The organism is Agrobacterium sp. RC10-4-1, assembly GCF_014138475.1.
GTDB classification, from domain to species: Bacteria; Pseudomonadota; Alphaproteobacteria; order Rhizobiales; family Rhizobiaceae; genus Agrobacterium; species Agrobacterium pusense.
This window is the reverse complement of the sequence record NZ_JACJIT010000002.1, coordinates 680,580-732,560: the sequence shown is the minus strand read 5'-3', so window position 1 is coordinate 732,560 and position 51,981 is coordinate 680,580. Positions and strand designations below refer to the sequence as shown.

Annotated in this window: 74 protein-coding genes and 3 tRNA genes (2 of these 77 running past the window's edge); 21 read left to right on the top strand and 56 right to left on the bottom strand. The window is 57.8% G+C overall.

Annotated elements, in window-relative coordinates; genetic code table 11:
- Window positions 1–221, top strand: partial view of a hypothetical protein gene (locus FHW77_RS08015; RefSeq protein WP_182590411.1) — the 3' portion only. Its footprint begins 337 nt before the window's first position; 221 of the gene's 558 nt are visible here — the last part of the coding sequence; the start codon falls outside the window, past its left edge; its stop codon occupies window positions 219–221.
- A gap of 230 nt (window positions 222–451) precedes the next feature.
- Here the strand turns inward: FHW77_RS08015 and FHW77_RS08010 are convergent, their stop codons facing one another.
- Together FHW77_RS08010 and FHW77_RS08005 are read right to left on the bottom strand one after the other, a co-directional pair.
- Window positions 452–1,096, bottom strand: a complete 645-nt coding sequence (locus FHW77_RS08010; protein WP_182590410.1) for a hypothetical protein — start codon at window positions 1,094–1,096, stop codon at window positions 452–454.
- 3 nt (window positions 1,097–1,099) lie between these two features.
- Complete coding sequence (locus FHW77_RS08005; protein ID WP_182590409.1) at window positions 1,100–3,445, bottom strand: phage tail length tape measure family protein; 2,346 nt, start codon at window positions 3,443–3,445, stop codon at window positions 1,100–1,102.
- A 14-nt stretch (window positions 3,446–3,459) separates the two neighbouring features.
- Between FHW77_RS08005 and FHW77_RS08000 the strand changes: the two genes are divergently transcribed.
- Window positions 3,460–3,834, top strand: coding sequence for a hypothetical protein (locus FHW77_RS08000; protein ID WP_182590408.1), 375 nt, complete (start codon window positions 3,460–3,462; stop codon window positions 3,832–3,834).
- Between the two features lie 176 nt (window positions 3,835–4,010).
- Window positions 4,011–4,721: a hypothetical protein gene (locus FHW77_RS07995; protein WP_182590407.1), complete on the top strand. Its 711-nt coding sequence runs from the start codon at window positions 4,011–4,013 to the stop codon at window positions 4,719–4,721.
- Window positions 4,722–4,803: 82 nt separating this feature from the next.
- Here FHW77_RS07995 and FHW77_RS07990 read toward each other — a convergent pair whose 3' ends face one another.
- The 23 genes from FHW77_RS07990 to FHW77_RS07880 form a co-directional block, all read right to left on the bottom strand.
- Window positions 4,804–5,007 (bottom strand): phage tail assembly chaperone, encoded by a 204-nt coding sequence (locus FHW77_RS07990; RefSeq protein WP_072494513.1) that lies wholly within the window; start codon window positions 5,005–5,007, stop codon window positions 4,804–4,806.
- On the bottom strand, window positions 5,004–5,363 hold the full coding sequence (locus tag FHW77_RS07985) for a hypothetical protein (RefSeq protein WP_182590406.1): 360 nt from the start codon (window positions 5,361–5,363) through the stop codon (window positions 5,004–5,006). The genes FHW77_RS07990 and FHW77_RS07985 overlap by 4 nt, the downstream gene beginning before the upstream one ends.
- 1 nt (window position 5,364) lies before the next feature.
- On the bottom strand, window positions 5,365–5,796 hold the full coding sequence (locus FHW77_RS07980) for a phage tail tube protein (RefSeq protein WP_013636135.1): 432 nt from the start codon (window positions 5,794–5,796) through the stop codon (window positions 5,365–5,367).
- Between the two features lie 34 nt (window positions 5,797–5,830).
- Window positions 5,831–6,241 carry a DUF3168 domain-containing protein gene (locus FHW77_RS07975; RefSeq protein ID WP_182590405.1) on the bottom strand — a complete coding sequence of 137 codons (411 nt, stop codon included), beginning with the start codon at window positions 6,239–6,241 and terminating at the stop codon, window positions 5,831–5,833.
- The gene (locus tag FHW77_RS07970; protein ID WP_006697508.1) at window positions 6,241–6,735 is read right to left on the bottom strand and encodes an HK97 gp10 family phage protein; all 495 of its coding nucleotides are present in this window, start codon (window positions 6,733–6,735) and stop codon (window positions 6,241–6,243) included. The genes FHW77_RS07975 and FHW77_RS07970 overlap by 1 nt, the downstream gene beginning before the upstream one ends.
- Window positions 6,732–7,088 (bottom strand): head-tail adaptor protein, encoded by a 357-nt coding sequence (locus tag FHW77_RS07965; RefSeq protein ID WP_182590404.1) that lies wholly within the window; start codon window positions 7,086–7,088, stop codon window positions 6,732–6,734. Before FHW77_RS07965 ends, FHW77_RS07970 begins: the two co-directional genes overlap by 4 nt.
- A 125-nt stretch (window positions 7,089–7,213) precedes the next feature.
- Entirely contained in the window at window positions 7,214–7,561 is a 348-nt protein-coding gene (locus tag FHW77_RS07960; RefSeq protein ID WP_177319114.1) for a head-tail connector protein, read from the bottom strand.
- 1 nt (window position 7,562) lies between these two features.
- Complete coding sequence (locus tag FHW77_RS07955) at window positions 7,563–7,904, bottom strand: hypothetical protein (protein WP_182590403.1); 342 nt, start codon at window positions 7,902–7,904, stop codon at window positions 7,563–7,565.
- Complete coding sequence (locus FHW77_RS07950) at window positions 7,882–8,142, bottom strand: hypothetical protein (RefSeq protein ID WP_182590402.1); 261 nt, start codon at window positions 8,140–8,142, stop codon at window positions 7,882–7,884. The genes FHW77_RS07955 and FHW77_RS07950 overlap by 23 nt, the downstream gene beginning before the upstream one ends.
- Window positions 8,143–8,188: 46 nt before the next feature.
- Entirely contained in the window at window positions 8,189–9,397 is a 1,209-nt protein-coding gene (locus tag FHW77_RS07945; protein WP_182590401.1) for a phage major capsid protein, read from the bottom strand.
- Between the two features lie 12 nt (window positions 9,398–9,409).
- Window positions 9,410–10,528 (bottom strand): S49 family peptidase, encoded by a 1,119-nt coding sequence (locus FHW77_RS07940; protein WP_182590400.1) that lies wholly within the window; start codon window positions 10,526–10,528, stop codon window positions 9,410–9,412.
- Between the two features lie 9 nt (window positions 10,529–10,537).
- A complete protein-coding gene (locus FHW77_RS07935) occupies window positions 10,538–11,767 on the bottom strand; it encodes a phage portal protein (RefSeq protein WP_037092402.1) in 1,230 nt (409 codons plus the stop codon).
- Window positions 11,768–11,791: 24 nt separating this feature from the next.
- Window positions 11,792–13,456 carry a terminase large subunit gene (locus tag FHW77_RS07930; RefSeq protein WP_286086097.1) on the bottom strand — a complete coding sequence of 555 codons (1,665 nt, stop codon included), beginning with the start codon at window positions 13,454–13,456 and terminating at the stop codon, window positions 11,792–11,794.
- A gap of 26 nt (window positions 13,457–13,482) precedes the next feature.
- Complete coding sequence (locus FHW77_RS07925) at window positions 13,483–13,785, bottom strand: HNH endonuclease family protein (RefSeq protein WP_072494527.1); 303 nt, start codon at window positions 13,783–13,785, stop codon at window positions 13,483–13,485.
- 330 nt (window positions 13,786–14,115) lie between these two features.
- Complete coding sequence (locus tag FHW77_RS07920) at window positions 14,116–14,571, bottom strand: phage terminase small subunit, hendrixvirinae-type (RefSeq protein WP_182590399.1); 456 nt, start codon at window positions 14,569–14,571, stop codon at window positions 14,116–14,118.
- Window positions 14,572–14,697: 126 nt separating this feature from the next.
- Window positions 14,698–14,985, bottom strand: a complete 288-nt coding sequence (locus tag FHW77_RS07915) for a hypothetical protein (RefSeq protein WP_182590398.1) — start codon at window positions 14,983–14,985, stop codon at window positions 14,698–14,700.
- A gap of 35 nt (window positions 14,986–15,020) precedes the next feature.
- Window positions 15,021–15,338 (bottom strand): HNH endonuclease, encoded by a 318-nt coding sequence (locus FHW77_RS07910; protein WP_182590397.1) that lies wholly within the window; start codon window positions 15,336–15,338, stop codon window positions 15,021–15,023.
- 17 nt (window positions 15,339–15,355) lie between these two features.
- Window positions 15,356–15,433, bottom strand: a tRNA-Pro gene (locus tag FHW77_RS07905).
- A 4-nt stretch (window positions 15,434–15,437) separates the two neighbouring features.
- Window positions 15,438–15,513 (bottom strand) — tRNA-Thr (locus FHW77_RS07900).
- 221 nt (window positions 15,514–15,734) lie between these two features.
- Window positions 15,735–15,811 (bottom strand) — tRNA-Met (locus FHW77_RS07895).
- 135 nt (window positions 15,812–15,946) lie between these two features.
- A complete protein-coding gene (locus tag FHW77_RS07890) occupies window positions 15,947–16,891 on the bottom strand; it encodes a hypothetical protein (protein WP_182590396.1) in 945 nt (314 codons plus the stop codon).
- Between the two features lie 34 nt (window positions 16,892–16,925).
- Entirely contained in the window at window positions 16,926–17,399 is a 474-nt protein-coding gene (locus FHW77_RS07885; RefSeq protein ID WP_182590395.1) for a VRR-NUC domain-containing protein, read from the bottom strand.
- Window positions 17,400–17,531: 132 nt separating this feature from the next.
- A complete protein-coding gene (locus tag FHW77_RS07880) occupies window positions 17,532–17,693 on the bottom strand; it encodes a hypothetical protein (protein ID WP_182590394.1) in 162 nt (53 codons plus the stop codon).
- 344 nt (window positions 17,694–18,037) lie between these two features.
- Between FHW77_RS07880 and FHW77_RS07875 the strand changes: the two genes are divergently transcribed.
- The gene (locus FHW77_RS07875) at window positions 18,038–19,288 is read left to right on the top strand and encodes a DUF3644 domain-containing protein (RefSeq protein WP_286086096.1); all 1,251 of its coding nucleotides are present in this window, start codon (window positions 18,038–18,040) and stop codon (window positions 19,286–19,288) included.
- 136 nt (window positions 19,289–19,424) lie between these two features.
- On the opposite strand, the gene FHW77_RS07870 is transcribed toward FHW77_RS07875, so the two are convergent.
- The 24 genes from FHW77_RS07870 to FHW77_RS07755 form a co-directional block, all read right to left on the bottom strand.
- Window positions 19,425–19,619 carry a hypothetical protein gene (locus FHW77_RS07870; protein WP_182590393.1) on the bottom strand — a complete coding sequence of 65 codons (195 nt, stop codon included), beginning with the start codon at window positions 19,617–19,619 and terminating at the stop codon, window positions 19,425–19,427.
- Between the two features lie 10 nt (window positions 19,620–19,629).
- Window positions 19,630–19,809 carry a hypothetical protein gene (locus FHW77_RS07865; RefSeq protein WP_182590392.1) on the bottom strand — a complete coding sequence of 60 codons (180 nt, stop codon included), beginning with the start codon at window positions 19,807–19,809 and terminating at the stop codon, window positions 19,630–19,632.
- Window positions 19,810–19,910: 101 nt separating this feature from the next.
- On the bottom strand, window positions 19,911–22,112 hold the full coding sequence (locus FHW77_RS07860) for a bifunctional DNA primase/polymerase (protein ID WP_182590391.1): 2,202 nt from the start codon (window positions 22,110–22,112) through the stop codon (window positions 19,911–19,913).
- Window positions 22,096–23,337, bottom strand: a complete 1,242-nt coding sequence (locus FHW77_RS07855; protein WP_286086101.1) for a DNA cytosine methyltransferase — start codon at window positions 23,335–23,337, stop codon at window positions 22,096–22,098. The genes FHW77_RS07860 and FHW77_RS07855 overlap by 17 nt, the downstream gene beginning before the upstream one ends.
- The gene (locus FHW77_RS07850) at window positions 23,337–23,720 is read right to left on the bottom strand and encodes a DUF6511 domain-containing protein (protein ID WP_182590390.1); all 384 of its coding nucleotides are present in this window, start codon (window positions 23,718–23,720) and stop codon (window positions 23,337–23,339) included. Before FHW77_RS07850 ends, FHW77_RS07855 begins: the two co-directional genes overlap by 1 nt.
- Window positions 23,717–24,709, bottom strand: coding sequence for an NUMOD3 domain-containing DNA-binding protein (locus FHW77_RS07845; RefSeq protein ID WP_182590389.1), 993 nt, complete (start codon window positions 24,707–24,709; stop codon window positions 23,717–23,719). Before FHW77_RS07845 ends, FHW77_RS07850 begins: the two co-directional genes overlap by 4 nt.
- Window positions 24,700–25,377 (bottom strand): MT-A70 family methyltransferase, encoded by a 678-nt coding sequence (locus FHW77_RS07840; RefSeq protein ID WP_286086095.1) that lies wholly within the window; start codon window positions 25,375–25,377, stop codon window positions 24,700–24,702. Before FHW77_RS07840 ends, FHW77_RS07845 begins: the two co-directional genes overlap by 10 nt.
- Window positions 25,355–25,579 (bottom strand): hypothetical protein, encoded by a 225-nt coding sequence (locus FHW77_RS07835; protein WP_182590388.1) that lies wholly within the window; start codon window positions 25,577–25,579, stop codon window positions 25,355–25,357. Before FHW77_RS07835 ends, FHW77_RS07840 begins: the two co-directional genes overlap by 23 nt.
- Window positions 25,572–25,856: a hypothetical protein gene (locus FHW77_RS07830; protein WP_182590387.1), complete on the bottom strand. Its 285-nt coding sequence runs from the start codon at window positions 25,854–25,856 to the stop codon at window positions 25,572–25,574. Before FHW77_RS07830 ends, FHW77_RS07835 begins: the two co-directional genes overlap by 8 nt.
- A 268-nt stretch (window positions 25,857–26,124) precedes the next feature.
- The gene (locus FHW77_RS07825) at window positions 26,125–26,646 is read right to left on the bottom strand and encodes a siphovirus Gp157 family protein (RefSeq protein ID WP_182590386.1); all 522 of its coding nucleotides are present in this window, start codon (window positions 26,644–26,646) and stop codon (window positions 26,125–26,127) included.
- Window positions 26,643–27,149 carry a metallophosphoesterase gene (locus FHW77_RS07820; RefSeq protein ID WP_182590385.1) on the bottom strand — a complete coding sequence of 169 codons (507 nt, stop codon included), beginning with the start codon at window positions 27,147–27,149 and terminating at the stop codon, window positions 26,643–26,645. Before FHW77_RS07820 ends, FHW77_RS07825 begins: the two co-directional genes overlap by 4 nt.
- A gap of 90 nt (window positions 27,150–27,239) precedes the next feature.
- A complete protein-coding gene (locus tag FHW77_RS07815; protein WP_182590384.1) occupies window positions 27,240–28,994 on the bottom strand; it encodes a DEAD/DEAH box helicase in 1,755 nt (584 codons plus the stop codon).
- A complete protein-coding gene (locus FHW77_RS07810) occupies window positions 28,994–29,338 on the bottom strand; it encodes a DUF2493 domain-containing protein (protein ID WP_182590383.1) in 345 nt (114 codons plus the stop codon). The genes FHW77_RS07815 and FHW77_RS07810 overlap by 1 nt, the downstream gene beginning before the upstream one ends.
- A complete protein-coding gene (locus FHW77_RS07805; protein ID WP_182590382.1) occupies window positions 29,339–29,875 on the bottom strand; it encodes a sigma-70 family RNA polymerase sigma factor in 537 nt (178 codons plus the stop codon).
- 23 nt (window positions 29,876–29,898) lie between these two features.
- On the bottom strand, window positions 29,899–30,828 hold the full coding sequence (locus FHW77_RS07800) for a PDDEXK family nuclease (protein WP_182590381.1): 930 nt from the start codon (window positions 30,826–30,828) through the stop codon (window positions 29,899–29,901).
- 44 nt (window positions 30,829–30,872) lie between these two features.
- Window positions 30,873–31,922 (bottom strand): DNA polymerase III subunit beta, encoded by a 1,050-nt coding sequence (dnaN, locus tag FHW77_RS07795; protein WP_182590380.1) that lies wholly within the window; start codon window positions 31,920–31,922, stop codon window positions 30,873–30,875.
- A gap of 63 nt (window positions 31,923–31,985) precedes the next feature.
- Window positions 31,986–32,564, bottom strand: coding sequence for a DUF669 domain-containing protein (locus FHW77_RS07790; protein WP_025593834.1), 579 nt, complete (start codon window positions 32,562–32,564; stop codon window positions 31,986–31,988).
- Between the two features lie 182 nt (window positions 32,565–32,746).
- Window positions 32,747–33,520 carry an ATP-binding protein gene (locus tag FHW77_RS07785; protein WP_112155994.1) on the bottom strand — a complete coding sequence of 258 codons (774 nt, stop codon included), beginning with the start codon at window positions 33,518–33,520 and terminating at the stop codon, window positions 32,747–32,749.
- A gap of 89 nt (window positions 33,521–33,609) precedes the next feature.
- On the bottom strand, window positions 33,610–33,837 hold the full coding sequence (locus tag FHW77_RS07780; RefSeq protein WP_111788301.1) for a hypothetical protein: 228 nt from the start codon (window positions 33,835–33,837) through the stop codon (window positions 33,610–33,612).
- Window positions 33,837–34,037, bottom strand: coding sequence for a hypothetical protein (locus tag FHW77_RS07775; RefSeq protein ID WP_182590379.1), 201 nt, complete (start codon window positions 34,035–34,037; stop codon window positions 33,837–33,839). Before FHW77_RS07775 ends, FHW77_RS07780 begins: the two co-directional genes overlap by 1 nt.
- A gap of 60 nt (window positions 34,038–34,097) precedes the next feature.
- On the bottom strand, window positions 34,098–35,189 hold the full coding sequence (locus FHW77_RS07770) for a hypothetical protein (RefSeq protein WP_182590378.1): 1,092 nt from the start codon (window positions 35,187–35,189) through the stop codon (window positions 34,098–34,100).
- A 62-nt stretch (window positions 35,190–35,251) separates the two neighbouring features.
- Window positions 35,252–35,533, bottom strand: a complete 282-nt coding sequence (locus tag FHW77_RS07765; protein WP_182590377.1) for a hypothetical protein — start codon at window positions 35,531–35,533, stop codon at window positions 35,252–35,254.
- Complete coding sequence (locus tag FHW77_RS07760) at window positions 35,530–35,880, bottom strand: hypothetical protein (RefSeq protein ID WP_182590376.1); 351 nt, start codon at window positions 35,878–35,880, stop codon at window positions 35,530–35,532. The genes FHW77_RS07765 and FHW77_RS07760 overlap by 4 nt, the downstream gene beginning before the upstream one ends.
- A 39-nt stretch (window positions 35,881–35,919) precedes the next feature.
- Window positions 35,920–36,327, bottom strand: coding sequence for a beta-sandwich lipoprotein (locus FHW77_RS07755; RefSeq protein ID WP_182590375.1), 408 nt, complete (start codon window positions 36,325–36,327; stop codon window positions 35,920–35,922).
- Window positions 36,328–36,431: 104 nt separating this feature from the next.
- On the opposite strand from FHW77_RS07755, the gene FHW77_RS07750 reads away from it, so the two are divergent.
- The 11 genes from FHW77_RS07750 to FHW77_RS07700 all read left to right on the top strand — a co-directional run bounded on the left by FHW77_RS07750 (window position 36,432) and on the right by FHW77_RS07700 (window position 42,489).
- Window positions 36,432–37,034: a hypothetical protein gene (locus FHW77_RS07750; protein ID WP_210276976.1), complete on the top strand. Its 603-nt coding sequence runs from the start codon at window positions 36,432–36,434 to the stop codon at window positions 37,032–37,034.
- Between the two features lie 645 nt (window positions 37,035–37,679).
- Window positions 37,680–38,246 carry a S24 family peptidase gene (locus FHW77_RS07745; protein WP_182590374.1) on the top strand — a complete coding sequence of 189 codons (567 nt, stop codon included), beginning with the start codon at window positions 37,680–37,682 and terminating at the stop codon, window positions 38,244–38,246.
- Between the two features lie 221 nt (window positions 38,247–38,467).
- Complete coding sequence (locus tag FHW77_RS07740; RefSeq protein ID WP_182590373.1) at window positions 38,468–38,683, top strand: hypothetical protein; 216 nt, start codon at window positions 38,468–38,470, stop codon at window positions 38,681–38,683.
- Between the two features lie 92 nt (window positions 38,684–38,775).
- On the top strand, window positions 38,776–39,147 hold the full coding sequence (locus tag FHW77_RS07735; RefSeq protein ID WP_182590372.1) for a hypothetical protein: 372 nt from the start codon (window positions 38,776–38,778) through the stop codon (window positions 39,145–39,147).
- Entirely contained in the window at window positions 39,144–39,281 is a 138-nt protein-coding gene (locus FHW77_RS07730; RefSeq protein ID WP_182590371.1) for a hypothetical protein, read from the top strand. Before FHW77_RS07735 ends, FHW77_RS07730 begins: the two co-directional genes overlap by 4 nt.
- A gap of 296 nt (window positions 39,282–39,577) precedes the next feature.
- Complete coding sequence (locus tag FHW77_RS07725; RefSeq protein WP_182590370.1) at window positions 39,578–39,790, top strand: hypothetical protein; 213 nt, start codon at window positions 39,578–39,580, stop codon at window positions 39,788–39,790.
- Window positions 39,787–40,293 (top strand): hypothetical protein, encoded by a 507-nt coding sequence (locus FHW77_RS07720; protein ID WP_182590369.1) that lies wholly within the window; start codon window positions 39,787–39,789, stop codon window positions 40,291–40,293. Before FHW77_RS07725 ends, FHW77_RS07720 begins: the two co-directional genes overlap by 4 nt.
- A complete protein-coding gene (locus FHW77_RS07715; protein WP_210276975.1) occupies window positions 40,283–41,023 on the top strand; it encodes a hypothetical protein in 741 nt (246 codons plus the stop codon). The genes FHW77_RS07720 and FHW77_RS07715 overlap by 11 nt, the downstream gene beginning before the upstream one ends.
- Before the next feature lie 3 nt (window positions 41,024–41,026).
- On the top strand, window positions 41,027–41,200 hold the full coding sequence (locus FHW77_RS07710; protein WP_182590367.1) for a hypothetical protein: 174 nt from the start codon (window positions 41,027–41,029) through the stop codon (window positions 41,198–41,200).
- The gene (locus FHW77_RS07705) at window positions 41,187–41,444 is read left to right on the top strand and encodes a helix-turn-helix transcriptional regulator (RefSeq protein WP_182590366.1); all 258 of its coding nucleotides are present in this window, start codon (window positions 41,187–41,189) and stop codon (window positions 41,442–41,444) included. Before FHW77_RS07710 ends, FHW77_RS07705 begins: the two co-directional genes overlap by 14 nt.
- A complete protein-coding gene (locus tag FHW77_RS07700) occupies window positions 41,428–42,489 on the top strand; it encodes a tyrosine-type recombinase/integrase (protein ID WP_182590365.1) in 1,062 nt (353 codons plus the stop codon). Before FHW77_RS07705 ends, FHW77_RS07700 begins: the two co-directional genes overlap by 17 nt.
- A gap of 275 nt (window positions 42,490–42,764) precedes the next feature.
- Here the strand turns inward: FHW77_RS07700 and FHW77_RS07695 are convergent, their stop codons facing one another.
- On the bottom strand, window positions 42,765–42,983 hold the full coding sequence (locus FHW77_RS07695) for a hypothetical protein (protein ID WP_004442362.1): 219 nt from the start codon (window positions 42,981–42,983) through the stop codon (window positions 42,765–42,767).
- Window positions 42,984–43,190: 207 nt separating this feature from the next.
- On the opposite strand from FHW77_RS07695, the gene FHW77_RS07690 reads away from it, so the two are divergent.
- Entirely contained in the window at window positions 43,191–43,775 is a 585-nt protein-coding gene (locus FHW77_RS07690; RefSeq protein ID WP_004442364.1) for a GNAT family N-acetyltransferase, read from the top strand.
- 191 nt (window positions 43,776–43,966) lie between these two features.
- Window positions 43,967–44,416, top strand: coding sequence for a GNAT family N-acetyltransferase (locus tag FHW77_RS07685; protein WP_004442365.1), 450 nt, complete (start codon window positions 43,967–43,969; stop codon window positions 44,414–44,416).
- A 148-nt stretch (window positions 44,417–44,564) separates the two neighbouring features.
- Here FHW77_RS07685 and FHW77_RS07680 read toward each other — a convergent pair whose 3' ends face one another.
- Entirely contained in the window at window positions 44,565–44,720 is a 156-nt protein-coding gene (locus FHW77_RS07680) for a hypothetical protein (protein ID WP_004442368.1), read from the bottom strand.
- Window positions 44,721–44,958: 238 nt separating this feature from the next.
- Here FHW77_RS07680 and FHW77_RS07675 point away from each other — a divergent pair, with 238 nt between their 5' ends.
- The 3 genes from FHW77_RS07675 to FHW77_RS07665 are packed head-to-tail and all read left to right on the top strand — an operon-like array spanning window position 44,959 to window position 48,189.
- A complete protein-coding gene (locus FHW77_RS07675) occupies window positions 44,959–46,257 on the top strand; it encodes an efflux RND transporter periplasmic adaptor subunit (protein ID WP_004442370.1) in 1,299 nt (432 codons plus the stop codon).
- 14 nt (window positions 46,258–46,271) lie between these two features.
- Window positions 46,272–46,991, top strand: a complete 720-nt coding sequence (locus FHW77_RS07670; RefSeq protein ID WP_004442374.1) for an ABC transporter ATP-binding protein — start codon at window positions 46,272–46,274, stop codon at window positions 46,989–46,991.
- Entirely contained in the window at window positions 46,981–48,189 is a 1,209-nt protein-coding gene (locus FHW77_RS07665; protein ID WP_004442376.1) for an ABC transporter permease, read from the top strand. The genes FHW77_RS07670 and FHW77_RS07665 overlap by 11 nt, the downstream gene beginning before the upstream one ends.
- Before the next feature lie 10 nt (window positions 48,190–48,199).
- On the opposite strand, the gene FHW77_RS07660 is transcribed toward FHW77_RS07665, so the two are convergent.
- Window positions 48,200–48,670 (bottom strand): DUF6714 family protein, encoded by a 471-nt coding sequence (locus FHW77_RS07660; RefSeq protein ID WP_234882505.1) that lies wholly within the window; start codon window positions 48,668–48,670, stop codon window positions 48,200–48,202.
- A gap of 338 nt (window positions 48,671–49,008) precedes the next feature.
- On the opposite strand from FHW77_RS07660, the gene FHW77_RS07655 reads away from it, so the two are divergent.
- Entirely contained in the window at window positions 49,009–49,284 is a 276-nt protein-coding gene (locus tag FHW77_RS07655) for a hypothetical protein (RefSeq protein WP_004442381.1), read from the top strand.
- A gap of 216 nt (window positions 49,285–49,500) precedes the next feature.
- Here FHW77_RS07655 and sufA read toward each other — a convergent pair whose 3' ends face one another.
- From sufA to sufD, 4 genes are all read right to left on the bottom strand, one after another.
- Window positions 49,501–49,890, bottom strand: a complete 390-nt coding sequence (gene sufA, locus FHW77_RS07650) for a Fe-S cluster assembly scaffold SufA (protein ID WP_004442383.1) — start codon at window positions 49,888–49,890, stop codon at window positions 49,501–49,503.
- Between the two features lie 105 nt (window positions 49,891–49,995).
- Entirely contained in the window at window positions 49,996–50,379 is a 384-nt protein-coding gene (locus FHW77_RS07645; protein ID WP_004442386.1) for an SUF system Fe-S cluster assembly protein, read from the bottom strand.
- 36 nt (window positions 50,380–50,415) lie between these two features.
- The gene (locus tag FHW77_RS07640) at window positions 50,416–51,657 is read right to left on the bottom strand and encodes a cysteine desulfurase (RefSeq protein WP_004442389.1); all 1,242 of its coding nucleotides are present in this window, start codon (window positions 51,655–51,657) and stop codon (window positions 50,416–50,418) included.
- Between the two features lie 110 nt (window positions 51,658–51,767).
- A protein-coding gene (gene sufD, locus FHW77_RS07635) for a Fe-S cluster assembly protein SufD (protein ID WP_004442392.1) crosses the window boundary here: on the bottom strand, window positions 51,768–51,981 show its 3' portion. It continues 1,058 nt past the right edge of the window; 214 of the gene's 1,272 nt are visible here — the last part of the coding sequence; its start codon lies off the right edge, out of view — the gene reads right to left on this strand; the stop codon is at window positions 51,768–51,770.

Genomic DNA, 51,981 nt, shown 5'->3' with positions numbered 1-51,981 from the left:
ACGCAATGATTGTCCCAGTGGTGCTTGTTGGCTTACTTCTTCCATTCGGCGATGGACCCAGCAGGCGCGGCCTCACGTTTTATGCCAGTCCGTTCAGCAACTCGTCGGCGTCTACCCTTCTCGTCGCATTCTTCTATTTCGGCGCAACCGATCCCCTTGTGAAGTTCATAAGCTGGATCAAGTTCATTGTATTCAGTAGGCAGGAGCCGGAAATTTCATGAAGTGCTTAATCTTCGCGCTATCGGCCGCGTGCCTGACTGCATGCCAACAAGGACCGATCGTAAAGTCAGAGCCGTTCGATTGGAGAAAAGCAGTCAACAGGAACGCCGAACGCTCTTGCCGTGACAAGAAGGGCACCGAGCAGTACGCGAAGTGCGTTGATCGTGAAGTTGCCAAGGGCACGCGGGAATCGAAGATGATTGCCGCACATTTTGGCGTAAAGCTTCAATGACTACCGGGCTTCAATCGCCTGAAACGTGACCGTGCCGCGACCCGTCGCCATGTCGGCAGTGGTCGAGATCGAGCCAGGCACGATCGCCATGATGCAGGAAGGCTTGACCAGCGTTGCGGCGACAGGCGCCGTAACACCTGGCCAAAGATGCGGGCGAACCTCAAACTGCGTTGTCACGCCGCCGCCACTGGCCGTCATAGGCTCCATCGCCATATGCAGGTCTTTGTCGCCGATCTGGATGTAATCGCCGACCGAAACCTTGTAGCCAGCGGGCAGGCCCGACAGGGAGATTGCCTTGCGGTTACTCGCAATCGTAGCCACCTGCCCCACCCCGGCGAATGCGCCTCCGGTCGGCCAGCTGCCATTCGGATACGCCACCGGGAAACAGCGCGACTTCGGGAATGCGCGGAAGGTCTTGAGCCCGTTTTCCAAGCTCGTCAGCCGCGCTCGCCAGTAGTCTAGCTCGTTCGGCTTCATTGATCGCGATTGCGCCGTCATCTGCCAGAGTGGTGACCCCATGTCCTTGACGACCGTCTGGCCGCCTGCTGTGCGCGACTGTTCTTGTCGCCAAAGCAGATTGAACTCCGTCGACCAGCCTGGGAACTCATCGAAAAACGAAGTTGGGAGCGGGTATGTGATTGTCATGCCTTACCCCAACTTCACGTTTCGCTTCTGAGCGGACCGAACGGCGGCCTCAACCCGGCTTTGCAGTTCGCCTTGCATCTTGGCCAGCGCCTTTTCCTGTCTGGCGACGGCTTCAACAGATGCGCCGCGATTGTCGATGACGGGATTGAAGTTGACGACGACACCGGCAGATTGCGCTGACATGGATCGCAAACTCGGAACGCTCGGAACCGAGATTCCGACCGGGCCGCCGTTGGCGTAGCCTTTGCGCAGCGCTTCAACTGCCCCTACTCCACCGGCCCGCGCCACGTCGGATTGCGACCAAACGACCTCGCCTTTGTGCACGATGCCAGCAGGTTGGTATTTGCCGCCTGGACCAGTGAAGCCGCCTTCTGAGAAAAGCCCGCCTGACAGGCCAGCATACCGAGATGCCCCACCGCCAAACAGACTGAATAGGCCGCTCAAGAACCCGCCACCGCCACCAGCAGCGTTGTTGACCTTGAAGATGCTATTGAGCACATCGTCCAGGAGGGCATCTGCAATGCGGCTGAGAGCGCCAGCAAATGCATCAGCGGCACTCTCGCCATGGATCAAATCGTCGATGAATCCGCGCGTTGCGTCTCTCGCGACGTTGTTCCACTCGTTCAGCTTCTGCTGTTCCTCTTGCGCTTTCCTAAGCGCTTCGGATTGCCGAGCATATGCGGCAGACTCCTGTTCGATTGCAGCAATCTTGTCGGGCGACAGCGTGATGCTTTCGAGGTCTTTTTCGCCCTTCTTGCGAGCCTCTTCGCGAAGGTCGGCCAGCGCCTTCTGCTCCAGGTCTAGCGCTGTACGGCGCTTAACTTGAGCCTCATTGGACAAGCCAATAAGGTTCATTTCCTGGCGCAACGCCTCAGTCCTATCTCGGACAGCCTGAAGGTCTTCTGCGAAGCGGTCAGACGCGGTCTTTTTGGGAGCCCGTGCCCGCTTCGGCGTACCGAAACCTCTGTTTTTGTCTGTATCCAGATCGGATGGACGGCGTTCTGGTGTAGGGCCGCTATCCGGTAGTGGAAACTGCGTTCCTTGGATTGTGGCGTCAGCGCCGAATTGGGAATCTTGCTGGCCTGCTCCGCGCCACGTCCTCGGATCATTGATCCTGGAGGTCGCAACAGATGTGACTTCATTGACCTTTTGGACGCTATCCGCGGCAGTCAGCGCTGCCGCCGACAGTGTGGAGAAGTATTTGGCGAACTCAGCGAGCGCGGGGATGCCGGTGCTGTTGATCGCCGCACTTAGAGCGGCCTGCACACGGTCGACATCTTCAGTCTGTGCCTTTCCTTCTTCGGCAGCCTTCGCGAAGTCATTGAATGCTGACTGGAGGTTCTTGATAACGTCAGCTTCTTCACCTGCAGACTGAAGTTGCGAAACCAGATCGGCAATGGTGGCGCGCGTACTTTCGACCTCTTTGCGGACGTCAGCGAGCGTGTTGGTATTTACAATGTCGGCGCCCTTGGTGAGGTCGGCATTGTCTTGCGCCCGTTTCAGCTGGTCGGCGTAGTCGCGTAAAGCGGGAACGGCATCGCCCCAGCGTTCGGCGACGGCAGCAATTAGCGCAGCTTGCTCTTTGAGCACTTCGGCTGACTTATCGCCTTCGCTCATAATCGTCGAAAAATACTGAAATGCCGCTGTGCCTGCGGCGATGACGCCAATCGTTACCAGCGACAACGGAGAAATAACCGACGCGAAAGCTGCCGCGAGACCTTGGCCGACGCCCTGCCCGCTATCTTTAATTTGCTGCAGGACGGCCGAAAGCTGGGTGCCCTGCTGCAGGGCGATCTGGATGGGAGACATCCCCATCGCTGCGGTCACGCCGATGTCCTGGAACTGAGCGGCAATGTTTGCGGTATTGAAGCTGTTGCCGCTGCTCGTCGTGACCGTAGCCTTCAGAGCGGCATTGCGACCCTTGATGGCCGCGGTCGACGCAAGCGCCGCCTGTCGCTCTCTCTGGATCGCAGACGCCATCTCGTTGGCAGAAATTGCGCCAGCGGCATGGGCCTGCCTAATTTCGGCGACCGCGTTCTTATAATTCGAAATTGTTGCGAACAACGGGCTGTATTTGGCGCGGAGGCGATCAAGCTCTTTCTGCTGATCAGCGAGAACCCCGTTCCATTCTTTTGCTGCCGTCGTACCTATCCCCACCATGCTGTTGATGCGATCCTGCATAGAGGTGGTGAGCGAGTTGTTGATCGACTTACCGGTAGCGGCAAAACGTTTCTCAATGCCGTTGGATGCTGCGCCTACGTCCGACACCAGCCGATTTAGCGCACGCTTTACGGTTGCAAGATCGGTGCTGATTGAGATAATCAGATCATCACTGTTGTTGCCGGCCAAGTCGGTGTCCTAACGTGAAAAAGCCCGCCAATGGCGAGCTGGGAGGCGATCCAATGGATAACTGGTTGAAGGCGCTCGTTGCGTGCGCGTGCGTCGTCATCATTTCTGGCGGCGGCTATTATGCTTGGGGAGAGTACAGTGCCCACCAACGCGAGAACGAACGTCGCGAGAAGTCTAACCGCGAAGCCTCACTTGAGAATCAGGCGACGCTATTAAAATCCAAATTTTCGGCAGCTGAGTGCATCAGGATGGCGAAAGAAACCCTGCCAGACAAAAAAGGCGAGCCGGTTAAGACGACAAAGTATAACGGCGACTTATCTATATGCGATGACCTCCAAATGTTCGACCCGACGTGGAGGCAAGCACTTGATATGGCTGGCGTGTTCTGATGGACAAGACGGCAAACTGTTGCCCGCCGTCAACTTGACCCATCCTGGGGGACGCAACCCTATCTCCACTCCATGTTTTGCCATGGTGATCGTCGTCATTCGGGGCTCAACACAGAATCTGGCTAGACAACCCATCATTGAATTTTACATCCTCGACAAATGAATGGGGGCGCAACATGCATAAGCAATACCACCTGGAAAACTCCACCTATCCCGACACTCACCGCATCTACGAAGAGCGGCTATCCATCGCTGGTATTCACCATTATCGGAAGGATGCTATTTCGTTTTGCAGATCCAGAGAGAAAGCCATCTATTTCGATCTGGATGCGGCCAATCCTTACGATAGGAACGCAATCAGAATCATGGGCCGATGGAAAGGTCTGTGGGGTACGAAGGTTAAAATACTGGGATACGTAGACGCAGACACAGCTAGTAAGATAGCTGCATTGGGTATTCAAAACGATATTCTTCCACGAATACTCAAAACATATGTCGGCGAAGACGACTACGTCGAGATTATGTACCAAATCGTCGGCCCCAAAGATGGGTACGCACAATACTCCCCGCCACGGATAACACCAGTATCGACCGCCAAGAAACTCATGGAGGCTGGAAACGATGTTGAAGCTGTAAAAGCGCTGCTCGCCGACATTGACAAGGAGGAGATTGAGGCGAAAAAATCGGGCGGTGGTGTAGCGGCCAGATCATACAAAGCGCTTGCGGACTTTTACAAAAAGCAAAAAAGCTACGATGAAGAATACGCTATCCTTGAGCGGTTTGTGTCGCAGAGGCGCGCAAGGGGTGTAAACCAAGATAAGTTAGCCGAGCGATTTTTGAAGGCCCGCGAATCGCGAGATAAACGAAACGCTTCGAAAACTCCGTAACTTGCTTTTGAAAGCAAGTTTCCAGACGCCTTCGAAGAGAGTTCGTCGCCGCCACGGGTACAGCGGTCAAGCTGAAGCCAGCCTAACCACCATACTTCTTGATCAACTCATCCATCTCTTCGTCAGATGGTGGGGCCACGGACTTTTTGGCTCCGTTCGCTTCGGCCTTGCCCTTCACCGCAAGGGTGAACTCGGTCAAGCTAGACGCCCAGAATATTCCTGGGGTCCAGCCGAGGCCGCCGAATGCGATCTTTTGCCAATCGCGCCAAGGGAAAGGTTCTTCTATGCCGCCTTTTGAGCGGCTTCCCCGTTTCCCTCGTCGTCCTCATCGAAATGATGAGACAACGCCTCAGAGATCGCCTTGGCGACGGCGCCGAAGTGCTTGAGCTTCAGCGCTCCAATAGCAGCTACTTTATCGCCGCGCACGGTAAGCAGGTCGAGTGCGGCCACAGCAGCGGCCGGCTCGACGCCTGAAAGGCGAAGAAACAGATCAGACATGCTCTTGCAGGAAAGACGCGAAGACACAGCGGCAAGACCGCCCATCTCGGCAACGATAACCAGCGGCACCTTGCCAACGAACAGGCCGACTTCGCCCCGCGCGCCATTCACTTCAAGCGGGAACGGCTTTTCAGCATCAGCCAAATTACACCTCCGCAACGAACGTCAGAACTCCGGCAGCAACGAACGTGGCCGTGAATTCCATGTTGCCCTCCATCTCGCCGCTGAACTCGAATTCAGAAACGAACCAAGGGCCGGTGTAAGTACCCAGACCAGGAACGATCACCTTGGCATTGAATTTGGTCGCGTCGTTGACGTGCGTCATGAACGCGGTGTTCGAGGCGCTCTTAACGAACTTGCCAGAACCAGAGAACGTGCGGTTCTTGATGCCCGGCTCTGCTGTTTTCTGCGGCGTATTCTCTGGATTGACGCAGTCCGTGATGGTCGTGTCGACCTCGTTTGCGGACATATTGAAGCTGCGGGTCGTCAGGCCGCACAAATTAGAAAACACTTCAGGAGTTTCGCCGTCACCGATCTGGATGAGCAGCGTACGACCAATCTGTTGACCGTCGGCCATTTGTAAACCTCAAAAACTAGGGGTTGGTGGCCAATCAGGCCGGTGTCTCGACGCGCGCGACAAACTTGACGACACCGTGGGTCGTAACTTCGTCCGGGTCTTTGAAATGACGGGTGTCTTGGCGCGTGATCGATATCAATCTATGTGAGGGCAGTACTAATGGCGCTTCATCCAGAGCCTCGACGACCTCGTGAATGATTTCCTTCAGCTCCTTAAAGCCTCCGGAGTATTGCGACCAAACGTGAATCGTCACGTAGATGAGGTTCGCCTTCAGGCAGTCGACATCATCCCTGATGACTTGGCTTTCGCCGTATTCGACGTATGGGAACGGTGCGTTGGTCGGCGGTCTGTCATAAATTCTTTGCGCCACCTTCGCCGTCAGACCTGCTCGCGCCTTCATCCTCGCAACGATGGCACCTTGGAGTTCTAGATCTGGGTTAGCCATTACTTTTTCATGGCCTCCCTTACGCCACGCCAGACGGCGTCGTTGATGCGCTTCTTCGCTTTTGCCCTAAATGCTCGCCACGTCGGAAAAATATGCGGTTGCGCCCGCGTGCCAGGGTGCATCTTTGCGCCGGCCGCCTGCTTCTTGCCGGCAACCGTACCGCCACCCTTCGCAACGTTATGCGGCCGTGTGCCGAACTCCAAAAAATGCCAAATCCACGCAGCGAAAACGCCAGTCGCATCCGGATCCTTGCTGGCCGATGCACCGACAAGCGCTTTCGCAGTCGGTCTGTCAGAAATCTTGGCGCCCTGTATAGAGGCAGCGTAGTCGCCAGCCGTTGCGCTGTTGCTTATCGGCGCTCGGTCGGAGATCTTATCGGCGGCTTCGGTAGCGATCTGTAGCTTCGCTTCGGCGGCGTACTTGTTGGCGAGCGGAGCGACCTGATTAAGCTTTTTCGTCAGCGCTTCGCGGCCCAGAACCTTTGCCTTGATCACCCCGCCTCCCCTTGCACCACAAGCAGCTCGATCCACTGGTTGCGTTCGTCGATATTGACCGCAGCCTTGATCGCGTAGACCACGCCGGTGCGCTTGTTCCGCGCCTGCCAAGCCGGCGTAATAGTGCGCGTGCGTTCGTTGCTGCGGACAGTCATGGTGTACGGTTGCAAGCCTTGCAGGCGGCTGGCGATTACCGTCTCGCTACCGACGCGCGGTTCAAGGCGGGCTGGCTCAACGAATTGCTCCGCGAAGCCGACCACTACACCACCATACCCATCATCGCCTTCAACCTCGGCCTCAAAGCCGATGCGCTCACTCAGCGAGCCTGCGCCCGCCCTTTTGCGTTTTGGCATTCGGTCGATCCTTGGTGGGTTCGGCAGCCTTAGCCGCTATCGCAGCCGCGGCGCACTTGCGCGTGACGTTGTAGAGACCGACTGGATAGGCGATCGTGAAACCTGGCTGACGCCAGTCGAAGGCTTTATGGAAGCGGAGCCACATAGTCGTCTGCCACTGTTCGCCAGACACGCCACGGCGCCAAAAGCATCCGCACTGCACGCGGGAGCACTGCGTCGCCCGTTGCTTTTGGGTCCGGCTCGCGCACCTCGTAGAGATCGCCGGTAACGAGAAGGATCGCCGACACGATTGCGGGCGTTGCCTCAATCCCATCAGCAGCCGTAGGCGTTTCACCGGCAGCTACGACTTCACGATCAAGATGCTGCGCCACGATGCTTTCGGCGGCGTCGCGATAGAGGCCGATCTCCGTATCTTCATCTTCATGAAAGACACGGAGATGCTTCTTTACGGTTTCGAGATCGACGATCGGCATATCAGGCTGCCACTACTGCGGCCGTCGGTGCGCTTGTGACTGGCACGCTGCCCTTGTCATTCGTGGCCGTGACGCGGACCGTGATGGCCTTTCCAACGTCGCCCACAACTGGAACGTAAGTCGCGGCCGTAGCGCCAGAAATCGCGACGCCAGCAGCAAACCACTGCCGCGCGTAAGTCGGCGAGCCGGACCATGTGCCCGTGGTCGATGTCAGCGTCTGGCCGACCTGCGCCGTGCCTGTGATGGCAGGTGCAACCGAATTCACCGGTGAGCCGATACCGTTGACGATACCGGCGCCGATGTAGGACGCGACCCTGCGCTTACGAACCTTCGTTGACAGCATCGGGTTTGTCCTTCTTCTTCGTCGAGCGAGCGGAGGAGATCACCGGCTTGTCGTCGGCTTCATCCGCGGCGTCGCCTTCAATGGCGGCCTTTGCCTCGCCCACGATGTCGACAAGACCCTGCGCCTCGAGCTGCTTCGCCTCGCCTGCCTCGACCTTGAACGGATCGCTCTTTTTGGTCTTCAGTTCTTTGCCAACGGCGAACGTGCGCTTGGCCTTCACTTCCAGAAAATCGGTCATGCTCATCCCTTTTAAGGAAGGGGAGCCGAAGCTCCCCTTAGGTCAATCAGGCGCCTTCGACATCGCCAGTCACAAAGGACTCAGGGCGATAGACTGCGAACGCCAGGCGCTCTTCGGCGCGGATGGTGAACATATTCTTCTCGAAGTCGTCGACGTTCTCGCTGGACAGCAGAACCTCGATTTCCATGCGGTCGAAGATCTGGGCTGCGAAGCTGAACGCGCCGGTGAGGAACTCGCCTGCGGCCATGGCCTGCGTCGAAACAACCGGCAGGTTCCAGAGCGTCGGAGTGAGCGAGCCCTGCGGATTGCCGATGATGTAGTTGCCGCCAGCATCCTTGGTCAGTTCGATCTTCGCCCAGTCGATGGGGTTCAGCACGAACGCGGTTGCCGGATACTCGGCGAGAACGACCTGCAGAACAGCGAGACGGAGACGGTCGATTCCCGTTTCGTCTGCTGCGGCGAATGCCGGGTTGAACGCGGTAGCCTGCGGAACCAGACCGTGAATGTTCTGGCCGGTGCCAGAGCCGTTCAGCAGCTGATTTTCTTCGGCAAAGCGCAGACCGTAGCGAGCGCGTCCGTCGATGTAGGAGCGAAGCGCGGGCGCGTCATCCAGGATCTGGCGGGAGGCCTTGAACAGGTGGGCGATGGTGCGAACCGGCGCGGACGTCATGTCGAACGTCAGATCCGAATAAGGCTTCGCAGTCGTTTCAGCGACTGGTGCAGCGTTGTTCGTATATCCCGTTTCCTTGACGTACTCGATCGAGCTCGAAGCAGTCTGACCAGGCAGAACGAGGTCGCGGATCGTCAGCTGGCGCTCAGGCAGACCAAAGATGCCGGGCACGCGCGCGCCGGGAACCAGAGAGGTGCCCTGAGAGCGGCCAGCGCCGACAGTGGTGTTGGCAGAGGTAATGGCAGCGCGATCAGCCTTCACGCGGATTGAGCCGCGAGATGCACCGGTGAGCATGCCAGCCTTGAACTCGGCAGAGTCGATGACGAGATCGCCAAGCGACTTCTGCTCATTTTCGCCGATTTCGTTTTCGCGAGCGGCTCGCTTCTCAAGGTCGCCGAGGCGGGTCGTAACGTCGCCGAACTCGGAGAGCGCCTTGTCGGTCTTTTCCTTCAGCTCAGCGGAAACTTCGCCGTTTGCAGCAAGCTTCGAAGTGAAGTCGGTTGCAAGATTGCCCACCTGCTCCTTGATGGACGCAAGCGAAGTACCGAGCTCGCCGATCTTATCGGCAAGTTGATTATCAGCCATGAGTGGCTCCTTTTATCGAATGAGTGGTGATTTTGCTTCGGCGATAAGCCGGTCAATGGCTGCCAAAGCAGCAGCATCCGTCTCGACGTCAGGAGCCCCCTGACCATCTTTGAGGTAGAGCCGAGCGGCCCGCTCTGCCTCAGAGCCCGACAACCCCATCAGTCCCCTGATGCCGTTTTCGAACTCGCGTTTTGTGATTTGCTCGCCGGCAGACATCTTCTCGACCAGCGTCTGCGCTGCATCAGCCTTCGCAGCGTTGGCGGCTTTGATACGTCTCACAGGCGCAGGTTCAACGTCCGCGCCGTAGCGTGCCAGAGTCTCGTCAAGCGTCGCGATGCGGTCGACCATGCCGCGGTCCATTAGAGCTTCTGCGTAGAAAACGCGGCCCTGACCGTAGTTGTCCTCAACCTTGCTGACGGTCACGCCGCGCCCCTCGGCAACGGACGCGACGAAGCGATTGTAGGACCGGTTCACACCGTCCTGCACATGCGCAAGCGTGTCCTTGCCAAGCGGCTCGGTCTCGTTGCCTTCGACCTTGTGCTTGCCGGCTGAAATGTACGTTCGCTTGATGCCTCGCTGCTCAAGGGCAGCAGACATGTCATCGTGCGCCGTGTAAACGCCGATTGAACCGGCACGTCCGGAGGGCGTCACAACTATTTCGTCGGTCGATGCCGCAATCCAGTAAGCAGCGCTTGCCGCAAGGCTGTTGACCTGTGCGATGATTGGCTTTTCGCCGCCGCGCAGCTTGCGAATTTCGGTCGCAAGCTCGTCTGTACCTGGCACCGTGCCGCCGGGGCTGTCGATGTCGAGCACGACAGCCTTGATATCTTCGTTCGAAAGCGCCTTGTGCAGCGCTCTCTTGATCCCAGCGTATGAAGTGCCGCCGCTCATCGCGGAAAACAGGTCCATTTTATCGGCCAGAACCCCATAAACCGGGATTACGGCGACGCTGCCGCTGGTTTCAGCAATTTCCTTGGCGCGCGCATCGTCGATCGATGCCGCGAACTCGGACGAAAACAGCTTCTCCCCTTCGGCCCGCGCCACCAAAACATCAGCCAAAACGCCCAGTTTTTCGCGCTGAATAGCCCAAGGTTCGGCCAAAAAGGCCGAAATCAGGTGTTCAAACTTCATGATTTTCCCTTATGCAGCGCGCGCTGCTGGCGTTGGCGCCGGTGTTTCGGTCTTGCCGAGCGTATCGAGGCGCGTCATCGTGCCATTAACGATGGCCTTGTTGCCGCCGTCCACTGGCGCCTTGTCTTCGTAAGATCGAGCCTCATCGACGAGGTAGATGCCGTTCGTGACCATCTTCGACAGGAATTCTGCCCGCGCCGTGCTATCGCCGCGCAAGAGTTCTTCCATGTTGAATTTCACCTTCGTGGTCTTTCTGGTCTTTGCGTCCAGCAGGTCACGATAGATTGCCGCCTCGATGCGCTTCAGCATCGGCCGCATGCAGGTCTTGGTGAATTGGAGGATCAGCTGCTCGATGCCGCTGCCCCAGGTCGTGGTACCGTTGGCGGCGTGCCCGATCATAACGGGCGGCACGCCGAAGATGCGGCAAATTTGCTCTACACTGTACTGCCTCGCCTCAAGGAACTGAGCGTCCTTCGGGTTGATCGACATTGGGTACGGCTTAAAGCCAGCCTCCAACACCGTCACCCCGCCAGCCTTCTCGGCGCCGGCGAACTGCGTCAGCGTGTCGGAGATCTGCTTGCGCTGCTCAGGCTTCAGGATCTGATCCGAGCTGACTATGAGCGAAGAAAGCAGGCCGTTCTTGAACATCCGGCCGGCGACTTTTTCGCCTGCCAATGCACTACCGACGGTATTGCGCACAACAGCAATCGGCGACATGCCACGATCGCAGCCCGGCAGCCGGACGCCGCGGACGTGAAACATCTTGCCTTCGGGCACTCGGCGCTTTTTGCCGTCTTCCGTCACCTCGTAGTAACGCGTGTTCCGGCCGTCTTTCGACCGGCACACATCAACGCTCAGAGGGTGAAGGGGATTGAGCGCCACGAGGCGCTCGCCGTTCATCTTCTTTTCCGCGAAGAAGTTGCCGTCTAGCAGCAAGCACATCGCCGCCATCGACCAGAATTCTGGCGCCGTGTCGTCCATGTTCGGCATATCGTGCAGAAGTTCGTAAAGAGGAGCGTTCTTATCGACCGTCACGCCGTCCTCGCCGTAAACGATGCACGGAAGCGTGCCGGCCGCGTTTTGCACGAGGTTGACGCATGCCCAAACCGCATCAAGCGACAGGGCGCTCTCAATCGTGACTGTCTCCCCGGACGTGGTGCCGAGGCCAAAGAAGCCCCGCCAGAACTCGCCGTCGGTGAGCTTGATAGGCCTTCCGACCCATCTCTCAAAAAAGCCCATCAGGCCTCACCACTAGGTTGCCCGTCACCAGGTGACAGAGATGATGTTGTTGACGAAGTCGTCCAAGTTGCCGCTATCGACGCCCTCGTAGGTTCCGGCCATCGCCGTTGCCATTGCCAAGGCGACTGCGCCGTCGATGCGGCGCTCGCGGTTATGTTTGACGAGTTTTCGATTGCCGGCTGGATCTGGCTTGACGGTGGCATTCATCATGCACATCGTCAGCACCGGATGATCGCCGTGGGCGAGGTTGCCGTTCAGGATGATGCTTTCTAGCTCACGGAGAGCCGGAGACATCGACTGGAATCCCTGCCCAAAAGGCTGGAAAACAGCGTCGTCGCCTTCAAGCTGATCGTCAGTAAAGCCAGCCTTCTGTAGCCATGGCTTGAGGTGCCTGAAATTCCAGCGGTCGAACGCAATCTTGCGGATATCCATTTCTTCGAACCGGTCGCGCAGGTAATACGCAACGAACTCGTAGTCGACGGTTCTACCTGGGGCGGCTTCGAGGTGGCCATCCTTATGCCAGACATCGTACGGCACGCGGTCAGCCTTTGCCTTCGCGCGAATCCCTTCGCCGGGGAGCCAGAAGGTTGGCTTCACGTGCCAGGTGGTCTTTCCGCCCTGCTCTTTCGGCGCCATCAGCACCAGAGCAGTCAGGTCGCTCACCTCAGAAAGGTCGAGCCCACCAAAGACAGGGAGACCATCAAAGTCCACAACTCGAGCGTTGCACGCTCGCCAAATAGCCGGCGACACAAACGGAGCATTGGCATCGATCCTTTGGTTGAGATGCAGCCAACGAAAGCTGGCCTCCTCAGTCGGCATACGTGCCGCGCGCTCTGCGTCGTCTCTCACAGATGAAACTGACTTGAACTTGCCAAGCGCAGGGTTCGCTGCCTGCCACGCTTCCTCGTCGAGGACGTCGCAATCAGCCGGAGCCGTGTAAAGGTGCGAAACCGTTCGTGGCGCTTTTGATGTCTCGGCATCGTCCAGCCATCGCGAAAAGAGGTCGCCGTCAGTCGCTGCCTGCGTCGAGATAGCGAAGATCATCGCCTTGTCGCCGTAGGCGCCTTGCGACGTCACGATTGCTTCGACGAAGTCGTCGTGCGGGCCCTTGATCTGGCCAACCTCATCGAGGATGGCGACCAGTGGCGAACCACCGTGCGCGCTCTTGGCTTCCGCCGAGCTGGCCTGGTATTCTACCGCTTTACTCAGGCCAACAATTGTCTTGCTGGACGGCACAAGTCTGTATTTTTTGTTGAGCTCAGGAGACAGCAGAAGCATCTTGCTGGCGTAATTGTAGACCTCTGCCGCTTGTTTGCGCGACCGAGCGCCCGACATCATGCGGCTGTTTGGAAACGCCTCAGGCCCCACGATATGAGCCAACAGAAGACATGCTATTGTTGCCGTCTTCGAATTCTTGCGTGCAATCGACAGGTACGCCCTGCCCGTTCCATGAGGGTTGTCGTAAACCGCCAGGATAAAGCACTCTTGAAAGTCAAGAAGCCTGATAGGTTGGCCGACAAGATCCCCCTCTGGGACAACCAAAAAGCCCTCGATAAATCGGCATACCTTCTCGCCTCGCGTAAGCTCGCCGACCGGAAGTCTGCGCCAGTCCCGCCTTACTGGGATGGGACCGCTCTTAATCGCCTCCAAAACACTTGGCGGCCAACTCAGATTTTGGCCGTTCATCATCCGCCCTCAAAGGGCAAGCGCGCCATTCAAAGGAGGCTTGTCCTGCTGTTCTTCTTTTTGTTGTTTTCCTCGGCCCACATTGGGCGCAGGTTCGAAAGCTGGTTGAGCGCGATGACGTCCTCCAAGTTTCGGGCCGAGCTTGCAGGGAGGATGTGATCAACCTGCCATTCACTCATGTTGTGCCATCCCATACCCGAGTGAAATTGGCGCTCGACATGACGAACAAATTCATCGACAGTGTATCCGAGTTGTTCGAACGTCTTGGAGGTCTTGATCGCCCCAACCCTAGAGAGGGCGTGGCGGTGCAATCTGCTCAAACGGGCCTGCATAGCAGATCTGGGGTCTAATTTTCGTCGCTGTCGCTGTCTCGTTCTGTTCTTCAGCACCCTCGCGAACCGCTCATCCTCTGGGAGAGATCGCGAACGCAATATCTCAGCGGCAACTTCTTTTTGCAGGCACCCGCACGACTTGGTCAGGTGTGGAGAGGAGGTGGTGGTTGTGTTTCCACAGTCGCAAACAGCTTCCCATATTTTGTGACGGTGAACCGTTTCGCCTACGCATCGCGTGAATGTTAAGCGGCCGTTTTTAGTCCCGGATCGGTCTTTGAACCGAGTGCCGTTGCCAGTTTTGCTATCCACACCTTTCGGCAAACGAAACTCCTACGCAAGCAAATCGCTGTCTGATCTGACGCCCGCCTCAATCTCCTTGGCCTGGTCGCGCCGCTTGGCTGCGTCCCTCGCCTCGCCCTGTACGGCGCGTGCATGCAGCGCCAGCGACCGGCGGAACGAAAGGATCGAGGACGCGTGCATCTGGACGACCGACTTGCGTGGATTGGCGACCGGCGTGCCTTTTTCGGTAACGGCGACCGAACCCTCCGTGCGGAGAAGGTCCTGCTCCCTCACAAGGTCGGCCATCGTGCGGGCAAGCATCGCGGCAATCTCAAGCTGGTGCGCCGACCAATCGGCGCGGGCGTATTCGGCAATGACGTTCTTGAAAAATGGGACGTCGCCATCGTCGAGCGGGACGTTCTCGGGAAACTGGACATCCTCAGACGCCGCCGAAGCGATCCTTATGGCCTCGTCAACGCTGTCGACGCGGTTCTTCTTCTCTGACATGCGAAATCCCCTCGCGCACGCGCGCTTGCGCACGCGCTAGGCAAAAATCTGTGTTTGCACATGCGTTGCGTTACCCCACCGGTCCTGCGCCGGTCGGTCGGCCACTTTCGAGGCGCCCCCGGAGGGTCAGGCCGCCGCCTTCATATCGGGAAACTGCATGTTGATGCGATCAACGAGAAGATTGACGTACCGCGCTACGTGCTTATCACGCGTCAAATCCCAGAAGGCGTGGTCGACGAACGTCCGAATGTTAAGACCATGAAGACGAACAGCATCTCTTTGGCTCTCTACGCGCAACACCTTGCAGAGCTTCATCATGTCCTTTCCCCGCAAGTCACAGATCATTCGCTCGACGTACCGGACCATGGCTGCGTTATGAACCACGACGCATGCGCCATCGGTGGGAAGCGCCATTACCATGGCCCTGGTCTTGCCAGTGCCTCGCATCATCAGCCCACCTCTATTGGGTATCCATCAACGCCAATGACCACGGCCTGCTGGCCTCGCTCGATGCGAGCCTTCAGCTTGTCGTGACATGGAGCGCACAACGATTGCAGATTGTCAGGATCGTAGAACAGCGCCTCGTCACCCTTATGTGGGCGCACATGGTCGCACGTCGTTGCCTCGGTCACATCCTCGATAGCCAGGCAGAAGCGGCACAGTGGCTCAGCAGCAAGCTGGGCCTCTCGCAATCGCTGCCATCTGGCCGTTCGATAAAGGCGACGATATTGAGCAGCTTCGGCTGAGCGACCGTATGGCTTGGGCATAGGCGTTGCCTAGTGATTGGTCTGCGTGGCTGGATTCGAACCAGCGGCTCCCGCAGTCCAAGTGCGGTACTCTGACCAGACTGAGCTACACACAGAGATTGGTGCCGGCAGCAGGAATTGAACCCACGACATCCTCGTTACAAAGGAGGCGCTCTACCTACTGAGCTATGCCGGCTTGAAAGTTTGCCTTGCCCAAGGGCTGTCCAATCCACCCATGGCGCTTGCTCCTATCAGGAAACACAAGCGGTCATTCAGTGGCATCTGCGCAGGACGGACGCGAGGCTGTGAAACTCAAAGCGGCTGGGAGCGTGCACGACCTGCCAAGCTTTCGCTAACAGGGTCACACTCAACCAGCCGCACGATCACCATGCAAGCGGAGGAGAACGCGCATGGGATTGGTTGCGGAGGTGAGATTTGAACTCACGGCCTTCAGGTTATGAGCCTGACGAGCTACCAGACTGCTCTACTCCACGTGATAGTTACCCGCTGCGTTCAGCGGCTGCACCGAATGCAGCATGACGGCGGGGCGGTCGTAACCGCAAAGGGGCGAAGGTATCTTTCGATACCCTCTCACCCCTCGGGGATTTGAATGCGCGTGGCATACGGTCCTATGCTGCGCGGTTTCGGAAGCGGCTTAGGGCCAGCTCGGCAAGCCGCGCCTCTCGCCTATCAATCTCCTGCCACTTAACGCTGATGAAGCCGATCGCGGTGCCGACTACAGCCCTACCGGCGACCGACGGCTGTGTCCGCTCACCGGCCTTCTTGCCGATCTCGGTATACGTTTGCCCTCCCAGCACAGCGTCCTCGAAAGGTTCGACCAGCGGGCCAAGGGATGACCGGAGTTCGGCCAGTATCGGTTTGGCATCGATGTGTTGGTTCAAGATTTCATCGGTGATCTTCACGTGTAGGCTTTCCGTCTTGATCACGCTACCTGAAGCCACGTTGTCGTTGGCTACGACCACAGTCCTCCGTGGCGGTATCGAATGCGATCCTTTGCTCTTCTTGACCTTCGTAGAGATTTTGATTTCGCCACTCGGGATTTCCTTCCAGTCGCAAGCGGCGGCTCGGTCAATGTCCGCTTCTGGTGTGAGGCGTTTAGTTTCCCTTACTACTTCGCCGCCGTCAGCCTTGCTGTAGTCCAAACCCTTCAACGGCTCGGCCTCACAGAGCGCCACAAGCCGACGATAGCGAAGGACGACCGCTACAAGATCCTCGCGCTCATCACGGCGAAGCGCCTCAAGCAACGGGAAATCCTCGCCACGGCTCTGAATGCAAGAGGGATCGCCAATTGACTGTCGCTTCACTATCGCCCTCCGAACCTTCGCCATTTGTCTCGCCTCGTCTGCCGCCTTGGTTTTTGCTCTCTCTCGGCCATCGGCCCTCTCCTGTGCAGTCGGCGGGGTTTTGAGAACGTCTCTTGTTTTTGTTTCCTCGATCGGCTCCCACTTCCCATCCACCTTACGGAAGCGGGTGTTAGTCCTATATGGATGCGGCTGGTCTCCGGTGAAGGCTACCCTGCCAGTGGCGTCGATAATCTGGTCTTCTTCGTCCATTCTCGTCTCCCCTGTGGTGTTACTGCTGCTGCGCTTACGTTGGGTGATTGTCGTTATCGGCGAGCCAGCCTTTGACCAGCGCCACCGCCTTGCTTGCCGCTTCTGCCGTTGATGTGAACCGCACCACCTCAACTGGATGCCCGAGCCGCGCCAGCGATGCATGACGCTCAACCTGTGCCGGAGATAGCCTGCCCTTGCCGACCTTGTTCTCGATCATCCGCAGCTTGCCACCTCTGATGTAGATCCGCAGGTCAGCTTCACCCGGCGTCATGCCGGTTGCGATCGCATCCACCTGGGCACGTGGCCCGCGCTTTGCGCTGTTCATGTCACCAGCAAGCAGGAACTGGCGGCCGAACTCTGGCAGGGACCGCAGGGCGCGAACCTGAGCCGCCTGCCCTTCGCTTTCCTTGATGGGCGCGTCTGCAACGGTAACCTTGCCTTTCGGCGAAGTACGGATGACGACACGTTTGCCGTTGATGCGGGTGGTTTGGCTGGTGGCTTTGGGCATGGCGGTCTCCTCGTGGTGCGGTGTCGTGGTGGCGACACACATACTTTCCGAGAGAGGAGCGAAAACGGGTAGTGGATTTTGGAAATATTTTTTGGCCAAAAGAAAAGACCGGCTAAATGCCGGCCCTTTGGTCTAGTGCTCGTCGCCGCGCTGCGGACATCGCTTCATTAGCTTTTTGATCGTCCGCCGATCTCCGCCGAAGCGATCCATGACCTCGACGGCCTTTGGCAGACTTACCGAGTATTCCTGTTGCAGTTGCTCGACGGTGTATGGCTGCATTTCGTTGTCTGGCATTGCGCCCTCCTTTTGACCCGAAAATGCGACCACCCTGATTCGAGTTCCAGTCAAAAGGCAGGTTGTATCCGGACCGCCCCTTTGCCCGCTGCACGTTGCCCGAATAAAAAACCTCAAGAACCGTGCAGCCAGCACACCGCCCTGCACGGTTGCACGAGTAGGGTATATATTTAAAAATATATATACCCCTAAACGTGCACCAACCGGGCAGAGCTGTGCAGGTGTGAACGCACGGATGTGCACAGATAGTGCACGGATAAAAAATGCTCTATCCGGGCGGTATTAGAAGTTGAATTGTGCGCGGTGATTTGGTTGTATTGGCTTGGCGGCACATGGGGGATTATATGGCCAAGGGCAGTACAGGTGCGGGTCTTACGCCGGAGGAGAAAAGCCTCGTAAAGGCCATGCTGGATGCTGGTGAGAGAAGCCAAGACATTCATGTCCTGATCAATCACGGTCGGCATCCGACGGTAAACCACGGCCGCATTGGTTCTGCCAAGGCGCCGAACGTCAAAGCAGCCACTCCCGATGAGGTTGCGAAGTACAAGCAGATGAAGCGCAGCTTCGATCCAGCGACTGGTCTCAACCCATACACCGACGAGAAGCTGATTAGGTCCCGCGAGGCAATGATCCTTGCGGTTTCAATATTTAACAACGCATCCTACCGCTTCAAAACCGAAGTCTTTTCCATGCTTTCGAACGTCGCATGGTGCTATTTGATGCACGACTACTACGAGAGGAAGGGCATCAGTCCGACAAATTCGGACGGCACGACATGGGCGCTGAGCTATATGATAGAGAAAGGTGACTGCCCACTATCAAGTGGGATCAGGAGCAACCTGAGGGCGGTAAAAGCGATCAGAGACGAAGTTGAGCACCGTTTGTTCGGCCGCAGCGACGGAAACTGGCTCGCGATCTTCCAGGCATGCTGCCTGAATTTCGATAAGACGATCGTCGATTGGCATGGAGAACGGGTAAGTCTTCAAAACGATTTATCTGTAGCGCTCCAGTTCGGAAAAATGTCTATTGATCAGGCCTCCCAAATCCACGCTTATGACATACCGCCGAACATCGCTGCGCTGGACGCAAGTTTGATTGAAGGCAAAACAGAAGCCGAATTGGACGACATCGAGTATCAATTCAAGGTCGTCTACACGCTCGATAGCGCGTCGAAAAACAAGGCACATATCCAGTTCGTCAGCCCTGAATCGCAAGAAGGCAAAGACATTCATAATGTACTTCAAAAGTATCGCGTTGCAGACGAAATGTACCCATTCAAGCCACACGATGTCGTCAGAGAAGTTCAGAAGGCAGGCAGATTATTTACCACAAGCGACCACACGAACGCGTGGAAAAAGTACAAAGTTAGACCAAGCAAGGAAGCGAGCGCACCCGAGAAGACAGACAAAAGCTATTGCATATATCACGCAGCACACAAGGACTACACCTACAATAAGGCGTGGGTAGACAAACTCATCGCAGGAGCTCCGATGAAGCCAATTGATGAGCTGCCAAATGAATTGCTGGATCTATTGGAATCCGCCGTCGAGCCGGTACAAGATGAAATTGAACTGGATATCACGGAGGACATCTAGCGAAAGACGTGCACAACAAAAAAGGCCGGTGCATCGCTGCCCCAGCCTTCCTGTAGCTATCGCCTCTGCCAGTACATCCGTGGTCAGTGCGCAAGCTGTCTGGCCACATAACTCCCGACTTCGCCATTGGTTCCAGTCATGCGCCCGGCCAATCGTTGGCCGGCTCATCTAGCTGCTTCGGGTCGTCTGACGGGTCCGGGTCCTCTTGATAGGAAGTCGTCAGCCGGTAGAGTTCTTCCTGGATGGCAGCGATAATGTCTGGGGCCGCGTGGCCCTTCTGAACAAACCTGTCGACAAGTTGCTCTAGCTCGATACCGATTTCACTCTGCATAGCCGTGCCCTCAGTGCTTCTTGTGGTCGCCTCGATCACCCTCGCCGGGCTTGGCGTCATGCTTCGCCGTGTGCCGCTTGTCAGCGGACAGCGACCGGCCGACATCGACGCTTTCCTTGAACTGGCCTTTTTCGTCGCGACGTACGTAGCGCTTGTCAGTGCCGGTGTCGATTAGCTCTCTCTTGGACATGAAATCTCTCCTCGCTCACATTGAGAAAGGACAACGCGTGGGATTCCAAAAGGATGCGCACGTTCTCAGCGGCCCGCATACAGATGAGCCTGCGAGGCGGCCTAAGCCGCCCTCACAAACACCGCCAGCTCTCGCCGCACCGGGTCCCGTTCCTCCCGCTCGACAAGCGCGCCCTCACGCATCAGGGCAGTCACAAGGCTGGCCGCTCGCTTGCGCTCCACGTTATCGTCCAAATCCAGCCCCACAGCGTACGCTACAGCGCCTCCGACCCAGTTCTTGGCCTTCGGTGACTTCTTGTAGTCGGACGCGCTCACGGCCGCGAGAATGGACGCGCGCTGGTCTTCTGTGAGGTCGCCCGCGACATCCTCGGCGCTAGGCCACTGCCATTCGGTTACGACAGGCGCAAAGTCCTGCGGCTGAGCAAGGCCCGTCCCGTTTCCGAGTGGCGTCGAGACCAGATGCCGCCACTCTGCCTTGTGCGAAAGCGGCGTCAGATTGGACTTCCCGTATGTGGTATAGAAATAGCCGAAGCGGTCAGCTTTATCGATGCCAGCCTCTCCTGCCTGCTCTTCGGACATGCGGTTGAGCACCCGGACTGAACGCGCCGCACCGATCAGTGACACCGCACCACGGGCATCTTCGACAGTGGCTTCTCGGTCGGCCACCTTGCGCAGATGGTGCACGATGTCGATCGAGCAGTTGGTGTAGTCGGCAATCTGCGCCCAGAGCTTTGCCACCTTGTCGATCGCGCCGTTGTCGTTCTCGTTGACGCCATGCGTGGAAACGAACGGGTCTACAATCATCACGTCAATGACGTTGCGCTCGATCTGCTCGACCACCGCCTCAACAATCGGCTGCTGGATGCGAACGCCAGCCTTCTTGTCTTCGATGGCGACGCAAAGCTCCTGCTCGCGGCCGCTGTCCAGGAAGAGATGCCCTTCGAGGTCAGCAGGCTTCAGCTTGTAGTGGATGCACGCGGCCATGATACGCCGCTCCATTTCGTCACGCGGATCCTCGGCGTTGAATATCCACGTGCGCAGACGCTTCGGGGGCTTCGTGCCAAGCAGCGCCCTGCCCGACACCATGGCGAGCGCCTCGGCGATGCTGCTCGACGTCTTACCAAGCCCGCCCGGCGATACCGTGACGGACACATATTTGCGGATGAAGTGCGAGCCGTAGGCGAACTCGCGCCGCGGCAGGGTCTTGGGATCGATCCACTTGAATGCAGTGGCTGTGATTGGTGAGGACGGAGGCGCGTTGTCGTTGGCAGGATCAATGTCGCCAATCGGTGACTCCTCTTTCGGCGGTGCGGCTTCCACCACAACATTCTCATCCACCGCAGCCGCCTGCTCACGCAGCCTGCCTTTCTCAAGCCCCCGCTGGATCATCCGCGTGATGTCCACCAGGCGCGTGTTGTCCTGCGCCGGGAAGTCAGGCTCCGGAATGTTGCGCGGGTTCTGGATACCAGCCTTTAGGCCGTTCTCAATCGTCTTGCAGCAGCGTGACCAGTCCCTGCCCCAGCCGCGAGCTACGTCCTGCAGCATGGCGCGTGCCTCGGCCTCGCCGAGCGCGCCGGCGCCTACGATAGTGCCGATCGAGAACGCGGCGTCGTTGAGCGCATTGTTGCGCGTGCCCATAGGCGCGCCGGCAAGGTCTGCCAGCTCGCGATCGACGGCCGCATCCACATAGGCGTTGTTGGTCGCGGCCGACAGACTGTACTGGGTGTGAGCAGGCGCCGACTTCGGCAACAGCAGGTCGAGCAGCCACGCCGGTGCGTCCGCGATCTCGCGCGTGTCCGTTTCCCACTTGTAGGACCGGCCGTTGGCCATCGTGCTTCCAGCGGCCAGCACGTAACCACCCTCTGACCGGATATCCACGCCAGCACCAAGAGCGCCACGGTTGCGCGTGCCGACGACGTACTTGAAGTATATATGAAGGCCACCATTCGGGCTCGTCACGCGCGCCGTATCGGGCAGCGGGCCATGCTCTGCTTCCATTTCCGCCAGCCAGTCGAAGCCGTTTGCACCGCCCGGCTTGTTGTCGATGTCGAGCGCGAAGAAGCCGGTCTTTTCGCCTGTCGGCAAACCAACGGCAGCATCCGGCCAGTCCGACCACCATCTCTCGATGATGCGCGGAAAGCGCGTTGCTGCCTTAAAGCCATTTGGAGTCAAAGGCGTCTTTTCGCCGAGCGTGATGATCTCGCCGGTGGCCTGGTCGACATGCTCCTCGGCGTGCGAACGGCATGGAAACACCGGCCATCCTTCGGCGGCGTAGTGTTGCGCTAGTTCAAGCGGCGTTTGCAATGGGGGTCTCCTGATTGTCGTTGGCTGGCATGAACCGCGCGATGCGCTGACCGAGCCAGACGAACTTCGGCACTGCCCAGCTGTTGCCGAGCGCCTTGTATCGTGGGCCGTCCGGGCTCGTTGGCTTGCCGCGCCATGGGATGTCGGTGTAGCCGTCGGGGAAGCCCTGTAGACGCTCGCACTCGACGGGCGTTAGGCGGCGGACAGCTGAGCCCACCATGGCGGCCTGATGCCCTCCTCCATTGGTGTGGCTGTCCTTGTGTCCCATCGCCCGCTGAGTGCCTGCGATTTCACCGACACCAAAGCCGCTTTGGCCTGACGCCTTGCAATCGAACGCCAACACATGCGGTTTGTCACCACCACCCTGGCTAGCACGCAATGCAGTAGCAATATCTCCACCTAGTTCTGCTGTCGAACCGCCGTCGCGACCTCGGATGGCGACAGTGACAGCAACAACCGGATCCTGCCCGCGAGGGTCCCCAGGTCGCTCTATTCCCCGGCCGCTGCTAACAAGGCTTGGTGCAACTGGGTGGGTAATACCTTTCCCCGCTTCTCGGCTCGGCGGAGTATCCCTGAACATGCTTTCGGGCTCAAAAAGAACCGCTGCGGGATCTGCCCCGTTTCCAAAATCTGCGACAACGAGCACACGGCGGCGTCGTTGGGCCACTCCGAAAAATTGCCCATCTTTGACAGCCCACGCGGCCCGTCCTTTAGGTCCAGAGACCATACCGTGACGCGCCCACTTACCTCTTCTCGGTGGTTCGATGGGGGAATCTGCTCCCACAAGTCCGGCGAGGAAGCAGCCGAAGGCGTTGTCTTTGGTGCTGAGAACGCCGACGACGTTTTCCCAGACGACGTTCCGAAGTCCATTGTTAGCTGCAAGCTCATGCGCAAGCCTCACGAATTCGAGTGACAAGTTGCCTCGCGCGTCGGCGAGAGATTGGCGTAGGCCGGCAACGCTGAATGCTTGGCAAGGCGTGCCGCCAGCGAGAATATCGACGCGGCCGAGCGTCTTGGTGTCGATCTTGGTGAAGTCGCCAAGGTTGGGCACATCCGGATAATGGTGCTTCAGTACGGCTGACGGGAATTTCTCGATCTCCGAGAACGCCACGGCTCTCCAGCCGAGTGGGTGCCAAGCGACCGACGCGGCCTCAATGCCCGAACATACGGACAGAAAGCGCAGGCCGTTACGATTATCATTTGCGTGCTGCATCTTACCCTCCATCAAAACGGCGCCTCCTTGAGGGCCTCACGCACGCCCTTGGCAAAACCGGTGATCGCCGCCTTCACCATCATCCGCTGCATGAGCTCATCGAAATGTGCGAGTTCCGTAACGCCGTGCTCGGCAATGTATTCACCAACAGCATCAACGCCGGCATCAAGTGCCTTGAGTTCGTAGATTGACAATCTGTCCATCTTGGATAAATCCCCCACGGCTACGATGCATTGTTTGCAGAGAAATCCGTTGTCGATGACGCGCGCACCCTGTTTGATGGCGCGGCCAATGCCGATCGCAATGCGACCACAGCACATGCAGGTGGTTGGATTGTCATTTTCGTCGGCTGTTGGCGTTATTGGCAGAACTGGCTGTCCTGGGAGTTTGGTCATGCTTTTTCCCCCACGTGATCGTCAGGAAAATTCAGATAGCAATTCCCTCGCCCCCATGCTTCGATAGCTGCTGAATCATAAGCTCTAGCGGCATCTTCAGCAGAGCCGTAGCGCCCAACGTTCCGTCGAACTCCATTAACGGTAATCCTTGCAGCCCACCGACCACGCTGGCTGGAAACTCCTTTGTACCCGGACGAACTATCAGCCCGAGGAGGAACCAGATGGAGCGCCATCATCACGCTTGAGACATGTTCGGATGTTTTCGGCACGCCTGAACCTACAGCTGAGAGTTTCGCGCGATGGTCCTCGCTTAATTTGCGACCTCGAAGTGACGCGGCTATCTTGGCGCGGGTCTCGGTAGACAGGATCGCCCCCGTTCTTGAGGCTTGCCCTTTCTTCGACGCCGATATCTTGGCTCTAGTGTCTGCGCTACGAACAGTCCCTAGCGCATATGTATTCCCTAGGTTGGCAGCGCTAACTTTTGCTTTCGCCTCTTCTGTGTGCCTTCTTCCAGTGTTCGCTCTTGCTATTTTTGCCACATGCTCTGGCCGTAGTTTTCGTCCTTTGTGGGCGGCGGAAATAAGCGCTTTTGTGGAGACAGAGGCAGTCCTTCCAATAGCAGCCTTTGATATTTTGGCTCGCGTCTCTTCACTAGCAACCCATCCAGAGTTACCCTCTCCGCCATCTGTTAGATTGACCAAGCTTCCGGAATCGTTGTCCAGTCTACCGTAGCGCGAAATCAACGCCATTTCATGAGCATGGGCCTGCGACTCGTGGATGAAGTAGTCAATTATCTCTACCGTGCATCCGCCCCGCGCGTGTATTTCCTTGAACAACTTCGATCGCTGGGTTGTGACCCAAGCGCGCCTTCCTTTACCCTTGCCGACATAAAAAGGCACTCCTGAAGCATCACGCCAGAGGTAGGTATAAAAGAGGTCTAGTGTCGCGGCCGGGTGATAATGCATTCGTGCATCCGTGCTCACGCGCATGCCTGCATCTCCGCGTTATCTTTGGCCGCTTCAAACTTCCCCACCTGATTGCCCCAGGCAGACCAACCTGGCCACGCCTGTCTCGCAAACAGCTCAAGATACGGACCAGCGACCAAGGATTGGATGCGCCCGTACTGCTCATCAGGCTTGCGGGAATGTTCGCGGCGAGGCGCGCGGATGACCGACCGCACTCCGCGGCTCAGCCGCTTCGGCTTGCCGCGCTTGAAAAGATGGCAGACCTCGACCTCCTGCCGGGTCCAGTAGCCCATTCCCATGCGGCCCTTATCCCAGATGAAAGCCAACGAGACAGGCTTGAAGCCCCACGATGCTGCAACATCAAAAGCTTCACGCTGGAGGTGACTGACCGTCCACATGAAGAGCAGGCAGTCCTTTGCAGCGACGTCGGAAATGGGCAGCGCCGCAATATCGGCAAGCGACATCACGGCATAAGGCTGCGCACCTCGAGCGGGCGCGACATTGTCGTTGGCGTAGGTTCTGAAAGACCAAGGCGGGTCCGCCAGTATGGCGCCAAAGCGCCCCTCTGGTAATGGGTTCATATTGTCTCCTCGGACTGTGGTGTTCCCGCCGAAGCGGAAGCCGCGTTGGTGGCGCGGCGGGTGTCCAAAAAATGTATGCAGATATTGGTCAGCTTTTGGCGGTGCCGCCATACGATGCGCCGATAGGACCGTAGAGTGTTAGCGTCCACTCATGCCCATATGTTGCGGCGCATGTTCGGACCAAGCTCTCCTCCTCGTACTCGCCTGTTTCAGGGTCTTTTCCCATGCCGTAGAGCGTCATGTTCTCGAGCGGTAGTTGGACTTCACCGGTCTCGTCGTTGCGGGCCACGATGATGTAATGGCTACTACTCATTGAGGCTTTTCCTCCGAATGTCTGACGCCGCATTACGAAGGCCAGCCGCACTCGCCCCATGATGAATGGCCGCTACGGCAGCCTTCGCTCTCATCGATGCATCAATGCGAGGGTCATCGCCGGCAATCTCACGGCAAGCCTTCTCCTGCTTGTCATGCCACTGCGCGGCCAACTCATAGCCGCGCGCTTTATCTTCGCGTTCCTTCGCTACTGCCGCGATGATGCGCGCAGCCTGAACAGCTGCACTACCGTGGGCGATCATGATGGTTTTGGTCATGCGGTTTTTGCCTCCGCAGCGAGCATCTTTGCGATGGGATTTTCTGCGGGTGTGAGGCCGCCATATGGATCAAGGTAGGACCCGTTTTCTTGCAGGCCTCCTCCGAATTCCAAGTCGTACTGCTCTGACTCCGACCACCCACAGCATGGGCATCCCCACGGACCATAGATAATACCAACTCCAACGTCCGCGCTTTCGCGGTAAAGCTCATGCTCATCACAGCGAGGGCAAACGCCCTCGTCTTTTATTTCCTCGTGTCTCTTGCTCGTCATGCGACGCGGACCGACAGCTGCTCACCCGCCTCACCTATCTTTGCTCCCGGCACGTCTGTGCCCGCCTTGAGAAGGTCGGCGGTGGCCTTCTTGTCCGGCGCGGTGGTGATGCGCACCACTTCCGCAGGCAGCAGCGCCTCGTCGATGATCTCAACAGATGCAGCTTTCTTGCCGATGGAGATTGTTGCCTCGGCGAGCGGCACGCGCGGTACCCCTGCGGCTTTCAGCAGCTTGAACATCAAGCTGCGCATGGCCTCCTTGCGGCGCTCGGCGCGAGACTTCCGCGCTTGCAGGTCGGAGATGCGGCCGGCCACGGCCTTTGCCAGGCTATCGGCATCGCGCTCGCCATTGACAAGGCGCGTCAGGACAGCGTGGAAGTTGGTTTCGCCTTCCAGCATATCAGCGCGAAGTTCTTCATCCGCCTCCAACTCCGGATAGGCGGCGAGCATATCGGCGAAAAGCGCTTCTAGGTTGGCGACGTCGGCGGCCAAATAGTTGTCGTTGGCTGGTTTGGTCATGCTGTGGCTCCTGCCCATGCAACGATCTCGTCCATATGCACCGGCTTGTAGCCGATGCTCTCAACCGAAACATCGCGATGGAATGGTTCTAGCCCGGTGAGATCGCCGTGCACATGGCCGTGCAGGTTTTTCGCGCCATGGCGAAGCTGATCGAGGCGCATGGGAATATGGGAAGCGGTAAAGCCGAGGTCGCGGAATTGCTTCCATAGATAGATGCGTTGGAACAGACCCGCTGCAGCAAGCGATGGTATGTCATCGTGATTACCCACGATGAGACGAATTGCACCATTCAGCAGTGGGCGAACGCGTTTCGCGTCGGCAGTTTTCCAAGCGAAGTCGCCAAGATGATAAACAAGATCATCAGGCCTCACTGCATTGTTCCAGTTCTCGATGATCGCGCTTTCCATTTCATCCACTGACGAAAAGTGCAGGCGGCAATATCCAATAATGTTGTTGTGCCCGAAATGGGTATCACTGATGAACCAGATGTTTCTTCTGCTCATTCTTATCTCCTCAATGTGGTGACGCCATTGGTGTGGCGTAGAATTTGAAGCTAAACCGTTTTTACAAATTTGTCAAGACTTGCGCCGCAGTCAAAAAGGCACGTCATCGTCCATCAGCACCCGCCAATCCTCGTCTTCCGGCACATTGTCATTAGCCGGCGACACCCTGTTATCATTTGCCGCACCAACCACGTGCCCCACGACGTCCCAATACTTCTGGCGTGGCTTCACCGTGATCTCGACCGTGTCGGCCAGTTCGGACTGACGCTCGATCCATTCCAGCACCGTCTTTGGAAACGGCATCTTGCCGCCGTGCGCGCGCCAGTATCGGTCGGCCTTCGACTTCGGGAATCCGCTATGTTGCGGACAAACCCACTCGTTGATCGCCGTCATGCCAACCATGTAGCTGACCTTCACCGACGGCGGCTTGTCGCCCTTCCCTTCGTGGTAGTAGAAGCTGCGCGACGTGACGGTGCGGGGTTCTGGCTCAGCCGTTGACATGATTGGCGTGTCGGCCGCCGTCGCAGTAATCTTCGGGCTGTCATCGATGTCGAACTCATATCCACAGCAAGAGCACGAACGTGCGGAGGCGTGCACCTTCTCGCCACAGCCAAAACGTCCGTTCTTATCCTCGACGTCGAACGGGCACACCTTCACAGGCGCCTCTCCGTCGCCCTTGTTGGGCGTCTTTGGCTGCACCATGTCGACCGGTCCATGCTTGTCAACGAGCCCGGCGAAATCCAGCACGAGGCACGACGGTTTCGGACCGGCCTTGATCGCAGCAATGCGCTCCTGAGGCGTGTCCAGCGGCATGCCTGGCGCGTATATCACGCGGGTGCCGCGGCCCATCATCTGCACGTAAAGCGACACCGACAACGTCGGGCGAAGGGCTGCGATCAGATCAACGCCCTTGTGGTTAAAGCCGGTCGTCAGCACCGAGTTGTTGGTGAGCGCACGGATCTTGTAAGACTTGAAGTCCTCGATGATGCGCCGGCGCTCGTCCTTCGGCGTTTCGCCGCTAATCATTTCGCAGGAGATGCCACGCGAACGGATCTCGTCCCGCACGTGCTCGGCGTGCTCGACACCCGAGCAGAAGCAAAGCCACGACTTGCGGTCGGCGCCTTTGGCAACGATCTCATCTACGGCGGAGCGAGTGACGTCCATCTTGTCCACGGCAGCCTGCAACGCTGACTGCTTGTAATCGCCGCCCTGCCTGCCGACGCCCTTCATGTCGAACGTCGTGGCAGTAGCCTTGGACGAAAGCGGCGCAAGATATCCGTCAGCAACACCGTCGGCGATTCCGTAGGTGTAGACGATCTGGTCGAACAGCCGATCGTCGCCCTCATCCAGCCGGCCTGTGTCCAGCCGGTAAGGCGTGGCGGTGAGCCCCAGGATCTTCATGTCTGGATTGATGGCGCGCAGGGCCGCGATAAAGCGGCCGTACATGGTGTTGCTGTTGGCAGGGATCAAATGGCACTCGTCCACCATCAGCACGTCGATATGCCCGATGAGCGAAGCTTTGCTGTGCACGGTCTGGATGCCTGCGAAGATGATCTGGCTACGCGCGTCACGACGACCAAGGCCAGCAGAGAAAATCCCCGCCGGCGCAAACGGCCAAATGCCGAGCAGTTCAAGGTAATTTTGCTCGATCAGTTCAGCGACGTGGGTAGCGACAAGGATGCGCATGTCCGGCCAGCCTTCGACCAGCCTCTTGATGAGCGAAGCCATGAGCAGCGACTTGCCGCAGCCGGTCGCAAGATCAACGAGCGGATTGCCAGCAGTCGTTGACCAATAGTCGAAAACGGCGTTTTCTGCTTCTTCCTGGTAGTGGCGTAAGGAAAGCATTACTTCACCTCTTCGAACGGGATGCCGACCGCTATCAACCGGCCGCGCATATCTGCTGTGCCGCGTCCACCTGGGAAGACGACGCCATAGTCAGGCTTTCCTTGGTCGATCATCTGCTGGTTCCTGATTCCGCCAGCAGCCTTGCCGAGAGTTTCCCAGTCGGCTGGATATGCTTCGTAAGGCACTCCGCGACGTACCGCCCACGCCTTGGCTCTGACATCAAGGCCGCGAGCCTCGCCCTCGATAAGGACTGTGATAGGCGTCCGCTCATGCACCGCATCAAGAGCGGCAAAGGTGCGCTCGGTCTCGCAATAATCGCGCCCGCCTGTAACCACCACGCGCATTCAAGCCACCTCCCGCAGCAGCCCAAGCACCCTCGCCCGCTCATTGATGACGATCTGGCGCACGCGCTCCTTTGTGAGGCCATGGTCGTTGCCAATGGCTTCCAGCGTCTCACCCATCGCCCTGCGCATCAGCATAGTGCCATTGCGGCCTTCCAGCAGGGAGACAACGCGCGACAAGTCGGTGCCCTCCTCCTGATGCGGATCAGTGGAACCCGGCAATTCTTCGAATGCCGAGAGACTGCAGATTTCTGCAGAGCGCGACTTGGTGGAATTGGTGCGAACGAACTCCTGCGCGGTCCCCCGAACGCAGAGGACCGCCCACGTCCAGAAGGTCTCGATGCGGCATTCGCGATGACGGCGCAACATGACGACCATCGCCGACTGAAACAGCTCGTCTGCCGCGTCGTCGTTCTTGGTGATCTTTCGTGCCAGTCTTCGCAAAGCCGGCTCGTAAGCCAGCAGCTTGCGGTCGAACTCGGGACTGCGCGGGTTGTTGTCGTTGGCAGCGACAAGCGGCGTGCGTGCTACAAGCGGCATGGTGGTCTCCTCATGTGGTGTCGTCAGGCGTTGGTGGCGCCATCAATCCATGTCGTGCCGTCTCGCAGCACATACGTGATCGTCTCGGCTTCCTCGTCGCAATCCGTTTGTTCGCCGGGCACGAGCGCCGGGATCGTCAGATGCGTCGGGCAGCCTTCCTTCTGCTCGTCGAACGAGATCGGCTTTGCCCATCGCGCGCAGGACCAGTGCCCGTCGCCGCCCATCTCTGGTGACGAGTGGATGCACGACCTGCATGTGACGCGAGGCCAAGCGCTCTCCTTGCAGACAGGCTTGTGCTTGCAGAAAGTGCATTCGAACCAGTCTGCGGCCTCGTTGATGCGAGACGGTGGCTCAGGCGAATTGATGATGTGCTCTAACCGCGCCAGAAGGCGCAGACAGAACTCAGGATCGTATTCGATGCGCTCGGCATAGAGCGTATCGTCATCTTTGCAGCTGACCAGGTAGAGGCAGCGTGACAGACCGAAGGCATGCATCCCAAGCTGGCACTGGCCGTAGTGAAGCGGCTTGGCTTCCTTGCAGCCCTTCTTAACGATCTCCTTCATGCTCTTGGCGTTGCTCGATTTGAATTCGAGCAGATGCTCAGTCTTCGGCGCCTCAACGACGCCCATGGCTTTGCCGTCGCACTTGCCTCGGACGTGGCCCTGCACCAGCCTGATCTTGGCTTGCTGGCCGTAGACATCGACGCCGATACGCTCGAGGTCGGCGACAAGCCGGTCTTCCTCAATGTTGCCAGTTTCGAACAGACGCAGCTGGCGGCCGTGGTGCTTTTCCAGCGGTGAAGCCCAGCGGAACGCGTACCAAAGGGCGCGATCACATGGATTATTAGCCTCGCCAACGGATATGCCGAGGCTATCCCATGACGAGGCTGCGGCTTCGTAGGCAGCGTAGATCGCTCTTACCGTGCTGGATTCGGCGCGTGGTAATGGAGCCATTATGACCCCACTCCAGACGCGAAAAATATAATGGCGGCCATCGTCTACACCCTCATCGGCATGCAAACGAGCGTCAGCCCCTCGAAGCCGTCGGACGTGATCAGCCCCGGTGTGCCACCATCCTGCAAAGCCAGCTTGACAGGACCCGATGGCAATACGCTCAGAACGTCGCGGACGTAGGCGGCGTTGAAACCGATATCCATCGGCTCGCCGCTGTACTCCGCTTCGACTTCGTCATTTGCTGATGCCTCGCCGGCCGCAACAGCAAGCGCGATGCTACCTGGCGCAATGCTGAACTTTACGGCACGGCCACGCTCAGACGACACGGTCGACACGCGATCCGACGCCTTCATGAGCGCGTCCCGGTCGACGGTAACGACGCGTTTGTTGCTCTTCGGAATGACACGCTCGTAGTCGGGGAATGTGCCGTCGATCAGCTTTGACGTAATGCGCACGTCGTCCGACACAATGCGGATTTTCTGCTGGCTGACTGCGACCTGCACCTTGCCCTTCGGAAGCAAGCCGACTGTCTTGCGCGGGACGATAATGCCCTCGAAGGCTGGCAGATCCGGGCCGATGTGACGCCCGAGACGGTGGCCATCGGTGGCGACCGCTTCTGACTTGCCGCCCCTGAAGAACACGCCGTTCAGATAATAGCGTGTTTCCTCTGTCGAGATCGCAAACGAAACCGGCGCGAACAGCGCGGCCAAATCGATCTCGAATTCAGCGTCGAACTTTTCGTTGCCGAGCGTTGGGAAGTCATCTGCTGACAGCGTAGCAAGAGAAAAGCGCGACCGTCCGGACTTCACCAGAAGCTTGTCACCATCCAGCGTCATGGTGATGTCGCCGGTTGCCTTGCGTGCGATGTCGTTGAGCAGCTTCGCGCTGACGCAGATGTTGCCTGGCTTGCTGACCTCAGCAGGTACGCCTGCGGTGGCGACAATATCGAGGTCAGTTGCGGTGATCGCAAGGCCCTCACCTGCGGCCGCAACTTGCACGCTCGACAGGATGGGAATGGTGGATCTTGCCTCGACGACCTTCGTTGTGGCCGCAAGCGCACGCGTCAGGTCTTCCTTGTGGACGACAAGGTGCATGGGTGTCTCCTCAAATGTGGTGGAGTAGCGGGCCGCTGGTGAGGCAGCCCGCGTTGGTGTGGGTTACTTGCTGCCCCAGGGCCGGCGCGTCGTGCCAGCGGCCGCAGCGGCAGGCTTGTTGTCGTTGCTGGCTGCGGTGCGGCGATTGTCGTTGGCTGCGGCTGGCGCAGCATCGACCTTCGGCTCAGGCAGGTTGCCCTCATCAGGGTAATAGTACTTCTTCAACTCGTTGCGCGCCGCGTACTTCGGGGTACCGTCGGCATTTTTCTCCTTGCTGTCCTTGCCCATTCCGATGCGGGCAAAGAACGAGATGAAATGCAATTCATCAGAATCTTCAGGAGCCTCGTTGAGGCCGAGTGAGCGCAGTAGGCAGGCAAATTGGCGCTGGCCGATCTCCTGCGTCTGAGGATTTGGATGCTGCAGATTGTAGTTGTTGAAGACCTTGCGGCCTTTGAGTTCCTCGGGAGCAAGGACGTCTATTGTCACGCTCAGATTGATGGCGTGGTCGCGGGTATCCTTGTTCTTTTCCTTGATCTCGGACGCGCTGATCTCAAGCTGGTAGTCGCCATTCGGCAGGTTGGTGAAATCGCGCTGCTGGGTGTTCTCTTCGGTCGCTTCAACTCTGACGCCAATCTTGGCCATGCGTAGTCTCCTTGTGGTGTGATTTGGTGGTTAGCGGAGGTAGTAGCGGAAAGGTCCCCTACCGAATTGCGTCGATGCCTGATCGCGCCAGACATGAGTAAGCCAAACCCAAATGAGTTGGCCGGAGCGGGTGCGGGCTTTTACCGGATGCCACGCGAACCACGATTCGCCTCGGAACATGGTCACGTGGCCACTCCCGTCGGCGCCGGGAAGTGCTTCGCCAGTTCGGCATAGCCCTGCCCTTTTCGGTAAGGCACGGCATCCGGCATGCTGTAGCGATTCTTCGCGTTGAAGCCAGCGCCTTCCGACAAATGCACTTGACGCTCCTTGCCGCCCTCAGCGTGCGCGACTTTGGTTTGGCGAGCGACTTCCTTCTCCTTGATAGAGATGCGGTAGTTCATAAACGCGACGATGTCAGACTTCTCGCGGACAAGTGCATTGGCGCGCTTGTGCAGCTTCGGCTGATACCGGCTGTATGGGTCGGTGACTGGACTGTCGAAACGGACGATTTCAGGATGCGCTAGCATCACGACGCAGATGCCTCGTTGCGCGAGAGCAGACACGGCGGCCATCAGCTCATTCCATTCAGCATCGGCCTCAACGTATCCCTTGCCGAAGCCAGCTTCTTCGATAGAGGCCACCCCGATGCGGCGGCAGGTTGCCGCCCAGACAAGCGGCTCAAGGCCATCGAGACTGTCTAGAATGACCGTTTTTCGATCGTGTTCATCGGTGAGAAGTTCACCGAATACGTCGAGAAGCTCGTCGAAGCTTTCAATGGTGCCGGGCGTGACAAGCTCGACATCGGACGGTGTGCGCTCGCCTTCCGTCGGCAGATATAGTGCGTCAGGAAATTCGGCGGCAAGGCTGGTTTTGCCGATACCGTCGACGCCGTAGAGCAAGATGACTGGCGGGTCGGCTCTCTTCGTCGACTTCAGGCTGCTAAGTGAAATAGCCATAAGGCCTCCTCAGTGTGGTGCTGCGATGAAAATGATGGCTGCGATGTAGGCGGCGGCTGCAAAGACAATGAGCCACTGCCAATGCGTGATCAGCGTGCGAACAGGAGGCAAAAGAGCCACCAGAAGGCGCCAAGCACGACGATTGCCACGATCGCTAACGGGAACAGCGTGATGAGGGCGATTGCCGCCGCTGCTGTAACGGCGGCGATTGCACCGCGCTTCAGTCCGCGACGGACGTATTTGCGTGGCGTAGGCGTGACCGGCACGTGGTCGAGCGGAGGTGCGGTGATGGATTCGGTGTACCAAGGGGACGTCATCAGAACGCTCCCAACCAAACACCTACGCCGTGGATGATGCCGACAGGTGCGACGACGCAGCCAAAGGCCAGCAGAATCCACGCACTTGCCTGAATACAGACATAGACGTGCGTCACCCAAGCGGCGACCGCGGCGACAACAGCGCTGAGCGGCACAAGCGTGATCAGTGCCGCGCCGAGGATTGCGAAAGCATCCTTCATAAAGGTCTCCTCAATGATGTGGTGAAGTGCGGCTGGTTGGTCGCCAGCCGCTAGCGCTGGTTAGGCTGCGTTCTCGTATTCGATCCACGCCTCGACGGCGTCTTTCGCACCCTTCAAGGTGAGGCCAGCAACAGCCCTCAGCTCTTTGATCGCGTCAATCTTGAGGCCCAGCGCAGCCATGTTCTGCCACTTGTGGTCATAGACCGGCGCCGCTTCTTCATGCGTCGTGGTCAGCGTAAACACGCCGAACTGCTTGCCTTTGTATTTTGCCGCGAGGCGCTTGGCTTCCTTCTCGGCCGCGCCGGTGGACGCGTGAACGTGCGGCGTCGAGGACGGCTTTGGCTGGCCGTTTTCGATTAGGGCGACGATGGTTGTGTGATCCGATGGAGTTGACGGTATCAGTTCGAAATAATCTGGTGAGTAGCCTCCGTTCACCTGACCTTGATGAAGGCTATTTTTGTCCCAGACGACGTCGACAAAGCCGTCGAACATCCCTCGCTGGCCAATAGTAGCGGTCGCCCCCACCTTCGCAGCGCCATAGAAGCTCCGAGCCAGTTTGACCCGATCACCTACCTTGAACTTCGGTTGCGCGTTGTCGTTGCTGGCCTTGGCCTTCGCGACGACTGGCTCGTCGATCCATTCGGCGATGATGTCGTTGTCTTTCAGGCTCAACTTGTCCTCTCGATGAGATGCGCGACCATCGTCTGCCCATACCGCGCTGGCATAATTGCTGCCGTTGCCGAATACTGCGCAGCTGCCAACAATAAAGGCCGGACCAACCTTGCGGCCGTCGCGCGTCCTATAGAACTTGCCTGCCTCAATCTTGAGGGTGGTGGGCTGTTTCGGCGTGGTAGTGGAGAGGATCGGCTCAAGGTTCTCGATGTATTTTGCTCCACCGGTCCTGACACCGTCGACAATTGCCTTGTCAAAATTGACGACAACGAGCCGGGGGCCGGTTTCTGCAACCACACCTTCAACACCAATAAGCTCCTTCTCACTGTAAAGCGCGCTCTTTCCGGTGTAGCGCACCCGCTCGCCGACGCGCGGCTGCCAGGCTTCGAAGCGCTTGGCAAACATCGCGGCGTCACCGCAATAAACGAGGTCTTTGCGAACGGCGCTGACTTGGCAGACATCACCGACCTTGTAGTCCATCGGAGCTCCGCGATTGTCATTCACTCGAACCCAGTCACCAACCTTAAATCTCTGCTCACCCATCACGCTGCTCCTTCCGTTGTTGTCTCGGCGGTCATCGCGCGCCGCTGTGTGAAGTCGACCTTGACGACGTTGGTGTCGTCATCCTCTTTCGCCGGCGGTTCTCCATCCAGATCATGCTCGATCTCGAAGCCATGCCACCAGATCGTCGAGTCGCCGTCGGCAAGGCGCACCTGATACTCGCTGCCCCAGTTGCGATCGCCGATCACGACGCCAGTGAGATGAGGGTTTTGCCGGTTGCGGACTGGATCGCCGAAATTGAAGAATTCGCAATCGCAGGTCATGCCGCCACCCGCTCACTACGCAAAGCGTAGTCGTTGACCGCCTGCCCGGCTGCCAAATCGTCAGCATTGTCATTTGCGGCGGTGGGAACACGCGGGAGCGAAACCGGCATGAGGCCGGAAAGCGTGGAGCAGCCGCCGTTGTGGGGCGCCAGGCGCGTAATGCGGTCGGGATTGTTGTCGTTGGCCGGGATGATTGCGCGCTGCTTGTGCAGGCCGTATGTGCGCCGCAGCCTCTGGTATGCTGCCATTGGCTTGACGTTGTATCTGGCGGCGATATCTGCGACGCTCTCACCGTTTTCACGGCGCGCGTGCATATCCGCCAGCATAGTGCTGGTGATAAGCGTCATGTCGTCTCCTCTGGGTGGTGGTGACCTCTTGGTAGCGGGTCAGTGATTTGCGGTGAGTTCCTTGCCGTCGCCGCGGAAGTTGACGTCGGGAATTATGGACTGAGGCTTGAAGGTGACGCGGTAGTGGTACGCGCTAACCGACTTACCCTCCAACTGCTCGGCGAAAAACGTGACGTTGTCGGAGAGACCGAGAAAGTGCTTCTTGTACTGTCCGGGCCCAGTCTTGCATGTCACGTCGAGCTTTCGTTCGCCGACAGAGATGCTGCACAAGCCTTCGATGGTCAGCATATAAGTGTCGGTGATACCGTTGTAGAAAATGATGCGGCGGCTGACTTCGAAATTATCAGCTGCCTTCGACAGGTTCTGCGAGGCAATCTGTGCATCGTCGGAACAAGCCGTTAGCGTTACAGACGCAGCAAGCGCTATCGCAATTGCAATGCGGTTCATTTTGATCTCCTCTGGGTGGTGGCCGCCTTTTGGTTGACAAAGCAGCAGGGTTATGAAACTAAACTATTTTTACAAATTTGTCAAGATTTCACCAAGGTGGATGCATGCCTGAAGTTAAGTCGCGCCTCCTGCAATCGATACTGAAAGAACAGAAGCGGAGAGCCGTAAAGGATCGCGTTGTCTACGAAGAACTAGGCGTGCCTCAGCAGACCTTCAGCACCTGGAAGGCTGGTGTTATTCCGAGACCTAGACAGTACCCGGCAATTGCCGCCTTCCTCGGTGTGTCCGAAGAAGATGTTGCGGAGATGGCTCGCGAGGCGGCCGAAACCTCCCCTTCCATCACGCCCATTACGGTTGCCCGCACCTACGGCAAGATTTCCGACCGCAAGGCTGGCAAATTCAAATTCGAGCCAATCAACGATGGCCGTAAGCGCATCCCCGAAGGCAGGTACGCGATCGTCATCGACACGAAGGTGATGGAGCCTGTCTTCCACGTTGGTGTGAAAGCTTGGCTCGACCCTTCCCGCTGGCCCGCCCTTGGTGACGACGTGCTCGCGCATTCGGGTGGGTTTGCTTGGATCGGGCGATTTGAAGGAATGAGCAATGGCGCTGTTCAGCTTAGCCGCTACAACGGATCGCAGCTTGAGGTGAAAAACGTGGAAGCTGTTCATGTCATCGTCCTTTCGGAGCGGGTGGTTACGGCGTAGCAGGTTGGTGGACCGCGATGCCGCTTGACAATTCCTACAAATTTGTGTAGGAGGTTGGCTGTCCGCTGTGGTGGCGGATATGGAATACGCGCTTTGATCCCGCCTTTCGGCGAAGGTCTCCTCGGCGTGTTAGTACGGAGAAAGGGCGGAGTTACGGGTGGTGCCGGCTCACTACGCCCTTTTTCGTTTTTTTCTGCATGCACGACAACGCCGGCAGAGCTTCATGCTCCACCGGCGCTAAATTTTCGAAGTCATTGTTTGCGGTCTTTCTCATAGTCATCTCCCCTTCTGGCATTATTGGTTTTGTTATCGCCAGTTGGTTGCTGGCGTTTACGGCGGCCCGGTCACTGGCCGCCATCTTCTTCTACGGTCGGGCGCCTCATGCACCCGTCTTCTTCTCGCCGTCATGGCGCTCATGCCGATCAGCGCTTGGGTCGTCGATCGTCTTCTTTCGCAATCCTTAAACATGCGCATTCCCTTTCATGCTGCAGGTTCGTCTTGGGGTCTTTTGCCCTGTCGGCTTCTTGTTTGGCCGCTGTTGATTTTGGTTATGCGATAATCGAACTGAAACGTCAATAACTTTATTCGATTTTCGGAAAAGATTTTTGCGCAACTTTATGCGATAAACGAAAAATGGAACAGACTATGACTATGGATGACTTTCGCCGGTGGCTTCAGGATGGATTAGATCGCGTTGGAAAGACGCAATCTGACCTTGCCCGTCATGTGGGAAAGCCAGCGAACTACATCAACAAGATATTTTCAGAAAACCGCAAGATCGGCTTAGAGGAATATGTAGAGTTCGCCAAATTTGTTGGTGAACCTGCAATCCGCATCCCGATTCTAATTCGCGGAAAAGTCGGCGCGGGCGGGCACGTTCACGGCCTTGACGCAGGCGTCATAGGTGAAGTTGAGAATACCGGTGACTATCCCATTGATACGTCGGCCCTCGAGGTTGAGGGCGACTCAATGGGAGAAATGATCCCTGATGGGTCGGTGATTTTCTACGATACCGTCTATGAGTACCCCCAAGATTTACACATTAATAACATTTGCGTCGTCTGGCGCGCAGATGGAAAGGTTATGGTAAAGCGCCTTCTGCGGGGAACCCGAAAAGACCGATGGTCTTTGTACTCAATAAATGGAGGCGCGGTCGAAGAGGACGTTTTTATCGACTACGTCGCAAAGGTTACCGGCGTCAAATTTCGATAGCCAGCCTCACATGTGATTATGAAACCGCCCTTTGAGGCGGTTTTTTTGTGCGAGCCAAATAGGAATATTCTATTATCGAACAGAACAAATAGCGTACAATATCCTTTTTTCGAATCTTTTGTTTGACACTCTTATTCGTTTATCGCATAGTCGGCTCATCAGCAGCGACGAAGAAGCCCCCGCCGATCTCGCTGCCACCACAAGAACAGGAGATGACGACGATGAACGCCAACCATTGCAATCAAGAAACTGCAATCTTCGGGTTTCGCGTCGAGCGTTACGAGGAAACTCCCTGGAGTAAGGCTGGCTACAAGTTTCAAGTCACCAAGCGGGGCCACCTCTTCCATGCAGGGAAGTCCATGTACGAGACCGAGCAAAAGGCCTCGAAGGCCGCGGAACGTTATATCTGCGGACGAATGAAGAGGGCATCTGCTTAACAGCCGCCTGATCGCATTCGGCATCCGTCTCCGGGCGGGTCTCCAATTCGATCTCAACCACACCACGCCACCACCACAAGAGGAGATACACCATGTATAGACCGCGTCCCGAAGAGTTTGACGATATCGCTGTAGCTGCCGCACACGGCGCTGTTGCACAGTCCGACGAGCCGATGAAGCGCCCGGACCACAAGGCCAAGAAGCACGGCAAGCCCAAAACGAAATACGAATACATGCGCCGCTTCCCCAAGAAGCCGCGCAACGGCGAGGAAGTCAGCGGTGGCCACTTCGTATTCCGCCGTGGCGACAGCACCGGACGCATTCGTCCCTGCATGTGGCCCTTTGAGCATCCCTCCTACGATTCAGCGCTGGTCGAAGCCGCGCGTCTGCACAAAGAGCACGGCGGCACCTTCGAAGTGTTTGTTCGCGTCGGCCGCGTCGAGGCGCTGGAGGCCGGCGAATGAGCGCGGCTGCCATCAAAGAGCCGACCACAGTTCAGCAGATCATCACCGAAGAGCACGCCGACCTGTTGAAGGACATAGCCAGTTTTCTGGCTTTGTCGCTCTTCATCACCGCAGTGCTGATCTGGGCTTATTGAGGGGATTAACGTGGCATATGGCGACTATAACGGCCCCAATAAGCCTGACAAAGGGCATGAAGGCGGGAGCTGCAACCGAGCACTCTGCCAATGCGCCCCAGCCAATTGGTATAACCACGGCGCCCTTTCTTGGTACTGCGAGGCCTGCAAGGAGCAAATCTACGACCCCATCGGCCAGCGGTATTGGAAGCAGGACTTTCCTAACGCCACTCACCCGATGTTCGAAACACGCGAGATGATGGACGCCCGCCAAGCGTCATAACCACCACCAACCACCACCACTTGAGGAGACACAAATGTCGAGAAGACGCGACACCACCTACACCCCTGCCCCGTATTCCGGCGACGGTCTTGAAGTCGTAGCCAACCTTTCATCCGGAACCGCACCGACGGCCGTTCTCGTCGCAGTCGCCAAATGGCACGAGCGCAAGAAGGACGGCCGCAACCGTGTCATCGCCTCCAAGCTGCGCGAGCTGGTCGCGGCGAATGATAATGGGAGGAGAAGATGAGCGTCAATGATATCAAGAACGCGCTGGAAGGCGTGACGCCCGATCTGTTGCGGTACGAGGCTGACGCGATGTTCGCGGCTATCCAAGGAGAGCAACATGGCGATACGTTTCACGTTTACAACTGGGCGGACAAGCCTCACCGCGTTCTATACGACGCCATAGATTTGATGCGAAAGTCGGCATCCACCCTCGAAAGCTTGCAGCGCGAGAACGAGGAAAAGAGCGAACTGGCCCGCGCATTCGAAGCAGAAGCCAATCAGCTTCGCGAGGTATCTGTCGCCAACCGCCGTCGCGCCGAGGCAGCAGAGGCCGAGGTGAAGCGCTACCGTTCGGCCCTCATCGCCAAGGAACCGTCCGACCGAATGCTTCTTGCTGGATCGTTGGTCGATTGGAAAAAATACTCCGATAAAAAGGAAGCAGCTAGAGACGTGTGGAACGTCATGCACCGTAACGCTGGTGGTCCTGCCCTCGCCAGCACAGGAGGCGAACACCATGCAGAGTGAAAAGCAAATTGCAGCTGCACAAGGCGTCCTTGGCAGGGGTGGCGTCTATGTGGGCGCTGAGTTGATCCGCGCCGCCCTCGAAGCCGCCTTGCCCTCTGCGGAGCCGATAGGGTATGTAGACAAGGATGATCTGGAGCAAGCATCAAAAACCGGCGGACCTGTCCTCTTCCTGAGACGCCCCACTCCCGTCGATGTGCCTATCTACGCCGCCCCTCCCGCGCCATCCGTGGCCGTGAAGGCGGTCGCGCCGGTCGATGTTTACAAGGCATTTGCACCGTTCATCGAAAATGACACGTTCGACAAGGATCATGTAACGGCCATATCTCGCGCCGTTGCTTCCACCCTCTCCGCACAGGTGCAGGACGTGGCGGGGGAGTTGTCGCGCATAAACGACATGATGGAAGAGGGAGACGATGACGGCTCGCCTATCCTTCCTGAATTTGGAGAGGGCTGGTCCGTTGAAGCGAAGGTTGCTGCCTGTCTGCATCTTCTGGAAAAGCGCCGTGATGTGATCGAAGGCTTTACGGCGAAAGAAAATTGGCAGGACGATCCGGCACAAGACGAACGCTGGAATGCAGGATTTGATTTCGCCGTGATACAGCTTTGCAAAGTTCTGAAAGTCGATCCGAAGTCGATCAATTGGGACTGCGCTACGGAAACCTTAGAGGGCGATGCCCAATCTCAAATCCACAAGGTTCTCGCCGCTGCACCCGCGAAGCAGGAGGGCTGAGACATGAGCGACGACTTGACGCCAGAGATGATAGATACTGCGGAAGCAAACATCCGCGGTGATCATCGGTCCGGAAAGATATCGACAGAGCAGTTCCAGAAGGAAATGCTGATCGTTGCGAGGGCAAGGCTATATGCGCTTGCTAAATCGCAGGAGGGCGGCAATGTCACCAGCTAATGACAACGCCCCTCGCCTCATGGGCAGAAGAGAAGCTGCAGCCTATCTCGGCATTGGGCAGTCAACGTTCTCGCTGTGGGTATCAACCAACAAGATGCCGGCAGCTATTGCCGGCACTCGCAAGTGGGACAAGCGAGCGATTGACGCTAAACTCGATGAGATAAGCGGGCTGCTGCCGGCGAACGACAATACCGAGGATGAATTCGAACGATGGGAGCGCGAGCAGAATGCGCGAAAAGCTTAAGGGTCTAGCTAGGGTCAAAAAGCGGCTCGCAAGCGGCAAAACCATAACATACTGCTACGCTTGGCGCGGCGGCCCGCTGTTGAAAGACAAGGCAGGCCGTCCGCTGCAACCGGGCGATCCTCTGCTCATGCGGGCATTCGTTGAAGCCACCAAAGATCGCTTCATCGATCAGACCGACAACATGAATCGGCTGATTACCGAATACAAATCATCGACGGACTTCACCGGCCTTTCTCCCAAATCGCAGAAGGAATACAGCCGATACATTGACAAGGTGCGCGATGCATTCGGTACGATGAGCCTTGTAGCTATCCAGGACAAGCGCGCTCGAGGCAAGTTCAAGGAGTGGCGTGATGGCATGGCCGACAAGCCTCGCAGCGCAGACTTCGCGTGGATGGTGCTTGCCCGCATCCTGTCAGTGGCAAAGGACCGTGGCCGGATCTCGATAAATCAGGCGGAACGCGGCGGTCGCATCTACAGTGTCGATCGCAACGAAAACATCTGGACCGACGACACCTTGGCGCGCCTTTTCGCCGTGGCGTCCGATGAGATCAAAGCTGCAGTCATCATGGCGCTTTGGACGGGCCAACGTAAGGGAGACATCCTCAAGGCTCCGTGGAGCGACTATGACGGCTCACACATCAAGGTGAAGCAGGGCAAGACCGGCGCACGCGTAAAGATCCCCGCCGGCGCCGAGCTGCGCGAGTTACTGGACAGCATGCCGAGGATTTCGCCCACCATCCTCACCAACAAGCGCGACAAGCGCCCCTGGACCTCTGACGGGTTCAATACCAGTTGGACGAAAGCGAAGGCCAAGGCCAGCATCACGGATCTAACCTTCCATGACCTACGCGGCACGGCCGTCACGCGGCTGGCGATCGCAGGATGCTCGGTGGCGCAGATCGCAGCGATCACCGGCCACAGCCTCAAAGACGTCGAAGTCATCCTTGATGCTCACTATCTCGGCGGCAAAGCTGCCCTCGCTGAGGAGGCGATAAAGAAGCTCGAAGACTATCGAGCAACGCCAAATAAGAAGCCCGCTTGACGCGGGCTTTTTTCATTCCGCTCTTGCCACGACAGGTTGAAGCGCGCTATCGTCAAAATACAGTCAGCTAAACGCAGAGCAGTTTGCAAACGAATTGTAACGTACTGATTTTCGGTGGCAGATATTAGAAGCAGTTTGTTCTCATATTTTCGCAATCATTACATAAAAACCTAGCTTCTAAGCAGTAGGTCGCAGGTTCGAGTCCTGCAGGGGTCGCCACCGCTTTCTTGCATTCCCCACAAATGACTGGTTTGGGTTCGATCGCAGACACGGTTTCATTCCGTATTTGCGCTCCGGCGATCCTTCGCTCTTCTCCATTTCATGAGATACCCGAAACCCGGTCCGATCAGCGTGCCGCCGATAACCCATTCCACCAAGGTCAGAGGTCGCTCGTCCGGATCGTGGCCAGTCAGGTAAAGAAAGAGAAAAAACGCGATAACGCCGCCGATCAAGAGGGTGATCGGAAACAACACACTGTCGCGAAAGCCTTTCATGCGATCCACTCCCTTGGCCGTGTTGATAGGTATTGGATATGATGCCGTTGGCAAACGCCTTTTGCAGCCGCCACGGCAAGTTATTTATCGGGCGGGATTGCGCAGGGGTCGTACCATTGTAAGCGACGGAAGACGACCTACCTAGAGGCCGAGTTTAACGAGGCCGCCCCGGGGTTCCCGGAGGGGCAAAAATCAATCAGGTACTTGATGCAACTTCAAAAATTAGGTGCACCGCTTTCGACCGACCGCCTTGTCCTGCGCGAATTCACAAGAGGCGATTTCCCCGGCTATTCAGCCTACCATTCTCTGCAGGAGGTTTACCGGTATCTTTACGCTGCACCTCCAACTGGAGATGCTTTGCAAGAGCAGTTCTCGGCGATTTTGGCGGCACCATTTGAGAAGGATGGCGACACCTATCGACTGGCCGTCGAGCGAAAGGCTGACAACGCACTGGTCGGTGAAGTCCTGTTGAAGCTGGCAAGTGTTGATGCACTGCAGGGAGAGGTTGGATATATTTTCAATCCAGAATTCGCGGGGAACGGGTATGCAACGGAGGCTGTTGGCGCGATGGTCAGCATAGGCTTCTCGTCAATCGGATTTCATCGAATCTTCGCGCGGCTGGACGCTGCGAATGAGGGTTCGGTCGGCGTTGTTGAGCGCCTTGGACTGCGTCGAGAAGCGCATTTGATCCAGAACGACCGCTTCCGAGACGTCTGGGGAGACGAGTATATTTACGCGGTTCTTGCTTCGGAATGGAAATCGCGCGCCGGCGTAATTTTGCCGTCCGCTTAGGGCCGACGGCCATAATCGCGCAGAAGCGCCAATTGCGGTCATTGATTAATTGTTTGCTGTCCCCTAAAAGCCGCCCAATAGCAGAGGAGATTTATGCGCAGAGGCTTGTGATTTCGACCGCAATTTGCGGCTTCACCTGGCACCAGTATCGGTAGCCGGACCTTTTTGCATATCTTTTCTGCGGAGTTCTCATGAAATTCGAGGACGTTATCATCCGGCCTTTCGAGGCCTCGGACACAGTAAATCTCTCCAACATCTGGCTCGAAGCCTCGTTGCTTGCTCATCCGTTTATCGGCGAGCGTCGTTTGATGGAGCAAAAGGCACTTATTGAGGAACAATATTTGCCTGGCGCCCAAACGTGGGTCGCAACATTAAACGGCCAAGCTGCGGGCTTTATCAGTCTGCTCGACACTTTCATCGGCGGCTTATTTGTTTCCCCGTGCCATCAAGGCCTCGGTATCGGGCGTAAACTCGTTTCGCACGCGCTGAATTTGAAGGGCGAGCTTTCGCTTGAAGCCTATACTGAAAACGTGCAGGCGATGGGCTTCTATAGATCGCTCGGCTTTCAGGAGCTTTCCCGTCGTGCGATTGATGATGAAGGTTATCCGTTCGAAAATGCCCGTTTGCGGCTAGTCGGCTAAGGGCAACTTGTCGGGCGACACGGTAGTCGCCCGACAACCGCTTTGGCCAATCCCCGTGATCAGAATGAGCGGCGGAGGCCCACCGCTTTAGCCGATTTGCATACTTCCATCCTGCTCCTAAGCAGAACGCCTATGCCAGCACTTTGCTCTACCCCTGCCCCATCAGCGTGAAATAGCCCCATGCGGCCGCGAAAAACAATATGACAGCCGCAACCGTCAATGCCCTCTTCGCTTTTGGCCCGAGCGGTTCGCGCGGCTTCTTCGGCGGCACCGGTTTGCGGAACTTCACCACATTGTCGTTCATTTCATCATCGTCCTGAATGTCGCTGCTGAAACCTCTGCCGCATCTGTGGCATCGGCTTTTCGAATACCTATCTCTAGCAGACCAGAACTATCATAAATATTACCAAGTTTTCACTTCACCCTTGGGGCAAGCTATGTCACTTCCCACAATCAGAGGAATATAACGGCGACAGACGGACGAACAAACCGGAGAGCGGCGGCAACTCTCTGTAGTATTTTGAACTTTGCGGGTGACGAGAATGAATGACGCCAATACCAGTGGCAGCGATACCAAAAACAGCCAGCCCGATCTGCGCGAGATTTTGGGGACGACCAGAAACGGCCGCAAGAAAAAGTCGCGTCGGTTCCTCTATGTGGCAGCAGCCATTGTGCTGATTGGCGGCGGTCTTGGTTATTATTACCAGTCACGCGCAGGCGGTGTGGCTTATAGCTACACCACGGAAGCAGCGCGTCAGGGCGATCTCTCGGTCATCGTCACCTCCACCGGCTCGGTTCAGCCGACGGATCAGGTTGATATATCGAGCGAACTGTCCGGCACGGTGCGCAAGGTCAACGTCACCTACAACACCCCGGTCAAGGCCGGAGACGTTCTGGCGGAGCTGGATACCAACAAGCTGGAAGCCGACGTGCAGAGCGCCCGCGCCAAGCTCGCTTCCGCCAAGGCCAATGTGCTGAAGGCCCGCGCGGACCTTGGCTCGGCAAAGACATCCATGGAGCGCCTGCGATCCCTGGTTCAGAACCGCGTCTCCAGCCAGCAGGATCTGGACGCCGCGCAGTTCACCCATGATGCGGCGGCCGCAACGCTTGAGGTTAATGAGGCGACCGTGCTGTCGGCGGAAGCCGATCTGCGGCTCGCCGAGGTCAATCTGGGCAAGGCCAAGATCGTTTCGCCGATCGATGGCGTTATCCTCACCCGCAGCGTCGATCCCGGCGCCACGGTCGCCTCCTCGCTCAATGCCCCTGTTCTCTTCACCATCGCCGGCGATCTGCGCCACATGGAGCTGCAGGTCTCGGTGGATGAGGCCGATGTCGGCAAGGTGGAAACCGGGCAGAAGGCCACATTCAACGTCGATGCCTATCCCGACCGCAGCTTCCCGGCCGAGATCGAGACCGTGCGCTTCGCCTCGGAAACCGTATCCAACGTGGTGACCTATAAGGGCATATTGACGGTCGACAATGCAGAACTGCTGCTTCGCCCCGGCATGACGGCAACGGCCAATATCATCGTTGAAGAGATCAAGGACGCCCTGCTGGTACCCAATTCCGCGCTTCGTTATACACCGCCGCGCGAATCCGCTTCGCGTGGGGGCGGGTTGATGAGCCTGTTCCGACCGCCCCGCATGGGCCGCCCGCAAAACCGCGATGCCGGCCAGGCCGCCCAGGGTAAAAGGACGGTCTGGGTGCTGCGCAACAACAATCCGCTTTCCGTCGCAATCGAAACTGGCTCCACCGACGGCCAGCATACCGTGGTGAAATCTGGCGAATTAAAAGCCGATGACCAGGTAATTACCGACGCAACGGCCCGTAACGCCGGCTGACGGAGGACAAGCGCATGCAACAGCCGCCGCTCATCGAGTTCCGTGATGTCGTGAAGCAATATGGTCGCGGCGAAGCGACGATCCGCGCGCTCGACGGCGTCAGCCTGTCGATCCGCGAGAAGGAATTCGTCGCCATCATGGGACCGTCGGGATCGGGCAAATCCACCTCGATGAACATCATCGGCTGTCTGGACGTCCCATCGGCTGGCGAATATCTCTTCCAGGGCGTGCCGACCAGCGGCTTCGATAACGAACATCTGACGCTCTTGCGCCGGCACATGCTCGGTTTCGTGTTTCAGGGCTTTAACCTTCTCTCCCGCACCTCTGCGGTGGAAAATGTCGAACTGCCGCTGATCTATCGGGGCATGAAGGCTTCGGAACGGCGTGAGCGCGCCATGGAGGCGCTGGCACAGGTGGGACTGAAAGGTCGCGAAGATCACACCACGCAGGAGCTTTCCGGCGGCCAGCAGCAGCGTGTGGCCATTGCCCGCGCCATCGTCACCCGCCCGGCCCTGCTTCTGGCCGACGAGCCGACCGGCAATCTCGATACGAAGACGAGCGTCGAAATCATGGAACTGATAACTTCGCTCAATCGCGACAAGGGCATCACCGTCGTCATGGTAACCCATGAGGAGGATATCGCCGCTTATGCCGGGCGCCTGCTGCGTTTTGTCGACGGCCACCTCGCCTCCGACAGCGCCGCGGATCATAAGGAGACATTGGATGTTCTTTGAAACATCGCGTCTTGCGCTCCGCGCCATCAGCCGCAACCTGTTGCGCTCCTTCCTCACCGTGCTCGGCGTCGTCATTGGTGTGGCCGCCGTCATTGCCATGGTCACCATCGGCAACGGTACGACCGAGCAGGTAAAATCGGAATTGTCACGGCTCGGCACCAACATGCTGTTCGTGCGCCCCGGCCAGTTCGGCCCCGGCCGCGCCAGCACTGAAGCCAAGCGCTTCGATGACCGCGATGTCGAGGCGATCCGAAACCAGATATCAGGCATACGCGCCGTCGCACCGCAGAACCGCAGTTCCGCAGCAACCGTCATTTTCGGCGGCAAGAACCACCAGACAAGCGTCATCGGCACCACCAATGATTACCTGATCGCCCAGGACTGGACGATCGCGCTGGGCCGTGACTTCCAGCCCGCCGAAGATCGCGGCGGTCAGATCGGCTGCATCATCGGCGAAACCGTGCGTCAGGAACTGTTCGGTGCGGAAAACCCTGTGGGACAGACGATCCGCGTCAGCAACATCTCCTGCCCCGTCATCGGCGTTCTCGCCCGCAAAGGCCAGTCCGGCCTCGGCGACGATCAGGACGACACGATCATCATGCCGCTCAAAATCCACCAGCGGCGCATTGGCGGCACCACCACCATTTCCTCGATCATGGTTTCGGCGCAGGATGGCGTTTCCACCGCCAAGGTGCAGAGCGACCTGCAAAACCTGCTGCGCGAGCGTCGCCGCATCAACATCGGCCGCGAGGATGATTTTACTGTCAACGACATGACGCAGATCGCTTCCGCCATGACCGGCACGACGACGCTTCTCACCGGACTTCTCGGCGCGGTCGCCGCCGTCAGCCTTCTCGTGGGCGGCATCGGCATCATGAACATCATGCTGGTCTCGGTAACAGAGCGCACGCGTGAGATCGGCATTCGGCTTGCCATCGGCGCATTGGAAAAACAGGTGCTGACACAGTTTCTGGTGGAAGCGGTGATGCTCTCGGCCTTCGGCGGCATCGTCGGCATCCTCACCGGCCTCGGCCTCGCCTACGCGGTCGTCAGCTTCCTCAACGTGCCTTTCGTCACCAGCCCATCGATCATCTTCCTCGCCTTCGCCTTTTCAGCCGCCATCGGCGTGATTTTCGGCTATTTTCCCGCGCGACGTGCGGCGAGTCTCAGCCCGATCGAAGCCCTGAGACACGAGTGATCAATCCGGCCTAACGATCTGCGGCTTGCCGCCATTCCTCAAGCGCCTGTTCTACATCGGTCTGGTAAGACGGCGGGTAGTTTCGCTGCAGGAGGGCGTGCAAATATAATTCAACGGCCCGCCTTTGAGCGTCGTTCAACAGCGCAAATTTCTCCGGGCGGCCGCGCAGATGGGGCACGAACTCGTGCCGGTAACAACCGTCGAGATCGGCGATCATGTAGGCGGGTAGATGAAACCGCATTGCTTCGGCATCAAAAAACGCAGGACTGGCGGAGTGGAGGTCCACGTCCTCCACCGTGATCGCAGACCAATCGTCCTTTTCATCCTCGGCGCGGCGGGCGGCAAGCACATCATGGCTCGCGTAATCATCAATCGCGGCGGCCTCACGAAGACCCACACCGCCGCCTAGGGTGACGTGCGCGAAAGCAGCATTTACCGCCGCCCTTGCCGTGGCCGTGATCTCCCCTGCCGGTCTCAACACGTGAACCGCCCGTTCAATGATGGCCCCCTCCGCCCCCGTCTCCACGCACCGTTGGCCACTCGCCGCCTTCAGTTCGTTCGAACTGAACGCCTTCCGTGGTGGCTGATGACACGCGCCTGCGTGCTTTAGCCTCCCAAGAAAAGGAGAGGAAAAGAATACCGACAACCAACGTCAGGCCGACCAGAATGCCGGCAGCAACGAGGCCAAGTGTCCAAACATCAATCGAGCTGCTGCTATTCCCCACGCCGGCTACCCCCTCACTGAAACCATCCGCATTCAATCTTGCTTCATGACGTCAATCGGATAGGCTCTCCGGAAATCTACCGCATGGAGTCTCGATGTTCAAATCCGTATCCGATAGCGCTGCGGCTGCAGACGGCGGATCGCTTGCCCTTTTTGTGGAGCGACAGGACGGGCAGACGGAAGTGTTTGTGATCCATCGCTCGCTCGCATCGCGCGGGACGCCTCACTATAACAGGATCACGTCAAGCCTCCGGCCACTCTCTGCAGAAGATTGTCGGGAGATCGCCGCGGCTCTCGAACCGCTATTGATGACCACGCCATCAATCCATCCGCTGGCCGATTTCATCGAAGCCTTCAAACAGCAGTCATGATCCTTGGAAAGCTGATTTTGCGTGAGACGCAGTCTGCGGAAAAAACCTGAAACTTGTCATCCGTTACCCTCGGGCTTGACCCGAGGATCTACAAACGTCTCAAGCGATTTGACGGGGATGGAACCCTCGGGTCAAGCCCGAGGATGACGTCGCGTTTGTGGGAGCGCTGTGTGCATAAGAATGTCTACCTCTCCATCGCAGAGATAGCGTAACCAATCAAACGCTGGCTTCTGCCTCACGCTGCTTTGCAAGCGCGGCGAGATCCGCAGGCTTCAGCTCAACCGATTCACCGCAGCCGCAGGCAGAGGTCTGGTTCGGATTGTTGAAGGTGAAACCGGAGCGCATCTTGGTCACTTCGAAATCCATCTGCGTGCCGAGCAGATAAAGCACGGCGGAAGGCTGAACCCAGACTTTCGCGCCTTCGAATTCCACCAGATCGTCCTTCGCATCCGGCTCGGTCACGAGGTCGATGGTATATTCCATGCCCGCGCAACCGCCCTTCTTAATGCCGACGCGCACGCCCTTGGCGTCCGGTCCGGAATTTTCGACGATCGCTTTAACGCGCGAGGCAGCAGCCCCGGTCATGGTCATGATTGCAAAGCCCATGGGCCCATTCTCCTTCGACAATCGAGTTCAAGGCTCGATGCTTATGGAATTCAATTTAAGTGCGCCTGACGATGTCATCAAGGGATGACACCAGGCAAAATCAAATCAGTACCAGCCGACGGCAACCTGCGCTTCTTCCGACATGCGGTCCGGCGTCCACGGCGGATCGAACGTCATTTCGACGGTGACACCGGAAACACCTTCGACGGCGCCAACGGCGTTCTCCACCCAGCCCGGCATTTCGCCAGCGACGGGGCAACCGGGGGCCGTCAGCGTCATGACGATCTTGACCATCCGGTCGTCTTCGATATCGATCTTGTAGACCAGCCCGAGTTCGAAGATGTCGGCCGGAATTTCCGGGTCATAAACGGTCTTCAGCGCCGCGATCACATCGTCGCTGAGGCGTGCAAGCTCATCCGGCGGAATGGTGGATACCTTTTCCTGAGCTTCGGTCGCATCCTGGGTCTTTGCAGTGGCATCGGCAGTCATGGTCTTAAACCTCAATCCTGATTTCAAGCTGCGATATCAGGCGAAAAATTTGCGCGCATATTCCAGCGCCTCGACAAGAGAGTCTACTTCGGCGCGGGTATTGTAAAGGCCGAACGATGCCCGGCATGTGGAGGTGACGCCGAAGCGTTTCAAGAGCGGCATGGCGCAATGGGTGCCGGCCCGCACGGCAACGCCGCGCCGGTCGATCACCATCGAGACGTCATGGGCGTGAATGCCCTCAAGCTCGAAGGAGAAAATGCCGCCCTTGTCAGGCGCGTTGCCGATGATGCGCAGCGAATTGATCTCGCGCAGCCGCTCGGCGGCATAAGCGGCAAGATCGGCCTCGTGTGCTGCAATCGCGGCACGGCCGAGATTGTCCATGTAATCGAGCGCGTAACCGAGGCCGATCGCCTGCACGATGGGCGGCGTACCCGCTTCGAAACGATGCGGCGGCTCGTTATAGGTGACATTGTCTTCGGAGACGTCGAGGATCATCTCGCCGCCGCCCTGGAACGGCCGCATCTCGCGCAGCCGGTCGGCCTTGCCATAGAGCACGCCGATGCCGGAGGGACCATAAAGCTTGTGGCCCGTCATCACATACCAGTCGCAATCGATATCCCGCACATCCACAGGCATATGAACAGCGCCCTGTGATCCATCGATCAGCACCGGAATGCCACGCTCATGCGCGATACGGCAGATTTCCTTGACCGGCACGATGGTGCCGAGCGCATTCGACATATGGGTGATGGCAACGAGCTTGGTGCGCTCCGTCAGGCTCTTTTCGAAAGCCTCGATATGAAATGCGCCGTCATCATCAACCGGCACCCAGACGAGCTTGGCGCCCTGCCGCTCGCGGATGAAATGCCACGGCACGATATTGGAGTGGTGCTCCATGATCGAGATGACGATCTCGTCGCCCTCGCCGATCTTGGGCATGCCATAACCGTAAGCGACCGTATTGATCGCCTCGGTGGAGGATTTGGTGAAGACGATCTCGTCCACCGAATCGGCATTGAGGAACCGGCGCACTTTTTCGCGCGCCGCCTCATAGGCGTCGGTTGCGGCATTGGAGAGGAAATGCAGACCGCGATGCACGTTAGCGTACTCATTTGCATAAGCATGCGAAACGGCGTCGATCACCACCTGCGGTTTTTGAGCGGACGCGCCGTTGTCGAGATAGACCAGCGGCTTGCCATAGACCTCGCGCGACAGGATCGGGAAATCCTTGCGCACGGCTTCGATGTCATAAGGGGCCGCCATTGCGGTCTGGTCCATTTCTCGGGCCCTTTCATGGTGCTCTTCTGGAGAGCTCCGGTTTTTGCACAGCGTTACCGCTGCTTCACCTCATCCTCGGGACAAGCCCGAGGATGACGACGGAGAGGTTGCTAAGCGTGATGCTCCAGCCAGCCGGAAATGATCGTCTCCAGCGCCTCTACCAGATTTTCTTCTTCCAGTTCCTCGACGATCTCGGCAACGAAGGCGTTGACGAGCATCGCCCGTGCCTTTGCCCGCGGAACGCCGCGTGCCATCAGGTAGTAGAGATGGTTGTCGCTGATATCGGCAACCGTCGCGCCATGGCCGCACTGAACGTCGTCGGCG

Excerpts from the sequence above, each read along its gene's own strand:
- FHW77_RS08010 (WP_182590410.1), bottom strand. The coding sequence starts at position 1,096 with ATGACAATCACATACCCGCTCCCAACTTCGTTTTTCGATGAGTTCCCA.
- FHW77_RS07995 (WP_182590407.1), top strand. The coding sequence starts at position 4,011 with ATGCATAAGCAATACCACCTGGAAAACTCCACCTATCCCGACACTCAC.
- FHW77_RS07980 (WP_013636135.1), bottom strand. The coding sequence starts at position 5,796 with ATGGCCGACGGTCAACAGATTGGTCGTACGCTGCTCATCCAGATCGGT.
- FHW77_RS07975 (WP_182590405.1), bottom strand. The coding sequence starts at position 6,241 with ATGGCTAACCCAGATCTAGAACTCCAAGGTGCCATCGTTGCGAGGATG.
- FHW77_RS07965 (WP_182590404.1), bottom strand. The coding sequence starts at position 7,088 with ATGCCAAAACGCAAAAGGGCGGGCGCAGGCTCGCTGAGTGAGCGCATC.
- FHW77_RS07960 (WP_177319114.1), bottom strand. The coding sequence starts at position 7,561 with ATGCCGATCGTCGATCTCGAAACCGTAAAGAAGCATCTCCGTGTCTTT.
- FHW77_RS07955 (WP_182590403.1), bottom strand. The coding sequence starts at position 7,904 with ATGCTGTCAACGAAGGTTCGTAAGCGCAGGGTCGCGTCCTACATCGGC.
- FHW77_RS07950 (WP_182590402.1), bottom strand. The coding sequence starts at position 8,142 with ATGACCGATTTTCTGGAAGTGAAGGCCAAGCGCACGTTCGCCGTTGGC.
- FHW77_RS07945 (WP_182590401.1), bottom strand. The coding sequence starts at position 9,397 with ATGGCTGATAATCAACTTGCCGATAAGATCGGCGAGCTCGGTACTTCG.
- FHW77_RS07940 (WP_182590400.1), bottom strand. The coding sequence starts at position 10,528 with ATGAAGTTTGAACACCTGATTTCGGCCTTTTTGGCCGAACCTTGGGCT.
- FHW77_RS07935 (WP_037092402.1), bottom strand. The coding sequence starts at position 11,767 with ATGGGCTTTTTTGAGAGATGGGTCGGAAGGCCTATCAAGCTCACCGAC.
- FHW77_RS07930 (WP_286086097.1), bottom strand. The coding sequence starts at position 13,456 with ATGATGAACGGCCAAAATCTGAGTTGGCCGCCAAGTGTTTTGGAGGCG.
- FHW77_RS07925 (WP_072494527.1), bottom strand. The coding sequence starts at position 13,785 with ATGCAGGCCCGTTTGAGCAGATTGCACCGCCACGCCCTCTCTAGGGTT.
- FHW77_RS07920 (WP_182590399.1), bottom strand. The coding sequence starts at position 14,571 with ATGTCAGAGAAGAAGAACCGCGTCGACAGCGTTGACGAGGCCATAAGG.
- FHW77_RS07915 (WP_182590398.1), bottom strand. The coding sequence starts at position 14,985 with ATGGCGCTTCCCACCGATGGCGCATGCGTCGTGGTTCATAACGCAGCC.
- FHW77_RS07910 (WP_182590397.1), bottom strand. The coding sequence starts at position 15,338 with ATGCCCAAGCCATACGGTCGCTCAGCCGAAGCTGCTCAATATCGTCGC.
- FHW77_RS07890 (WP_182590396.1), bottom strand. The coding sequence starts at position 16,891 with ATGGACGAAGAAGACCAGATTATCGACGCCACTGGCAGGGTAGCCTTC.
- FHW77_RS07885 (WP_182590395.1), bottom strand. The coding sequence starts at position 17,399 with ATGCCCAAAGCCACCAGCCAAACCACCCGCATCAACGGCAAACGTGTC.
- FHW77_RS07880 (WP_182590394.1), bottom strand. The coding sequence starts at position 17,693 with ATGCCAGACAACGAAATGCAGCCATACACCGTCGAGCAACTGCAACAG.
- FHW77_RS07875 (WP_286086096.1), top strand. The coding sequence starts at position 18,038 with ATGGCCAAGGGCAGTACAGGTGCGGGTCTTACGCCGGAGGAGAAAAGC.
- FHW77_RS07870 (WP_182590393.1), bottom strand. The coding sequence starts at position 19,619 with ATGCAGAGTGAAATCGGTATCGAGCTAGAGCAACTTGTCGACAGGTTT.
- FHW77_RS07865 (WP_182590392.1), bottom strand. The coding sequence starts at position 19,809 with ATGTCCAAGAGAGAGCTAATCGACACCGGCACTGACAAGCGCTACGTA.
- FHW77_RS07855 (WP_286086101.1), bottom strand. The coding sequence starts at position 23,337 with ATGGAGGGTAAGATGCAGCACGCAAATGATAATCGTAACGGCCTGCGC.
- FHW77_RS07850 (WP_182590390.1), bottom strand. The coding sequence starts at position 23,720 with ATGACCAAACTCCCAGGACAGCCAGTTCTGCCAATAACGCCAACAGCC.
- FHW77_RS07845 (WP_182590389.1), bottom strand. The coding sequence starts at position 24,709 with ATGCGCGTGAGCACGGATGCACGAATGCATTATCACCCGGCCGCGACA.
- FHW77_RS07840 (WP_286086095.1), bottom strand. The coding sequence starts at position 25,377 with ATGGCGGCACCGCCAAAAGCTGACCAATATCTGCATACATTTTTTGGA.
- FHW77_RS07835 (WP_182590388.1), bottom strand. The coding sequence starts at position 25,579 with ATGAGTAGTAGCCATTACATCATCGTGGCCCGCAACGACGAGACCGGT.
- FHW77_RS07830 (WP_182590387.1), bottom strand. The coding sequence starts at position 25,856 with ATGACCAAAACCATCATGATCGCCCACGGTAGTGCAGCTGTTCAGGCT.
- FHW77_RS07825 (WP_182590386.1), bottom strand. The coding sequence starts at position 26,646 with ATGACCAAACCAGCCAACGACAACTATTTGGCCGCCGACGTCGCCAAC.
- FHW77_RS07820 (WP_182590385.1), bottom strand. The coding sequence starts at position 27,149 with ATGAGCAGAAGAAACATCTGGTTCATCAGTGATACCCATTTCGGGCAC.
- FHW77_RS07815 (WP_182590384.1), bottom strand. The coding sequence starts at position 28,994 with ATGCTTTCCTTACGCCACTACCAGGAAGAAGCAGAAAACGCCGTTTTC.
- FHW77_RS07810 (WP_182590383.1), bottom strand. The coding sequence starts at position 29,338 with ATGCGCGTGGTGGTTACAGGCGGGCGCGATTATTGCGAGACCGAGCGC.
- FHW77_RS07805 (WP_182590382.1), bottom strand. The coding sequence starts at position 29,875 with ATGCCGCTTGTAGCACGCACGCCGCTTGTCGCTGCCAACGACAACAAC.
- FHW77_RS07800 (WP_182590381.1), bottom strand. The coding sequence starts at position 30,828 with ATGGCTCCATTACCACGCGCCGAATCCAGCACGGTAAGAGCGATCTAC.
- dnaN (WP_182590380.1), bottom strand. The coding sequence starts at position 31,922 with ATGCACCTTGTCGTCCACAAGGAAGACCTGACGCGTGCGCTTGCGGCC.
- FHW77_RS07790 (WP_025593834.1), bottom strand. The coding sequence starts at position 32,564 with ATGGCCAAGATTGGCGTCAGAGTTGAAGCGACCGAAGAGAACACCCAG.
- FHW77_RS07785 (WP_112155994.1), bottom strand. The coding sequence starts at position 33,520 with ATGGCTATTTCACTTAGCAGCCTGAAGTCGACGAAGAGAGCCGACCCG.
- FHW77_RS07780 (WP_111788301.1), bottom strand. The coding sequence starts at position 33,837 with ATGACGTCCCCTTGGTACACCGAATCCATCACCGCACCTCCGCTCGAC.
- FHW77_RS07775 (WP_182590379.1), bottom strand. The coding sequence starts at position 34,037 with ATGAAGGATGCTTTCGCAATCCTCGGCGCGGCACTGATCACGCTTGTG.
- FHW77_RS07770 (WP_182590378.1), bottom strand. The coding sequence starts at position 35,189 with ATGGACTACAAGGTCGGTGATGTCTGCCAAGTCAGCGCCGTTCGCAAA.
- FHW77_RS07765 (WP_182590377.1), bottom strand. The coding sequence starts at position 35,533 with ATGACCTGCGATTGCGAATTCTTCAATTTCGGCGATCCAGTCCGCAAC.
- FHW77_RS07760 (WP_182590376.1), bottom strand. The coding sequence starts at position 35,880 with ATGACGCTTATCACCAGCACTATGCTGGCGGATATGCACGCGCGCCGT.
- FHW77_RS07755 (WP_182590375.1), bottom strand. The coding sequence starts at position 36,327 with ATGAACCGCATTGCAATTGCGATAGCGCTTGCTGCGTCTGTAACGCTA.
- FHW77_RS07750 (WP_210276976.1), top strand. The coding sequence starts at position 36,432 with ATGCCTGAAGTTAAGTCGCGCCTCCTGCAATCGATACTGAAAGAACAG.
- FHW77_RS07745 (WP_182590374.1), top strand. The coding sequence starts at position 37,680 with ATGACTATGGATGACTTTCGCCGGTGGCTTCAGGATGGATTAGATCGC.
- FHW77_RS07740 (WP_182590373.1), top strand. The coding sequence starts at position 38,468 with ATGAACGCCAACCATTGCAATCAAGAAACTGCAATCTTCGGGTTTCGC.
- FHW77_RS07735 (WP_182590372.1), top strand. The coding sequence starts at position 38,776 with ATGTATAGACCGCGTCCCGAAGAGTTTGACGATATCGCTGTAGCTGCC.
- FHW77_RS07730 (WP_182590371.1), top strand. The coding sequence starts at position 39,144 with ATGAGCGCGGCTGCCATCAAAGAGCCGACCACAGTTCAGCAGATCATC.
- FHW77_RS07725 (WP_182590370.1), top strand. The coding sequence starts at position 39,578 with ATGTCGAGAAGACGCGACACCACCTACACCCCTGCCCCGTATTCCGGC.
- FHW77_RS07720 (WP_182590369.1), top strand. The coding sequence starts at position 39,787 with ATGAGCGTCAATGATATCAAGAACGCGCTGGAAGGCGTGACGCCCGAT.
- FHW77_RS07715 (WP_210276975.1), top strand. The coding sequence starts at position 40,283 with ATGCAGAGTGAAAAGCAAATTGCAGCTGCACAAGGCGTCCTTGGCAGG.
- FHW77_RS07710 (WP_182590367.1), top strand. The coding sequence starts at position 41,027 with ATGAGCGACGACTTGACGCCAGAGATGATAGATACTGCGGAAGCAAAC.
- FHW77_RS07705 (WP_182590366.1), top strand. The coding sequence starts at position 41,187 with ATGTCACCAGCTAATGACAACGCCCCTCGCCTCATGGGCAGAAGAGAA.
- FHW77_RS07700 (WP_182590365.1), top strand. The coding sequence starts at position 41,428 with ATGCGCGAAAAGCTTAAGGGTCTAGCTAGGGTCAAAAAGCGGCTCGCA.
- FHW77_RS07695 (WP_004442362.1), bottom strand. The coding sequence starts at position 42,983 with ATGAAAGGCTTTCGCGACAGTGTGTTGTTTCCGATCACCCTCTTGATC.
- FHW77_RS07690 (WP_004442364.1), top strand. The coding sequence starts at position 43,191 with ATGCAACTTCAAAAATTAGGTGCACCGCTTTCGACCGACCGCCTTGTC.
- FHW77_RS07685 (WP_004442365.1), top strand. The coding sequence starts at position 43,967 with ATGAAATTCGAGGACGTTATCATCCGGCCTTTCGAGGCCTCGGACACA.
- FHW77_RS07680 (WP_004442368.1), bottom strand. The coding sequence starts at position 44,720 with ATGAACGACAATGTGGTGAAGTTCCGCAAACCGGTGCCGCCGAAGAAG.
- FHW77_RS07675 (WP_004442370.1), top strand. The coding sequence starts at position 44,959 with ATGAATGACGCCAATACCAGTGGCAGCGATACCAAAAACAGCCAGCCC.
- FHW77_RS07670 (WP_004442374.1), top strand. The coding sequence starts at position 46,272 with ATGCAACAGCCGCCGCTCATCGAGTTCCGTGATGTCGTGAAGCAATAT.
- FHW77_RS07665 (WP_004442376.1), top strand. The coding sequence starts at position 46,981 with ATGTTCTTTGAAACATCGCGTCTTGCGCTCCGCGCCATCAGCCGCAAC.
- FHW77_RS07655 (WP_004442381.1), top strand. The coding sequence starts at position 49,009 with ATGTTCAAATCCGTATCCGATAGCGCTGCGGCTGCAGACGGCGGATCG.
- sufA (WP_004442383.1), bottom strand. The coding sequence starts at position 49,890 with ATGGGCTTTGCAATCATGACCATGACCGGGGCTGCTGCCTCGCGCGTT.
- FHW77_RS07645 (WP_004442386.1), bottom strand. The coding sequence starts at position 50,379 with ATGACTGCCGATGCCACTGCAAAGACCCAGGATGCGACCGAAGCTCAG.
- FHW77_RS07640 (WP_004442389.1), bottom strand. The coding sequence starts at position 51,657 with ATGGACCAGACCGCAATGGCGGCCCCTTATGACATCGAAGCCGTGCGC.